At 68.2% G+C, this 56,667-nt stretch carries 49 protein-coding genes, 1 pseudogene and 1 riboswitch (1 of these 51 cut by a window edge); of the genes and pseudogenes, 31 read left to right on the top strand and 19 right to left on the bottom strand.

Going from position 1 to position 56,667, the window contains the following annotated elements; all coding sequences use genetic code 11:
- From FAZ98_RS13475 to fliF, 6 genes and pseudogenes are all read right to left on the bottom strand, one after another.
- Window positions 1-882, bottom strand: the 5' portion of a protein-coding gene (locus FAZ98_RS13475) for a flagellar hook-length control protein FliK (RefSeq protein ID WP_158951660.1). The gene continues 642 nt to the left of window position 1, outside the view; 882 of the gene's 1,524 nt are visible here — the first part of the coding sequence; its start codon is at window positions 880-882; the stop codon falls past the left edge of the window.
- Between the two features lie 29 nt (window positions 883-911).
- Window positions 912-1,367 (bottom strand): flagellar export protein FliJ, encoded by a 456-nt coding sequence (fliJ, locus tag FAZ98_RS13470; protein WP_158951659.1) that lies wholly within the window; start codon window positions 1,365-1,367, stop codon window positions 912-914.
- On the bottom strand, window positions 1,364-3,112 hold the full coding sequence (gene fliI, locus FAZ98_RS13465) for a flagellar protein export ATPase FliI (protein WP_158951658.1): 1,749 nt from the start codon (window positions 3,110-3,112) through the stop codon (window positions 1,364-1,366). The genes fliJ and fliI overlap by 4 nt, the downstream gene beginning before the upstream one ends.
- Window positions 3,106-3,786 (bottom strand): flagellar assembly protein FliH, encoded by a 681-nt coding sequence (gene fliH, locus FAZ98_RS13460; protein WP_407672011.1) that lies wholly within the window; start codon window positions 3,784-3,786, stop codon window positions 3,106-3,108. Before fliH ends, fliI begins: the two co-directional genes overlap by 7 nt.
- Complete coding sequence (gene fliG / locus FAZ98_RS13455) at window positions 3,773-4,768, bottom strand: flagellar motor switch protein FliG (protein WP_158951656.1); 996 nt, start codon at window positions 4,766-4,768, stop codon at window positions 3,773-3,775. The genes fliH and fliG overlap by 14 nt, the downstream gene beginning before the upstream one ends.
- Window positions 4,758-6,553, bottom strand: a pseudogene (gene fliF, locus FAZ98_RS13450) (flagellar basal-body MS-ring/collar protein FliF). Before fliF ends, fliG begins: the two are co-directional and overlap by 11 nt.
- A gap of 277 nt (window positions 6,554-6,830) precedes the next feature.
- Between fliF and fliE the strand changes: the two are divergent.
- From fliE to FAZ98_RS13425, 5 genes are all read left to right on the top strand, one after another.
- Window positions 6,831-7,166 carry a flagellar hook-basal body complex protein FliE gene (gene fliE / locus FAZ98_RS13445; RefSeq protein WP_158951655.1) on the top strand — a complete coding sequence of 112 codons (336 nt, stop codon included), beginning with the start codon at window positions 6,831-6,833 and terminating at the stop codon, window positions 7,164-7,166.
- A 142-nt stretch (window positions 7,167-7,308) separates the two neighbouring features.
- Entirely contained in the window at window positions 7,309-7,755 is a 447-nt protein-coding gene (fliS, locus tag FAZ98_RS13440) for a flagellar export chaperone FliS (protein WP_158951654.1), read from the top strand.
- On the top strand, window positions 7,752-8,084 hold the full coding sequence (locus tag FAZ98_RS13435; protein ID WP_158951653.1) for a flagellar protein FliT: 333 nt from the start codon (window positions 7,752-7,754) through the stop codon (window positions 8,082-8,084). The genes fliS and FAZ98_RS13435 overlap by 4 nt, the downstream gene beginning before the upstream one ends.
- 321 nt (window positions 8,085-8,405) lie before the next feature.
- Window positions 8,406-9,911, top strand: coding sequence for a flagellar hook-length control protein FliK (gene fliK / locus FAZ98_RS13430; protein WP_158951652.1), 1,506 nt, complete (start codon window positions 8,406-8,408; stop codon window positions 9,909-9,911).
- Window positions 9,908-10,306, top strand: a complete 399-nt coding sequence (locus FAZ98_RS13425) for an EscU/YscU/HrcU family type III secretion system export apparatus switch protein (RefSeq protein WP_158951651.1) — start codon at window positions 9,908-9,910, stop codon at window positions 10,304-10,306. The genes fliK and FAZ98_RS13425 overlap by 4 nt, the downstream gene beginning before the upstream one ends.
- A gap of 4 nt (window positions 10,307-10,310) precedes the next feature.
- On the opposite strand, the gene FAZ98_RS13420 is transcribed toward FAZ98_RS13425, so the two are convergent.
- Window positions 10,311-11,825, bottom strand: a complete 1,515-nt coding sequence (locus FAZ98_RS13420; RefSeq protein WP_158951650.1) for a coniferyl aldehyde dehydrogenase — start codon at window positions 11,823-11,825, stop codon at window positions 10,311-10,313.
- A gap of 94 nt (window positions 11,826-11,919) precedes the next feature.
- The gene (locus tag FAZ98_RS13415; protein WP_158951649.1) at window positions 11,920-13,662 is read right to left on the bottom strand and encodes an isovaleryl-CoA dehydrogenase; all 1,743 of its coding nucleotides are present in this window, start codon (window positions 13,660-13,662) and stop codon (window positions 11,920-11,922) included.
- 389 nt (window positions 13,663-14,051) lie between these two features.
- Between FAZ98_RS13415 and FAZ98_RS13410 the strand changes: the two genes are divergently transcribed.
- The gene (locus FAZ98_RS13410; protein ID WP_158951648.1) at window positions 14,052-15,686 is read left to right on the top strand and encodes a GMC family oxidoreductase; all 1,635 of its coding nucleotides are present in this window, start codon (window positions 14,052-14,054) and stop codon (window positions 15,684-15,686) included.
- A 214-nt stretch (window positions 15,687-15,900) separates the two neighbouring features.
- Window positions 15,901-17,649 carry an OmpA family protein gene (locus tag FAZ98_RS13405; RefSeq protein ID WP_158951647.1) on the top strand — a complete coding sequence of 583 codons (1,749 nt, stop codon included), beginning with the start codon at window positions 15,901-15,903 and terminating at the stop codon, window positions 17,647-17,649.
- 63 nt (window positions 17,650-17,712) lie between these two features.
- On the opposite strand, the gene FAZ98_RS13400 is transcribed toward FAZ98_RS13405, so the two are convergent.
- Window positions 17,713-18,663: a LysR family transcriptional regulator gene (locus FAZ98_RS13400; RefSeq protein ID WP_158951646.1), complete on the bottom strand. Its 951-nt coding sequence runs from the start codon at window positions 18,661-18,663 to the stop codon at window positions 17,713-17,715.
- A gap of 158 nt (window positions 18,664-18,821) precedes the next feature.
- On the opposite strand from FAZ98_RS13400, the gene FAZ98_RS13395 reads away from it, so the two are divergent.
- The 13 genes from FAZ98_RS13395 (at window position 18,822) to FAZ98_RS13335 (ending at window position 34,237) form a co-directional block, all read left to right on the top strand.
- Entirely contained in the window at window positions 18,822-19,295 is a 474-nt protein-coding gene (locus FAZ98_RS13395; RefSeq protein WP_158951645.1) for a CidA/LrgA family protein, read from the top strand.
- An 81-nt stretch (window positions 19,296-19,376) separates the two neighbouring features.
- Window positions 19,377-20,099, top strand: a complete 723-nt coding sequence (locus FAZ98_RS13390) for an LrgB family protein (RefSeq protein ID WP_158951644.1) — start codon at window positions 19,377-19,379, stop codon at window positions 20,097-20,099.
- 193 nt (window positions 20,100-20,292) lie between these two features.
- Complete coding sequence (locus FAZ98_RS13385) at window positions 20,293-21,063, top strand: glycosyltransferase family 2 protein (RefSeq protein WP_158951643.1); 771 nt, start codon at window positions 20,293-20,295, stop codon at window positions 21,061-21,063.
- A 111-nt stretch (window positions 21,064-21,174) separates the two neighbouring features.
- Window positions 21,175-21,312: riboswitch (S-adenosyl-L-homocysteine riboswitch) on the top strand.
- Window positions 21,313-21,345: 33 nt separating this feature from the next.
- Entirely contained in the window at window positions 21,346-22,764 is a 1,419-nt protein-coding gene (gene ahcY / locus FAZ98_RS13380; RefSeq protein WP_158951642.1) for an adenosylhomocysteinase, read from the top strand.
- 192 nt (window positions 22,765-22,956) lie between these two features.
- Complete coding sequence (locus FAZ98_RS13375; protein ID WP_158951641.1) at window positions 22,957-23,310, top strand: phage holin family protein; 354 nt, start codon at window positions 22,957-22,959, stop codon at window positions 23,308-23,310.
- A 23-nt stretch (window positions 23,311-23,333) separates the two neighbouring features.
- A complete protein-coding gene (gene metF, locus FAZ98_RS13370; protein WP_158951640.1) occupies window positions 23,334-24,164 on the top strand; it encodes a methylenetetrahydrofolate reductase [NAD(P)H] in 831 nt (276 codons plus the stop codon).
- 287 nt (window positions 24,165-24,451) lie between these two features.
- A complete protein-coding gene (locus tag FAZ98_RS13365) occupies window positions 24,452-26,695 on the top strand; it encodes an O-linked N-acetylglucosamine transferase, SPINDLY family protein (protein ID WP_158951639.1) in 2,244 nt (747 codons plus the stop codon).
- Window positions 26,696-26,974: 279 nt separating this feature from the next.
- A complete protein-coding gene (locus FAZ98_RS13360) occupies window positions 26,975-28,609 on the top strand; it encodes an ABC transporter substrate-binding protein (RefSeq protein ID WP_158951638.1) in 1,635 nt (544 codons plus the stop codon).
- Window positions 28,610-28,737: 128 nt separating this feature from the next.
- Window positions 28,738-29,751 carry an ABC transporter permease subunit gene (locus FAZ98_RS13355; protein WP_158951637.1) on the top strand — a complete coding sequence of 338 codons (1,014 nt, stop codon included), beginning with the start codon at window positions 28,738-28,740 and terminating at the stop codon, window positions 29,749-29,751.
- Window positions 29,752-29,805: 54 nt separating this feature from the next.
- Window positions 29,806-30,723 (top strand): ABC transporter permease subunit, encoded by a 918-nt coding sequence (locus tag FAZ98_RS13350; protein WP_158951636.1) that lies wholly within the window; start codon window positions 29,806-29,808, stop codon window positions 30,721-30,723.
- Between the two features lie 85 nt (window positions 30,724-30,808).
- Window positions 30,809-31,825 (top strand): ABC transporter ATP-binding protein, encoded by a 1,017-nt coding sequence (locus FAZ98_RS13345; protein WP_158951635.1) that lies wholly within the window; start codon window positions 30,809-30,811, stop codon window positions 31,823-31,825.
- Window positions 31,822-32,856, top strand: a complete 1,035-nt coding sequence (locus FAZ98_RS13340) for a peptide ABC transporter ATP-binding protein (protein WP_158951634.1) — start codon at window positions 31,822-31,824, stop codon at window positions 32,854-32,856. Before FAZ98_RS13345 ends, FAZ98_RS13340 begins: the two co-directional genes overlap by 4 nt.
- A 355-nt stretch (window positions 32,857-33,211) precedes the next feature.
- The gene (locus FAZ98_RS13335; protein ID WP_158951983.1) at window positions 33,212-34,237 is read left to right on the top strand and encodes a TraB/GumN family protein; all 1,026 of its coding nucleotides are present in this window, start codon (window positions 33,212-33,214) and stop codon (window positions 34,235-34,237) included.
- Here the strand turns inward: FAZ98_RS13335 and FAZ98_RS13330 are convergent.
- A complete protein-coding gene (locus FAZ98_RS13330) occupies window positions 34,218-36,260 on the bottom strand; it encodes a tetratricopeptide repeat protein (protein WP_233272618.1) in 2,043 nt (680 codons plus the stop codon). The genes FAZ98_RS13335 and FAZ98_RS13330 overlap by 20 nt on opposite strands.
- A gap of 271 nt (window positions 36,261-36,531) precedes the next feature.
- Here FAZ98_RS13330 and FAZ98_RS13325 point away from each other — a divergent pair, with 271 nt between their 5' ends.
- On the top strand, window positions 36,532-37,338 hold the full coding sequence (locus tag FAZ98_RS13325) for a glycosyltransferase family 2 protein (protein WP_158951632.1): 807 nt from the start codon (window positions 36,532-36,534) through the stop codon (window positions 37,336-37,338).
- Window positions 37,339-37,414: 76 nt separating this feature from the next.
- On the opposite strand, the gene FAZ98_RS13320 is transcribed toward FAZ98_RS13325, so the two are convergent.
- From FAZ98_RS13320 to pxpB, 5 genes are all read right to left on the bottom strand, one after another.
- A complete protein-coding gene (locus FAZ98_RS13320; protein WP_158951631.1) occupies window positions 37,415-38,371 on the bottom strand; it encodes a DUF979 domain-containing protein in 957 nt (318 codons plus the stop codon).
- Complete coding sequence (locus tag FAZ98_RS13315) at window positions 38,368-39,105, bottom strand: DUF969 domain-containing protein (protein ID WP_158951630.1); 738 nt, start codon at window positions 39,103-39,105, stop codon at window positions 38,368-38,370. The genes FAZ98_RS13320 and FAZ98_RS13315 overlap by 4 nt, the downstream gene beginning before the upstream one ends.
- 371 nt (window positions 39,106-39,476) lie before the next feature.
- Window positions 39,477-40,232, bottom strand: coding sequence for a 5-oxoprolinase subunit PxpA (gene pxpA, locus FAZ98_RS13310; RefSeq protein WP_158951629.1), 756 nt, complete (start codon window positions 40,230-40,232; stop codon window positions 39,477-39,479).
- A 106-nt stretch (window positions 40,233-40,338) separates the two neighbouring features.
- On the bottom strand, window positions 40,339-41,481 hold the full coding sequence (locus FAZ98_RS13305; RefSeq protein ID WP_158951628.1) for a 5-oxoprolinase subunit C family protein: 1,143 nt from the start codon (window positions 41,479-41,481) through the stop codon (window positions 40,339-40,341).
- Window positions 41,478-42,137, bottom strand: coding sequence for a 5-oxoprolinase subunit PxpB (pxpB, locus tag FAZ98_RS13300; protein ID WP_158951627.1), 660 nt, complete (start codon window positions 42,135-42,137; stop codon window positions 41,478-41,480). Before pxpB ends, FAZ98_RS13305 begins: the two co-directional genes overlap by 4 nt.
- 235 nt (window positions 42,138-42,372) lie before the next feature.
- Here pxpB and FAZ98_RS13295 point away from each other — a divergent pair, with 235 nt between their 5' ends.
- The gene (locus tag FAZ98_RS13295) at window positions 42,373-42,885 is read left to right on the top strand and encodes a winged helix DNA-binding protein (protein ID WP_158951626.1); all 513 of its coding nucleotides are present in this window, start codon (window positions 42,373-42,375) and stop codon (window positions 42,883-42,885) included.
- Between the two features lie 45 nt (window positions 42,886-42,930).
- On the opposite strand, the gene FAZ98_RS13290 is transcribed toward FAZ98_RS13295, so the two are convergent.
- On the bottom strand, window positions 42,931-43,563 hold the full coding sequence (locus tag FAZ98_RS13290) for a 5-formyltetrahydrofolate cyclo-ligase (protein WP_233272617.1): 633 nt from the start codon (window positions 43,561-43,563) through the stop codon (window positions 42,931-42,933).
- A gap of 20 nt (window positions 43,564-43,583) precedes the next feature.
- Here FAZ98_RS13290 and FAZ98_RS13285 point away from each other — a divergent pair, with 20 nt between their 5' ends.
- The 4 genes from FAZ98_RS13285 to FAZ98_RS13270 all read left to right on the top strand — a co-directional run bounded on the left by FAZ98_RS13285 (window position 43,584) and on the right by FAZ98_RS13270 (window position 48,606).
- Window positions 43,584-45,557, top strand: coding sequence for a lytic transglycosylase domain-containing protein (locus tag FAZ98_RS13285; protein ID WP_158951624.1), 1,974 nt, complete (start codon window positions 43,584-43,586; stop codon window positions 45,555-45,557).
- A gap of 119 nt (window positions 45,558-45,676) precedes the next feature.
- Window positions 45,677-46,633 (top strand): complex I NDUFA9 subunit family protein, encoded by a 957-nt coding sequence (locus FAZ98_RS13280; RefSeq protein ID WP_158951623.1) that lies wholly within the window; start codon window positions 45,677-45,679, stop codon window positions 46,631-46,633.
- Window positions 46,634-46,702: 69 nt separating this feature from the next.
- Complete coding sequence (locus FAZ98_RS13275) at window positions 46,703-47,350, top strand: glutathione S-transferase family protein (protein ID WP_158951622.1); 648 nt, start codon at window positions 46,703-46,705, stop codon at window positions 47,348-47,350.
- Window positions 47,350-48,606, top strand: a complete 1,257-nt coding sequence (locus tag FAZ98_RS13270; RefSeq protein WP_158951621.1) for a multifunctional CCA addition/repair protein — start codon at window positions 47,350-47,352, stop codon at window positions 48,604-48,606. Before FAZ98_RS13275 ends, FAZ98_RS13270 begins: the two co-directional genes overlap by 1 nt.
- 54 nt (window positions 48,607-48,660) lie before the next feature.
- On the opposite strand, the gene FAZ98_RS13265 is transcribed toward FAZ98_RS13270, so the two are convergent.
- Entirely contained in the window at window positions 48,661-48,855 is a 195-nt protein-coding gene (locus FAZ98_RS13265) for a DUF2905 domain-containing protein (protein ID WP_158951620.1), read from the bottom strand.
- Window positions 48,856-48,885: 30 nt separating this feature from the next.
- The gene (locus FAZ98_RS13260) at window positions 48,886-50,100 is read right to left on the bottom strand and encodes a class I SAM-dependent methyltransferase (protein ID WP_158951619.1); all 1,215 of its coding nucleotides are present in this window, start codon (window positions 50,098-50,100) and stop codon (window positions 48,886-48,888) included.
- Window positions 50,101-50,113: 13 nt separating this feature from the next.
- Here FAZ98_RS13260 and FAZ98_RS13255 point away from each other — a divergent pair, with 13 nt between their 5' ends.
- The 5 genes from FAZ98_RS13255 to glmS all read left to right on the top strand — a co-directional run bounded on the left by FAZ98_RS13255 (window position 50,114) and on the right by glmS (window position 56,165).
- A complete protein-coding gene (locus tag FAZ98_RS13255) occupies window positions 50,114-50,971 on the top strand; it encodes an SDR family oxidoreductase (protein ID WP_158951618.1) in 858 nt (285 codons plus the stop codon).
- A gap of 274 nt (window positions 50,972-51,245) precedes the next feature.
- On the top strand, window positions 51,246-51,641 hold the full coding sequence (locus FAZ98_RS13250; protein WP_158951617.1) for a dihydroneopterin aldolase: 396 nt from the start codon (window positions 51,246-51,248) through the stop codon (window positions 51,639-51,641).
- A gap of 3 nt (window positions 51,642-51,644) precedes the next feature.
- Window positions 51,645-52,676, top strand: a complete 1,032-nt coding sequence (gene ttcA / locus FAZ98_RS13245) for a tRNA 2-thiocytidine(32) synthetase TtcA (protein WP_158951616.1) — start codon at window positions 51,645-51,647, stop codon at window positions 52,674-52,676.
- 226 nt (window positions 52,677-52,902) lie between these two features.
- Window positions 52,903-54,267, top strand: coding sequence for a bifunctional UDP-N-acetylglucosamine diphosphorylase/glucosamine-1-phosphate N-acetyltransferase GlmU (glmU, locus tag FAZ98_RS13240; protein WP_158951615.1), 1,365 nt, complete (start codon window positions 52,903-52,905; stop codon window positions 54,265-54,267).
- A gap of 80 nt (window positions 54,268-54,347) precedes the next feature.
- On the top strand, window positions 54,348-56,165 hold the full coding sequence (glmS, locus tag FAZ98_RS13235; protein WP_158951614.1) for a glutamine--fructose-6-phosphate transaminase (isomerizing): 1,818 nt from the start codon (window positions 54,348-54,350) through the stop codon (window positions 56,163-56,165).
- Window positions 56,166-56,267: 102 nt separating this feature from the next.
- On the opposite strand, the gene FAZ98_RS13230 is transcribed toward glmS, so the two are convergent.
- On the bottom strand, window positions 56,268-56,660 hold the full coding sequence (locus FAZ98_RS13230; protein WP_158951613.1) for a DUF995 domain-containing protein: 393 nt from the start codon (window positions 56,658-56,660) through the stop codon (window positions 56,268-56,270).
- Window positions 56,661-56,667 lie beyond the last annotated feature (7 nt).

Below are 56,667 nucleotides of genomic sequence, written 5' to 3'. Positions count from 1 at the left end.
CGCCGAGAGCGCGTCGCTCGCGGCCTTGGCGGCGTCGGTGGTGGCGCTGGCCGTGGCCGCGTCGAAGGCCTTCTCCTGGCCGTGCTCGCTCAGGTGCGAGGCAAAGCTGCTGGCGATGTTGGTGCCCGCCGAGGCAGCGTCGGCCGAGGTGCTGGCCGCGCCGCCGCCGGTGCCGTTGGCGTTCGCCGTGCCGGTCGCGAGCGCGCCCGCGCCGCCGCCGCGCAGCTTCGAGAGCGCCGCCTGGAACGCCGCGCTCACCGACTTCGGATCGCCCGTGGCGGCCGTGGCGCTCGCGCCGCTGGCGTCGGCGCCGGTCGCGCCCGTGGCCGCCGTCGCGGCCGCGGCGGCCGCCGCCGAGGCGACGCCCGCGAGCGTGCTGTCGCTGCTCGCCTGGGTGCCGGCCTGGCCGCTCGCATCGGTCGAATCGCTGCCGTCGCCCGGCGTTTGCTGCTGGGCTTGCTGCGCCTGTTGAGCCTGCGCCGCCTGGGCCGCCGCCTCGGTCGAGCCCGCGTCCTGCGCCTGCTTTTTCTGCGTGCGCGAAGCGTCGCCGCGATGGTCGGTGCCCGACGCGTGGTGCGCGCCCTGGCTCGAACTCGTGCCGGACGATTGCGCGGCCTGCGAGTCCGACGACGACTGCGTCGAATCGCTGTTCGAGGCCGACGACGACGCCTGGCTCGACTGCGACATCGAACTCGTTTGCGACGTCTGCATCGACTGATTGGCCGTGGCGGTCATGGCCGCCTGCTGGTTTTGCGTGTCGATGCGCTGTTGCAGCGCCTGCGCGAAGTCCTGGCTCGACTGGCTGGCCTGACTCGCGCTGTTGCCCGACACGGCGTCGGTGGCGGCGCCGAGCAGCGAGGAAACGGCGGAAAGGAGCGACATGGGTTACCCCGGAAACGGTGTGTGTAGTTTTATGAATGTTGCTGCGACGAGCGCATGCGCAACGCGCGCGCGGCGAACTCGTCGGAATCGCGCTGGTCGCGGCGCGCCTGCTTGAGCGCCGCGGCTTCTTCCTGGCGCTTTTGCAGCACTTCGTACGAGCCGAGCTTCTGCTTGGTGCGCTGCCATTCGGGCTTGGCGGCTTCCACGCGCTCGGTGGCCTGTTCCAGAATGCGGCGCTGCTGTTCGATCGCCGCGTCGAGCGTGTCGATGAACGCCTGGAAGTTGCGCACGTTGCCGGCGGCCATGCCCGAGCGCGCGGCGGCGGTGAAGCGCGCGTGGTACTCGTCGCGGTAGGTGATGAGCGACTGCAGCTGCTTTTCGACTTCGCCGCGCTCGCGCTGCACGCGGCCGAGCTTTTGCGTGGCCGCGTCGACATCGTCCTTGGCGAGACCGATGAGGGTTTGCAGCGCCGAATGCTGGGTCATGTTCTGGCTCCCTGGCCAATGAGATTGCCGAGCGCTTCGACGCTCGAGTCATAAGTCGCGGATTCGCGAAAGCCTTGTTGCAGGAAGGCTTCGATACGCGGATACAGCGCGATGGCGCGGTCGAGCAGCGCGTCGCGCCCGCTCTGGTACGCGCCCACGTTGATGAGATCGCGGTTGCGCTGGTAGCGCGACAGCATCTGCTTGAACGCCCGCGTGCGGTTGAGGTGCTGATCGTCGATCAGCGCCGTCATCGCGCGGCTGATCGAGGCCTCGATGTCGATGGCCGGATAGTGCCCCGCTTCCGCGAGCGCGCGGGACAGCACGATATGGCCGTCGAGAATCGCGCGCGCCGAGTCGGCGATCGGGTCCTGCTGATCGTCGCCTTCCGTCAATACAGTGTAGAACGCCGTGATCGAACCGCCGCCCTCCGGGCCGTTGCCGGTGCGCTCGACGAGCGCGGGCAGCTTCGCGAACACCGAAGGCGGATAACCCTTGGTCGCGGGCGGTTCGCCGATCGCGAGCGCGATCTCGCGCTGCGCCATGGCGTAACGCGTGAGCGAATCCATCAGCAGCAGCACGTGCTTGCCCTGATCGCGGAAGTATTCGGCGAGCGAGGTCGTGTAGGCGGCGGCCTGCATGCGCAGGAGCGGCGAGACGTCGGCCGGCGCGGCCACGACCACCGAGCGCGCGAGGCCTTCCTGCCCCAGGATCTGCTCGATGAATTCCTTCACTTCGCGGCCGCGTTCGCCGATCAGCCCGATCACGATGACTTCGGCGCTGGTCGCGCGCGCCATCGTGCCGAGCAGCACGGACTTACCCACGCCCGAACCCGCGAACAGGCCCATGCGCTGACCGCGGCCGACCGTGAGCAGCGCGTTGATCGCGCGCACGCCCACGTCGAGCACCTGGTGGATCGGCTCGCGGTTCAGCGGGTTGATGACGGGAGCGGTGAGCGGCGCGTCGGCTTCGTTGTTGAGCGGGCCCAAGCCGTCGAGCGGCCTGCCCGAGGCGTCCACCACGCGGCCGAGCATGCCCCAGCCCACCGGCAGGCGCTTGGCGCCCGCCATCGGATTGTCGACGGGCGCGGCTTCGATCGGCCAGACGCGCGCGCCGGGCAACAGGCCCGAGACTTCGGTCGTCGGCATCAGGAACAGCTTGTCGCCGGCGAAACCGACCACTTCGGCTTCGGCCATCGGCAGCGAACTGCCCGGCGGCAGCTCGATCATGACTTCGGCGCCCACGGCGAGGCGCAGGCCCACCGCTTCGAGCACGAGGCCCGCGGCGCGCGTGAGGCGGCCGCAGCTGCGCAGCGGCTTCGCGCGCGCGCTCACGTCGAGCACCTTGCGCAGACGCGAGTTCCACGCGACGAGGTACGGATTGTTCGGGTCGTAATTGGCCGGCGGCGTGTACGGCGCGGGCGCTTCTTCCTGCACGGCGGGCGCGGCGGGCACGGCTTCGGCCGGGGCTTTGGCCAGCGTTTCGGCCGGGGCTGCGGGCGCGGCGGGCGTTTCGTGCGCGTCCAGCGCGGGCGGCAGGTCGAGCGCGGCGGGCGGCGCGCTCAGCGCGGCGGCGTCGTGCGTGGGCGGCAGCGCGAGCGCTTCGTGCGGATGATGCGGCACGCCGTCGTCGCCAACCAGCACGGCGCCCGCATGGGCCGGATCGTGCCCGAACGAGGCGAGCGCGAGTTCCTGCTCGAGCGGCGTGAGGCCGCCCGTGTGAATGGTGGTGTGGTGCTGGCTTACCATGGCCGTGCCTTGCCGAGCGCGGCCGCCACGCGCTCCCAGCGCGTGCGGATGCTGGCATCCGTTTCGCCCGTCGCGGCGAGCGCGCGGCAGCCGCCGCGTTCGAGCTGCGGGTCGGCGCGCACGGTCCAGCCGCGCGTGCTCAATTCTTCCATCAGGTACGCCTCGACCACGGGCAGGTCGGCCGGGCTCACCACGAGTTGCGGCGAACCGATCAACTGCGGCTCGCCCGCGAGCACTTCACGCACCACGGCCACGAGCGCCGTGGGATCGTGCTGCACGTACTGGCGCACGACCTGCTGGGCGATATCGAGCGCCAGTTCCACGAGCTGGTCGGCAATGCCGGCCTGCGCCGTTTCGAGCGCGTCGCTGAAACGGCTCGCGAGCTGGCCGAGCAAACGCGCCTGACCGTGCGCTTCGTTCAGACCCTGCACGAAGCCCTGCTGGCGGCCCTGATCGTGACCGGCCTGATAGCCGAGCGCCTGACCGGCCACGTGGCCGGCGCGCAAGCCTTCCTGGTGCGCGGCGTCGCGCAGCTGCTGGAGCTGCGTTTCGAAGGCGGCGGACTCGTCGGGCGTGGGCGGCGGCGGCGGCGGGGGAGGCGGGTCGAACGACGCCATCTCCCAGCGCTGGTAGGCCGCACGCAGCGCGTTGCTGTCGTGTTCAGACATATGCATCTTCTGCCTTGCCGCCTAGCACGATCTGACCGCTTTCGGCGAGATTGCGCACGATCTGGAGGATGCGGCGCTGTTGCTGTTCCACTTCCGAGACACGCACCGGACCGCGCGCGTCGAGGTCTTCGGCGAGCAGTTCGGCGGCGCGCTGCGACATGTTCGCGAGGAACTTGGTACGCAGCGCGGGCGGCGCGCCCTTGAGCGAAATGATGAGCGCTTCCGACTCCACTTCCTTGAGCAGCAGCTGGATCGCGCGGTCTTCGAGGTCGAGCAGGTTCTCGAACACGAACATCTGGTCGATGATCTTCTGCGCGAGTTCGGCGTCGTACTGGCGCACGTTCTCGATCACGCCTTCTTCATGCTGGCTCGTCATGAAGTTGAGGATTTCGGCCGCCGTGCGGATGCCGCCCATCGGGCTGCGCTTGAGGTTGTCGCTACCCGAGAGCAGGCCCGCGAGCACTTCGTCGAGCTCGCGCAGCGCCTGCGGCTGAATGCCGTCGAGCGTCGCGATCCGCAGCAGCACGTCGTTGCGCAGGCGTTCCGTGAAGCACGACGAGATTTCCGAAGCCTGATCGCGGTCCAGATGCACGAGGATCGTCGCGATGATCTGCGGGTGCTCGTTCTTGATGAGTTCCGCGACCGAGCCCGAGTCCATCCACTTGAGGCCTTCGATGCCGCTCGTGTCGCCGCCTTGCAGAATGCGGTCGATGATCACGCCGGCCTTGTCCTCGCCCAGCGCCTTCGTCAGCACGTTGCGGATGTAGTCGTTCGAGTCGAGCGAGAACGCCGTGTGCTGCTCGGACTCCTTCACGAACTCCTGCAGCACCTCGTCGATTTCCTCGCGCTTGACGTTCTTGAGCGCCGCCATCGCGGCCCCAATTTTCTGCACTTCGCGCGGCCCGAGGAACTTGAAGACCTCGGAGGCCTCTTCCTCGCCGATCGACATGAGCAGCAGCGCGCTCTTGGTTGCTCCTTCAGCGCTCATCGTTCACCCAGCTCTTCACAACGGTTGCGACGATCTTCGGATCCTGGCGCGCGATGGTGCGCGCGAACTCCAGGTTGCGATCAAACTTGCTCTTCTCGTTTTCGAGGGCCAGCAGCGCTTCGTCGCTTTGCGCCGCGTCACCCTCTGCACCGCCGCCCATGCGGGTGACGTTCGACAAACCGTCCAGCAGCAGTGGTTCGTCGCCCGCCGCGCCCGGCAGCGCGGCGGCGGCCGGAGCGGCGGGAAGGCGCGGCGCATGGCCGGCCGCACCATCATGAAATACAGAACCAGCGCCACGATGCCGATACCGATCCACTGCGCCGCCTGTTTCGCGAGCGCGATCATGTCGGGCGTGCGCCACCACGGCAGGTTCGCGTTCGGATCGACGTCCTGCTGGAACGCGGCGTTCACCACGTTCACCGAGTCGCCGCGCTTGGCGTCGTAACCCATCGCGTCCTTCACGAGCTGTTCGACCTGCGCGAGCTTCTGCGCGTCGAGCGGCTGCATTGTGGCGTGACCCTTCGCGTCCACCTTCTGCTGATAGTTCACGACCACGGCCACCGAGAGCCGCTTCAGGTCGCCGGGCGCCTGCTGGTAGTGACGGACGGTCTTGTCCAGTTCGTAGTTCGTGGTCGTGTCGCGGTGATCCGAGACCGGCGTGGTCGCCGACGCGCCGCTCGCGCCCGCCGGGGCGCTCACCGGCGCCGAGGCCGGCTGCGGCGGCTGGTTCGTGAGCGCGCCCGGCACGCCGCCCTGGCTCGACTGCTGCGAGTCCGTGGCGATGTTCTGCTGCTGGCTGCGAATCGCGGCCTGCTGCGGGTTGCCGTTCGGGCCATAGGCTTCCGAGGTCTGCTCGAGCTTCGAGAAGTCGAGGTCGGCGCTCACCTGCGAGCGGGCGTTGCCGGCGCCGAACAGCGGCGCGAGGATCGCGTCGATGCGCGCCTGGGTGTCGTGTTCGACCTGATGCACGTACTTGAGCTGCGAGGCGTCGAGGCCCGCCGAGCCGGCCGCGCCCTGCGTGAGCAGATTGCCGTCCTGGTCGACCACCGTGACGTTGCGCACGGGCAGATCCGGCACGGCGGAGGCGACCATGTGCGTGATCGCGGCCACCTGGCCGTCGTCGAGCGCGCGGCCCGAATACAGGTTCACGAGCACCGAAGCCGTGGGCGCCTCGCGCTCGCGCACGAACACCGAGGGCTTCGGAATCGCCAGATGCACGCGCGACGACTTCACGCTCGCGATCGACTGGATCGTTTGCTCCAGCTCGCCTTCGAGCGCGCGCTGGTAGTTGACCTGCTCGGCGAACTGGCTGATGCCGAACTTCTGGTTGTCCATCAGCTCGAAGCCGACCGAACCGCTCTTCGGCAGGCCTTGCGAGGCGAGGCGCAGGCGCATTTCGTTGACCTGCTCGGACGGCACGAGAATCGCGCCGCCGCCGTCGGAGAGCTTGTAGGGAACGTTTGCGGCCTGGAGCGCGGTAATGATCGCGCCGCCGTCGCGGTCCGAGAGGTTGCTGTAGAGCACCTTGTAGTCCGGCGCGCGCGACCACATGACGAGGCCCGCGACCACGGCGATCAGCACGGCGACGGCGATGATGAGCGGCGCGCGCGGGTTGCCGCGCACGCCGCGCAGCGACGAGAACGAGCCGAGGCGCTGCGCGAAGCCGCCGCCGAGGTCTTCCGCGGCGCCAGACTGGCCGGCGCCAGCGCCCGCACCGGGCGCGCCCGGTGTGGCGAGGCCCATGCGGGCGTCGGGGTTGATCAAAGAGTTGGCAGACGAATCCATGCGACGGGTATCTCCGGGGGCATTCCTGATCTCACCGCGCCAGGCGGGGAGACTTTCACGAGATGGATTATCCGAGAGCCTTGGCAACCCGATTGCGCGAATAGAGCGGTTTTCCCCCCCTTCTTTGCGGGCTCCGGCCGCAGGGCCGCTGCTATGCTTTCCTCCAGACTCGGTGCTGTGCCGTCAAGCGGCGGCAACCCCGGGTTGGCCGGGCGCCGCCACGCAGCACCAGCGCGGGCGCCGACGGCCTGATTCATCCCCTTTTCGTGGAGCCAACATGACCGTTCCAGTATCTCCGCTCACGTCCGCCCTGTCCCAGATCCAGTCGATGGCGACGCAGGCGGCCGGCAGCCCCACCGCAGCCGACGAAAAGTCGGGCGCGGCGACGGCGGGCGGGTTCGCGGCGGCGTTGAAGTCGTCGCTCGACAAGATCAGCGACGACCAGCAGAAGGCAGTCGGCGAATCCCAGGCGTTCGAACTCGGCGCGAGCAACGTGTCGCTCAACGACGTGATGGTCGACATGCAAAAAGCCAATATCGGCTTTCAGTTCGGACTGCAGGTTCGCAACAAGCTCGTGGCGGCTTATACGGACATCATGCAGATTCAGGTCTGAAGATTTGCAGCGCTTCGTCCGCAAACGCGCTAAAGCTTCTCCCACAACGTTCCGATAACCCGGCTAGACCCGGATGATGCCGCGCCCGATGCACGGCGCACGGTTTCGCATCCATAGCCATTCGTATCGAGGAGGAGCGCCGATGTTTTCCCAAGCCCAATTTGGAGCCAACGCATACGCACGCGTAGGCGTCGAAACCGGGATTATGGGCGCGAGTCCGCATCAACTGATCGTGCTGCTGTATCAGGGCGCGCGGCAGGCGATCGCACAGGCGCGCATGCATTTGCAGGCGGGCAATGTCGGCCCGCGCTGCGAAGCGGTCGGCAAGGCGATCCGGATCGTCGAAAGCGGGCTGCAGCTCGCGTTGAACGTCGAAGCGGGCGGCGAAATCGCAAAACGGCTGAATTCGCTGTACAGCTACATGACGAAGCGCCTGCTGGAAGCCAATATCAATCAGAGCGAGACCATGCTGATCGAAGTCGATGGACTGCTGGCAACGCTCGAGGAAGCCTGGTTGGGGATAGCGCCGGAAGCGGCGCGGATGATGGCCGAACGGGCCTCCGCGCCCGCCGGCTCGGTGACGAGATGAGTTCAAAAGCAGACTACTTCGCCCGCTATGAAGCGATAGCGGCCGTTTCGGGGCAAATGCTCCTCGCGGCGCAAGATTCGCACTGGAATGTTCTGATCGATCTGCAGGAGGAATACCGCCTGCTGGTCGACGCCCTGAAGAGTTTCGAGACCGCCGTGCGGCTCACGACCGCCGAGCGCGCGCGCAAATACGAGTTGATCCGCCAGATCCTCGCCGACGACGCCGCGATCCGCGATCTCGCGAATCCGTGCATGGCGCGACTTTCCGCGCTCTTCTACGGCGCCACGCAGCCCTCGCGGGTGCTGCAGGAGATGTACGGGGCACGCTGAGCCTTCGGGCCGGATTTGCGCCGGCTTCGAACCGGGTTTGATCCGGGCTTCGAGCTGGGTTTGACCCGGTTTGACCCGGTTTTCGGTCCCGGATGGTTGGCGCGAGTTTTTTGCCGTGACATTCCGCGGCGGCGCTTCCCGGCAACTTCGCGGGGGCATTCGCCGCGAGTTTCCCGCGAATTTTGCCGATCCAGGGCGGGCGCGTGCGAGTCCCGCGTGCTTGCGGCGAATACCGTGAGCGGCCGCACCAGGCGCCAGGCGAGGCGACAGCACAGACGACGAACCGGCGGCGGCCCACCGCGCGCCGATCCGGGACACCCCATGAACGGAATCGATACCGGAGCCGCATCGCTCCTCGCGAGCCGCATCGCGGCGCTCACGCCGGTCGGCCCGCAAGAGGCCGGCGGCACGACGCAGTCCGGCGTTTCCGCGCTGGCCACGGGCGCGACCGCGCTCGCCGACACCCAGCAGAACGCCGGCGCCACGCCGCAGGACTCGGCGCAGACCGTGCTTTCGGCGGTCGCGCTCGCGCTCGACGCGATCATCCGCTCGGGCGGCGAGGCCACTCCGGCCGTGATGGGCCGCGCGCCCGTGTGGGCCAATCCGGATTCCAGCGCCGATCCCAACGCCGCCCAGGCCGACGCCGCCACGCTGCCGCTGCCCGGCATGCTCGCGGCCGAAGTTGCCCAGACCGCCGAAGCGGCGCAGGCGGCCTTGCTCGCCGCGCTCGACGGCGACGCCAACGCGGCTACCCAAACTGACGCCGCCGACCCCACGCAAACGACCCAGACCGCGCAGAACGCCCAGGGCGCGGCCGCCGCGCAGGCGCAATCCGGCCCCGTCGCGGCGCTCGCGGCCTCGCTCGCGCAGACCGTGAGCACGAGCGGCCTGTTCTACGAAGCGCATCTCGCGCAATGGCTGCGCGGCCAGTACTCGCTCGCCCAGCTCGCCGAGGAGCCGCAGAACCGCCTCGCCTCCGGCGACACGCAGTTGCCGCTCGACTGGTCGCAGTCCGCCGACGATGTCGACGACGTGCAGTGGATCGACACGTTTTCGAGCGCGCACAGCGACGCGCAAGCCGCCTCCCGCAACGACGCCAACGCCGCCGCGCGCAATCTGCCGCTGCCGGGCGACGCGCGCACCGACGCGAACGGCAACCCGCTGCTGGGCTCGCGCGACACGCCGGGCCGCGCCTCGCTGCTCGCCGACACGCTGATGCCCGCGCACGACGGCGCCGCGCAGGCCGGTAACGCCGCGGTGCACGCGGCCACCGTGCCGCTCGTGCGCCAGCAGCTCGACATGCTCGCGACCGGCGAATTCCGCTGGAACGGCGAGGCGTGGCCGGGCGTGCGGCTCGACTGGAGCATCCAGGAAGATCGCTACGAAGGACGCGACGGGCGCGACGGCCGCCCCGGCGGCGACGACCCGACGCCGTGGCGCACGCGCCTCACGCTCGCGCTGCCGAAGCTCGGCACCGTCGACGCCGAACTGACGCTCACGGGCTCGACGCTCGCCGTGCGCGTGCAGGCGAGCGAAGGCCGCGCCGCGCGCCTCAACGAACACAGCGAAGCGCTGCGCGGGCGGCTCGAAGCGCTCGGCCTGACGCTCGCGGGCTTTTCGATCCGCGAAGTGGGCAGCGCCGCCGACCCGCTCAATGCCGCCGACGCCGCCAAAGCCGCGAGCGCGACCAGCGCCTATGCGGCACAAACGGCGGCACAAACGGCGACGCACGCAGCCACACCGACAGCCACACAAACGGCGACATCGGCCGAAGCGTCTTCCGCCGAAGCCACGGCCGCCGCCACCGACGACTGGGAGCGCGGATGAGTCCCCCGAACCGCAGGAGCGCCGCGGCGCTCGCCTATGACGCGCCCGGCGGCGACGCCGCGCCGCGCGTGGTCGCGAAAGGTTATGGCCTCGTCGCGGACATGATCGTGCAGCGCGCGAAGGAAGCGGGCCTTTATGTGCACGAGGCGCCGGAAATGGTCTCGCTGCTGATGCGCCTCGATCTCGACGCGAAGATCCCGCCCGAGCTGTACCAGGCCGTGGCGGAACTGCTCGCCTGGCTGCATCGCCTCGAAGCGCTCGACGACAAGAAAGCCGCCGATGCCGCCAAGGCCGCCGCGCCCCATGCCGGCGCGAAGGTCGCGGGCAGCTATCCGCGCGACATCCGCGAATTGCGCTTCGCGCGTCCGGCGCTGCCGGGCGCGACGAAGAAATAGCGTCTCACAGCTTCAACATCAGCTTGATCACCAGCTCGAACCAGCGCCCGTAAGGCGGCGCGATGAGCTTGCGTCCGTTCACGCGCGACTGCGTGAAGACGGGCTTGAGCTTCGAAAACGTGCAGAAGCCGTCGTAGCCGTGGTACGCGCCCATGCCGCTCGCGCCCACGCCGCCGAACGGCAGCCCCTCGGCGACGATATGCATGAGCGTCTCGTTCACCGACATCCCGCCCGCCACCGTTTCGCGCGTCACGCGCTCGACGGTGCGCGCGTCGTCGGCATAGAGATAGAGGGCGAGCGGGCGAGCGCGCGTGTTCACGTAGCGCAGCGCGTCGTCGAGCGTGTCGTAGGGCACGACCGGCCAGAGCGGCCCGAAAATTTCCTCCTGCATCAGCGCGCTGTTCTCGCTCGCGTTCGTCACGATCACGGGCGCGAAGCGGCGCGTCGCGGCGTCGTGCGTGCCGAGCGCGTGCAGTTGCGCGCCGTGCGCCTGCGCTTCGTCGGCGAGCCGTTGCAGGCGCTCGAAGTGGCGCGCCGAGATGATGGAGGTGTAGTCGCGGTTGCGTTCGAAGTCGGGATACAACTGCGCGAACCGCGTGCGCGCGCGCTCGATGAATGCCGCTTCCCGGCCGCGCGGCACGAGCACGTAGTCGGGCGCGATGCAGGTCTGGCCCGCGTTGAGCGTCTTGCCGAGCAGCAGACTATCCACGGCGTAGTCGAAGCGCGCGTGCTCGCCGATCAGCGCGGGCGACTTGCCGCCCAGCTCCAGCGTGACCGGCGTGAGATTCGCGGCGGCCGCGCGCATGACTTCGTGGCCCACGCGCGTCGAGCCCGTGAACAGCAAGTGGTCGAAGGGCAGCGCGCTGAACGCGGCGCCCACCGAGGCGTCGCCGTTCACGACCGCCACGTGGTCGCGCGCGAAAGTCTGGCCGATCAGCGCCTCGAACAGCGCCGAGGTGCGCGGCGTCAGTTCCGACATCTTGACCATCGCGCGATTGCCCGCCGCGAGCGCGCACACGAGCGGCCCGGCCGCGAGCAGCAGCGGATAGTTCCACGGCACGACGATGCCCGCCACGCCGAGCGGCTGCGGCACGACCTGCGCGCGGCCCGGCAGCAGCCATTTGCCGACGGCGCGCCGCTGCGGCTTCATCCAGCGCGCGCCGTGCTTGAGCGCGTGATCGATCTCCTGCTTCAGCGCGACGAATTCCGCGAGCGCGACTTCGCCCTGGGCGCGCTGGCCGAAGTCGGCGTTCATGGCTTCGGCGAAGGCGTCGCGGTGCGCGAACAGCACGTCGCGCAGCGCTTTCAGGTTGCGCGCGCGCGCCTCCCACGCGGGATAAGGCTCGCGCCGATACGCCTCGCGCTGCAACGCGAGCAGCGCGTGGAGGTCGGAGTGCGGGCCACCGGCGTGCGGGCTACCGGCGTGCGGGCCACCGGCAGTCGGGCTCCCGGCGTACGGGCTACCGGCGTTGGGATCATCGGCGTTGCGGGCCAGCGAGTCGGGCAGATCGTGCTTCATGCGTCGGTCCTCTTTGTCCTTGTCTCGTCCTTGTCGACTTCTTTTCGCTTTCGGGTTCGCGCGGATGCCTCGCGGCCCCGGCGCAGGCGCAGGCTCAGTGCGACGGCAACGCGCGCTCGACGATCGCCGCGTGGTCGAAGCGCGCGGGCAGCGTGCCGAACACGCGGTCGCAGTCGGCGTCGTGTTCGCCGAGACGCGTGGCGATGAAAGCGTCGGCAGACTCACGCGGGCCGTCGCCCTCGCGCAGTAGCACGGCCTGCGCGATCAGCACGAGCTGCTGCGCGGCGCGCCGCGCGCTCGCCTCGCGCGTGCCCGGCGCGCCGTTGAGCAGCGCCGCGAGCCGGTCGAGCGCCGCGCTCAGCACCGCGTCGCCTTGCGCCGCGCGCCGCCATGCGAGAAACAGCGCCTGCGCGGCGTCGGCCTCGCGTTCGAGCGCGCGCAGCACGTCGAGACACATCACGTTGCCCGAGCCTTCCCAGATCGAGTTGACGGGCGCCTCGCGGTAAAAGCGCGCCATCGGCCCTTCTTCGACATAACCGTTGCCGCCCCAGACTTCCATCGCCTCGCCCGTGAACGCGAGCGCGCGCTTGCAGACCCAGAACTTCGCCGCCGGCGTGACGATGCGCCGCCACGCGCGCGCCTCGAGCGCCGTATCGGCATCGCCGTTGCCATCACGCACGCCATCGCCCTGACTCTCTTCGAACGCGCGCGCGAGGCGCATGAACAGCACGGTCGCGGCTTCGGATTCGAGCGCGAGGTCGGCGAGCACGTTCTGCATGAGCGGCTGGTCGGCGAGCGCGCGGCCGAACGCGCTGCGATGGCGCGCATGGTGAATCGCCTGCACGAGCGCCGCGCGCATGAGCGCCGCGCTGCCGATCACGCAGTCGAGCCGCGTGAAGTTCGCCATTTCGATGATGGTGGGCACGCCACGGCCTTCGTCGCCGATCATCACGCCCCAGGCGTCGAAGAATTCGACTTCGCTGCTCGCGTTCGAGCGGTTGCCGAGCTTGTTCTTCAGGCGCTGCACGTTGACGGCGTTCTTCGTGCCGTCGGGGCGAAAGCGCGGCACGAAAAAGCACGACAACGCGTCGTGACCGGTCGTGCGCGCGAGCACGAGATGCGCATCGCACTGCGGCGCCGAAAAGAACCACTTGTGGCCGGTGAGCAGGTACGGCGCGCCGCGCCCCGTCTGCGCGAGCGCGGGCCGCGCCTCGGTGCGGTTGCTGCGCACGTCGGAGCCGCCTTGCTTCTCGGTCATGCCCATGCCGATCATGATCGAGCGCTTCTGCGCGAGCGGCACGTCGCGCGCGTCGTGTTCGCGCGTGAAGAGCGGGGCGCGCAGCGTTTCGAAGAGGGCGGGCTCGCGCATCAGCACGGGAATGCTCGCGAACGTCATCGTCAGCGGACACAGCGAACCCGATTCGAGCTGCGCATGCAGAAAGTAGCCCGCGCAGCGCGCGGCCATCGCGCCCGGGCGCGGCTCGGCGAACGGCAGCGCGTGCAGGCCTTCCTCGCGCAGCAGCGCGAGCAGGCGGTGCCACGCGGGATGAAATTCGATGGCGTCGATGCGCTCGCCGCGCGGGCTGTGCGTGTGCAGTTCGGGTTCGTGGCGATTGGCGAGGTCGGCGAGCGCGAGCGTGGCGGCCTCGCCGAGCTTCGCGCCGTGGCGCACGAGCGTGTCGCGGTGCCAGCCCGCGTTGGCGCGCACGAGTGCCTCGCCGAGCGCGACGTCGACGGTGAACAGGTTGTAGTTCTCGAGCGGCGGCGCCTGGTTCGTGACGTCGTGCGTCGTGCCGGCACATAACGCGTTCGGGGCGGGGTTCGCTGGATCGGTCATCGGCTTGTCTCTCGCCCGCAGGCGTTATCGCGACTCGTGCAGGGCCGGCGCAACGAGGAGGCGAGCGCGAACGGCCGCGAGCGGCCTCGGGCGAGCGCCTCGCTGGAGACGTTCGCCGTGACGATGTGCGCTCCAGCGCTCCCTGTGCTGCCGGCTGGAATCGATTGAGATATCAGCGCTGTCGGCTGAACAGTCTTTCATGATAGGCGGCGATTCACTGTCAGGTTTAGAGGGGATGCTCTGACATAAATGCTGACCGCGAAGTCGGACGCTTCCTACAATGCGCGATAAAAATCGAAAAACGAACGGGCGTACAGATTGAGCTTGGCGGCCGGATTCGTCAAGACACGGCGCCAGTCGGGGCAAAAAAGAGAGAGAGGGAGCGAGACATGCCATACGACTACATCATCGTAGGTGCGGGCTCCGGCGGCGCGTCGCTCGCGGGCCGGCTCGCGCGACGTTGCCCCGAGGCGGCCATCGCGCTGGTCGAGGCCGGGCCGCACACGGCGCGCAATCTGTTCGTCAATATGCCGCTCGGCGTGGCGGCGCTCGTGCCGTTCCGCTCGAAACGCAACTACGCGTACGACACCGTGCCGCAACCCGGCCTGAACGGGCGGCGCGGCTACCAGCCGCGCGGGCGCGGTTTCGGCGGCTCCAGCGCCATCAACGCGATGATCTACACGCGCGGCCATCCGCTCGACTACGACGAATGGGCCGCGCTCGGCTGCACCGGCTGGGCCTGGCGCGACGTGCTGCCGTACTTCCTGCGCGCCGAAGACAACGCGCGCGGCGCGAGCGCCTGGCACGGCGCAGGCGGCCCGCTCGCGGTGAGCGACCTGCGCGAGCGTAATCCGGTGGCGGAGCGCTTCGTCGCGGCGGCGCGCGAGGCGGGCTTCCGCGCCAACGACGACTTCAACGGCGAGCGCCAGGAGGGCGTGGGCTTCTACCAGGTCACGCAGCGCGACGGCGAACGCTGCACGGTCGCGCGCGGCTATGTCTACGACGCCGCGCGCCCGAACCTGCATCTGCTCGCCGACGCCGCCGTGCTGCGCGTGGTGTTCGACGGCGCGCGCGCGACCGGCGTCGAGATCGCGCGCGGCGGCAAAACCGAAACGCTGCACGCGCGCGCCGAGGTGATCCTCGCGGCGGGCGCGTTCAACACGCCGCAATTGCTGATGTGCTCGGGCATCGGCCCGGCGGAGCCTCTGCGCGCGCAAGGCATTGCCGTGCGCCACGACGCGCCCGAAGTGGGCCGCAACCTCGTCGACCATATCGACTTCACGTTCAACACGCGTGTGCATTCCAGCGAGACCGTGGGCTATTCGCTGCGCGGCGGCGCGCGCATGGCGGCGGGGCTCGCGCACTATCTGCAAAAGCGGCGCGGCATGCTGACCACCAATGTGGCCGAGGCGGGCGGTTTTCTCAAAAGCCGCGCGGAACTGGACCGGCCCGATCTGCAGCTGCACTTTTGCACGGCGCTCGTCGACGATCACAGCCGCCGCCTGCACTGGGGCCACGGTTATTCGCTGCATGTGTGCGTGCTGCGCCCCGCGAGCCGCGGCACGGTCACGCTCGCGAGCGCCGACGCGCGCGCCGCGCCCCTGATCGATCCGCAATTTCTCGCCGACGCGCGCGATCTCGATCTGCTCGTCGAGGGCGCGCGCCTCGCGCGGCGCATTCTCGACGCGCCCGCGCTCAAGGCGATGAACGGCCGCGAGCTGTACACGCACGCGGCGCAAACCGACGCCGAATTGCGCGCGACCATTGCCGCGCACGCCGACACGATCTATCACCCGGTCGCGACCTGCCGCATGGGCGGCGACGCGCGCTCGGTCGTCGACCCGCAGTTGCGCGTGCGCGGCGTCACGCATCTGCGCATCGCCGACGCGTCCGTCATGCCGACGCTGATCGGCGGCAACACGAACGCGCCCACGGTGATGATCGGCGAGCGCGCGGCCGACTGGCTGTTGCAGGCGCGCGCCGGACGCGATGTCGATTCCGGCGCGCAACGCGTGATTGCCTGACGCATCGGTTCAATCATTCGCACACGCGCGCGCCAGCCACGCGTGTGCGAAAAACCCACAGAATCCCGCGAAAAACCCAATATCGGCGATGTTTTCGTTAAAGAGTGTTCGGCCCATGATCCACCCGTAATTTCGAGATTTCGGACTCCCTATAATCGCGCTCGCATTTTGGGCGTGTCAGGTGGCGCGTCCGCCAACAGGAGGGTCCGCCTCGATGAGCATCAACGTCTTTCAACTACTCGAAACGGTTCTGGGCGACGACGTCGTCAGAACGCTGGGCGCGCGCTTCGGCCTGCCGCCCGATCTCACGCGCCGCATCGCGGGCGCGGCCGCGCCGGCCATCGTCGCGGCGCTCATGCATCGCGGCAGCACGCCCGAAGGCGCGCGCAGCCTGTTCTCGACCATCATGTCGCCGGACGTCAACGCGCTGATCGGCCGGCAACTGCCCGACCTGCTCACGCACACAGCGGCGCTCGCGCAGCTCGAAGCCACGGGCCGCGACCTGATCCACAAGGCAACCGGCGCGAACGTGGGCGCGCTCACCGACGCCGTGGCCGCCCAAACGGGCGCGCCGCAATCGACGTCCTACGCGCTGACGGGCGTAGTCGGCGCTGTCATCATGGGGATTCTGAAGCAGCACTTCACGGCTTCCCAGGGCTTTGTCGGACAACTGCCGAGCCTGCTCGGCCATCAACTGCCTTCGGTGAACGCGAGCTTGAGCGATCGTCTCGCGAGCGCCGTCGGGCTCGGCAGCGCGGCCGCGTTCGCGACCTCGATCCTGCGCCGTCTGAAGGACGTCTCGGCGCATCTCGATCATCCGCAGCCGGCGGTGCGTCCCGTCGCTCCCGCCATGCCGCCGCAGACCGTGGGCGACTCCACGCCGCCCATCGCCCCCGAAAAACGCGGCCATCACTGGCTCTGGTGGTTGCTCGCCGCGCTGGCGCTGATCATCGCGATTTTCGCGCTGCGCGCTTGCCAGAGCCGCGATAGCGCCAAAACGGAGGCGGGTGCTTCGTCGGCTTCGTCGGCTTCCGCAGCGGATGTCGCGTCGGCGGCGGTGCCGGCTTCGGCGGCTTCGGACGCCGCCTCGGCAACCGTTGCCGCGGGCGCGATCGCCGTGGCGGCTTCGGACGCCAGCGACGCGGCGGCCAGCGCTGCGGCCGCGCCGGCGCCCACGGCGGATGCGCATCTGGCGTTCACCGTCGACCAGGCGGGCGTGCCCACCGTGACCGCGACGCTCGGCAGCGAAGCCGAAAAGGCTCGCCTCGTCGACGCGCTCACGCAGCGTTTCGGCGCGGGCAAGTTCGTTGCCAACGTGAACGTCGACCCGGCGACGAAGCCCGCGCCGTGGCTCGACCGCCTCGACGGCCTGTTGCCGCTGATGGCGCTGCCCGGCGCGGAAGTGAAGATCGACGGCACGCACGTCGAGCTGAGCGGCACGGCCGCCGACGCGAAGGCGGGCTGGCTCGACAAGCTCAAGGCGCTGTTCGGCGCGGGCTTCGAGGTCGGCGCGTTCAACGTGCAGCAAGCGGTGGCGAGCGCGACGCAGTCGTTCCGCGACGCCGTGAAGGACCTGTTCGGCGCCAGCGGCTCGTGCGCGCCCGCGGACGTCGCGAAAACGCTCAACCTGCAAGTGGTCAACTTCACGACGGGCAGCTCGGTCGTGCCGGCCTCGGCCGCCGAAGACCTGCAACAATCGGCGAAGCTGCTCAAGCAGTGCGCGCAGCGCGGCCACGCGGTGAAGCTCGAAGTGGCGGGCTATTCGGACAATGTGGGCGACAAGGCGGTCAATCTCGCGCTTTCGAAGACGCGTGCGCAAGCCGTGCGCACCTATCTCGTGACGTGGGGCGCGCCGGTCGCGACGCTCGCCGCGCGAGGCTACGGCGAAGCGAACCCCGTCGACAGCAACGCGACGGAAAGCGGCCGCTTCCACAATCGCCGTATTGCGTTCGTGGCGAAGTAAGCGCCACGCTTTCGCGTGCAGGAAGAGAAAACCGCCCGGTTCGCGCCGGGCGGTTTTTGCATTTCAGAACGAGGCGTTGCCCGCGCGCTTTTCCAGGCCCGGCGGGCACACGAAGTCGTCGAGGAACGTGAACGGCTTGCCGTACTCCGCGCGCGCCACTTCGAGCCACGCGCGCGCCGCGTGCGAGAGATAGCCGTTGTGCTTCCAGCCAATCGCCATGTCCCACGTGATCTGCGGCTCGGCCACGGGCAGGCAGGTGAAGCGCTCGGCGTCGAGGCGGCGCACGTAGGGCGCGGGCAGCAGCGCGATGCCCACGCCCGCGAGCACGAGCGCGGCCATCAGATCCCAGTGGCCGCTGCGGCCCACCACCTGCGGCACGAAACCGGCAAGGCGGCACGCGTTGAGCACGACGTCGTTGAGCGCGAGGCTTTCGCCGTAGAACACGAACGGCTCGCCCGCGAGTTCCTTGAGCGGCACCGCGAGCTTGCCGTCCCAGCGCGAGCCGCGCCGCGCGACCAGCCAGAGCACTTCGTGCGAGATCGGCAGGACGTCGATCTGCGCGGGGTCGACGGGCAGCAGCACGCCGCCCAGTTCGAGCTCGCCCGCGATCAGCGCCGCCTCGATCGCGCGCGAGCCCTGCTCGAACAGCTTGAGTTCGATGCGCGGGTAGCGCTGCCGGAACGCGGCGATGGCGGGCGTGAAGAGCGAGCCGCCCATCGGCGGAATACCGATGGTGAGTTCGCCGCGCCCGAGCGTGCCGAGATCGGCGAGTTCGGCTTCGAGCTGCGCCTGCGCGGCGAGCACGTCCTGGCCGCGCTGATAAACAATGCGGCCGGCGTCGGTGAGCACCATCTGGCGAGCATCGCGCAGCAGCAGCGGCATGCCGGTTTCGTCCTCGAGCGCCTTCACCATCTTGCTAATGGTGGGCTGCGTGACGTGCAGTTGTTCGGCGGCGGCGGTGAAGCTCTGCTGCCGCACGACTTCGATGAAATAGCGAAGCGCGCGCAGTTCCATGGGCTGGCTCTCTCCAGAAAGCGTGCAGAAAGATCGCCGGTTTGGTGCATCCGGCACAGCATTCCAAAGTGGAATGCAAATGATGATTCTAAGTCATTATATTTATGTTGCGTCGCAACCTATACTGACTTCCATTCGAAAGTCACTTAGGGTTTGCCATGACCACCACGACCGCCACCGCGAACACGACCGCCCGCGCCGCCACGGCCAGCCTCGGCCAGATTGCGCGCCGCGCCGGCAATGTGGTGGCGCAGTCGGCGCTGCTGGCGGGCGTGTGGTTCGTGGCCGACCAGCTCGCGCGCGCCGCGCACCTGCCCGTGCCGGGCGGCGTGGTGGGCCTCGTGCTGTTGCTCGCGCTGCTGTTCTGCGGCGGCGTCACGCCGCGCTGGGTGAAGGCGGGCGCCGACTGGCTGCTCTCCGACATGCTGCTGTTCTTCATCCCGGCCGCCGTCGCGGCCGTGCAGTACGGCGGCCTGTTTCGCGCCGACGGCTGGCGCCTCGCGCTCGTCGTCGTGGCGGGCACGCTGATGGTGATGGTGGCCGTGGCTTTCGCCGTCGAGCAGGCCGCGCGCCTCGAACGCCGTCTCGCGCTGCGCCGCGTGCGCCGCGAACGCCATCTGGCCCACGCCTGACGCCCGCCCGGAAAAGGAGCCTGCCATGCTGGTCGCCCTGTTGTTCACGCTGTTGCGCCGCGCCTCGGGCTCGAAACCGTCATGAGCACGTTCTACGCGTCCCTGTTCGCCGACGACGCCGCGCGGCTCATCGCCGCGGGCTGCTTCGTCCTGACCGTCGCGCTCTATTTCGGCTCGAAGGCGCTCTACGCACGCGTGCGCTCGCCGTGGCTCACGCCGCTGCTCGCGGTGCCCGTGGTGCTCGGCGCGATCGTGCTCTTGCTGCACATTCCGTACCCCGTCTACTTTCAGGACACGCGCTGGCTGATGTGGCTGCTCGGCCCGGCCACGGTCGCGTTCGCGGTGCCGATCTACGAATACCGCGAACTCATCAAGCGCCACTGGATCTCGCTCACCGTGGGCGTGACGGTCGGCATCGTGGTGGCGGTGAGCGGTTCGCTCGCGCTCGCGAAGCTGCTGCATCTCTCGCCGGAATTGCAGCGCAGCCTCATGACGCGCTCGATCTCCACGCCGTTCGCGCTTGCCGTCTCCGACAAGATTCACGCCCCCAAGGATCTCACCGCGCTGTTCGTGATCGCCACGGGCCTGTGCGGCATGCTGTTCGGCGAACTCGTGCTCGGCCTCGTGCCGCTGCGCACGCGGCTCGCGCGCGGCGCGCTGTTCGGCGCGGCGGCGCATGGCGTGGGCACCGCGAAGGCGCGCGAACTGGGCTGCGAGGAAGGCGTGGTCGCGAGCCTCACGATGATGATCGCGGGCGTGGTGATGGTGCTGATCGCACCGGCGCTGGGTTTTCTGCCGGTCTGAGTCCGGCGGCGGACGGGTATCGGCGCGCCGGTGATCGCCGTTGGCGCTGACATCGTCGACGGATCGACGTGTCGGAAGATATCGGCGACCGTGTGGGCCGAGGCGATCGCCACTTTATCGAGACAGGCCTTTTTCGGACCGTGTCAGGATTCGCCGCATCGTCAAACTGCGGCGTGCGCCGCGAATCCGCACCATGCAACCGATCACCATCATCGTTCCGTGCCACAACGGCGCGGCCACGCTCGCCCGCGCGCTCGACAGCTGCATCGCGCAGCAGCCAGCGCGGCAGATTCTCGTCGTCGACGACGGCTCCACCGACGCCACCGCGAGCTTCGCGCGCGCGCACGCCATGCGCGAGCCGCGCGTGAAACTCGCGCAGATGCCGGGACAGGGCGGCCTCGCCCGCGCGCGCAACTGGGGCGCGCTCGCCGCCGAAACCCCGTTCCTCGCCTTTCTCGACGCCACCGACGAATATCTGCCCGGCGCGCTCGCGGCCGCTGTCGCGTATTTGCAGCAATTCCCCCACGAAGCCGCCGTGCGCCTCGACGTCGACTTCGTGGACTTCCCGAAGGTGATCGCCACCCACGGGCGTTTCGCGGAGTTCGGCGCCACGCTCAGCAATACCGTGGCGAGCAGTCTCGTGATGCGGCGCAGCGCGTACCTCGCGCTCGGCGGCTTTCCCGTGGGCGAATTCTTCCGCCGTCACGGCGGCGACGACGGCGCGCTCTCGTGGGCGCTGAGCCAGATCTTCGGTCAGCGCCGGCTCGACAACGCGAAGCGCGTGCGCCATCACTACCGCGCGGGCGCGCCGGCCGAGCGCTTCTTCCGCGCGCAGATGCGGCTCGACACCCCCGACCCCGAGCATGCCGCCGAAGTCGTGCGGCACTCGCGCGCGTATCTCGACGCGGCGCGCGAACGCATCCACGAACTGCGCGCCCTCGGCGTGTCGACGTCGGCGAGCTGAGGCGCTTCGCTTTTCTTCGCTTCGCTCCCTCGGCACGCGGCCGCCGCGCGATGCGGTGACTCGCGCCGCCGTCATCCAACCCGCTGTCTCGATTTGCTACAATCGCGCTTCGTCTTCGAGGAGCGTTGCGACGGAGTCGCGGTGTAGCACCGCAGGTTCCGCCAGGCTCGAAGGCGCTCAATCCGGCCCTCGCGCGTGTCTGGCAGTTTGCACCGCGCGGCCGCATCGAAAAAACGGCGCTCACGTCTTTAATTTCTAGTCACTTTTAGAAAGGAGGGCGTGATGAACGCCGCAGTTCCGCAAGATCAAGCCAAAGATTTCATCGTCGCCGATATGTCGCTTGCCGCCTGGGGCCGCAAGGAACTCAATATCGCCGAAACCGAAATGCCGGGCCTCGTGCAAACGCGCGAAGAATACAAGGCGAAGCAGCCGCTGAAGGGCGCGCGCATTGCCGGTTCGCTGCACATGACCATCCAGACGGGCGTGCTGATCGAAACGCTCACCGCGCTCGGCGCGGACGTGCGCTGGGCCTCGTGCAACATCTTCTCGACGCAGGATCACGCTGCCGCCGCCATCGCTGCGGGCGGCGTGCCGGTGTTCGCATTCAAGGGCGAGTCGCTCGACGAATACTGGGAGTTCTCGCACCGCATCTTCGAATGGCCGAACGGCGAGTTCGCCAACATGATTCTGGATGACGGCGGCGACGCCACGCTGCTGCTGATCCTCGGCTCGAAGGCCGAAAAGGACCGCTCGGTCATCAGCAAGCCCACCAACGAGGAAGAAGTCGCGCTCTACAAGTCGATCGAAAAGCATCTCGACATCGACCCGACGTGGTATTCGACGCGCCTCTCGCACATCAAGGGCGTGACCGAAGAAACCACCACGGGCGTGCATCGTCTGTATCAGATGGAAAAGGAAGGGCGCCTGCCGTTCCCGGCCATCAACGTGAACGACTCGGTCACGAAGTCGAAATTCGACAACCTGTACGGCTGCCGCGAATCGCTCGTGGACGGCATCAAGCGCGCCACCGACGTGATGATCGCGGGCAAGATCGCGGTCGTGGCCGGTTACGGCGACGTGGGCAAGGGCTGCGCGCAGTCGCTGCGCGGTCTGGGCGCAACGGTGTGGGTCACGGAAATCGACCCGATCTGCGCGCTGCAAGCCGCGATGGAAGGCTACCGCGTCGTGACGATGGAATACGCCGCCGACAAGGCCGACATTTTCGTGACGGCCACCGGCAACTACCACGTGCTGAACCACGATCACCTGAAGGCGATGCGCCACAACGCGATCGTCTGCAACATCGGTCACTTCGACTCGGAAATCGACGTGGCTTCCACGCGCCAGTACACGTGGGAAAACATCAAGCCGCAAGTCGACCACATCATCTTCCCGGACGGCAAGCGCGTGATCCTGCTGGCCGAAGGCCGCCTCGTGAACCTCGGCTGCGCCACGGGCCATCCGTCGTTCGTGATGTCGAACTCGTTCACGAACCAGACGCTCGCGCAGATCGAACTGTTCTGCGAAGGCGGCAAGTACGAGAACAAGGTGTACGTGCTGCCGAAGCATCTGGACGAAAAGGTCGCGCGCCTGCACCTCGCGCGTATCGGCGCGAACCTGACCGTGCTGTCCGACGACCAGGCCGGCTACATCGGCGTGGACAAGAACGGCCCGTTCAAGCCGAACCACTACCGCTACTAAAGGCCGCCGCGGAGCCGGCGCGTTCGTGCCGGCTCCGGCCGCTGGTTGCAGCTCGCGGTTACGACCGAAACATTGCGAAACAAGGCGGCGCGCCGTTTTAAGCCGCCGTTAAGCGATCAGCCCGATGCTGCGGAAACGCCCACGCCATGTCGCGCGCGGGGCGGCCCGCATAACAACGCAAAAGGAATCACCATGACCGTGCTGCTCACCTGGTTGATCAACGCGCTCGCGCTCCTGATCATCACCTGGCTCGTTCCGTCGATCCACATTCGCAGCTTCGGCACCGCGCTCATCGTCGCGGTCGTGCTCGGCCTCATCAACGCCGTGCTGCGCCCCGTGCTGATCGTGCTCACGCTGCCCGTGACGATCCTCACGCTCGGCATCTTCATCCTCGTGGTGAATGCGCTGTGCTTCTGGCTCGCGGCTTCGCTGCTCAAGGGCTTCGAGGTGTCGGGATTCTGGTCGGCGTTCTTCGGCTCGATCCTGTATTCCATCGTGTCGTGGCTGCTTTCCGCGCTGATCTTCGGTAACCGCAGCCTCGGCTGACGCCAGCACGCCGTCTCATCATCATGAAACCGATCGAACTTTCCTTCGAATTTTTCCCGCCGAAAACGCCGGACGGCGTCGAGAAGCTGCGCGCCACGCGCGAGCAGCTCGCGACGCTCGATCCCAAGTTCGTTTCGGTGACGTTCGGCGCGGGCGGCTCCACGCAACAGGGCACGCTCGACACCGTCGTCGACATCCAGAAGGCGGGCGTGGACGCGGCGCCGCATCTCTCGTGCATCGGCTCCTCGAAAGAGAGCCTGCGCGAGATTCTCGGCCAGTACCGCTCGCACGGCATCCGCCACATCGTCGCGCTGCGCGGCGACCTGCCTTCGGGCATGGGCGAAGTGGGCGAGCTGCGTTACGCCTCGGAACTCGTCGCCTTCATCCGCCAGGAAACCGGCGACGCGTTTCACATTGAAGTGGCCGCGTATCCCGAGTACCACCCGCAGGCGCGCTCGCCGCGTCACGACCTCGAGGCGTTCGCGCAAAAGGTGAAAGCGGGCGCGAATTCGGCGATCACGCAGTACTTCTTCAACGCCGACGCGTATTTCCGTTTCGTCGACGAAGCGCGCAAGCTGGGCGTGGACATTCCCATCGTGCCGGGCATCATGCCGATCACGAACTACTCGCAGCTCATGCGTTTCTCGGAGATGTGCGGCGCGGAAGTGCCGCGCTGGATCGCGAAACGTCTGGAGAGCTTCGGCGACGACCGCGACTCGATTCGCGCGTTCGGCCTCGACGTGGTGACGGACCTGTGCCGCCGCCTTGTTGACGCGGGCGTGCCGGGCCTGCACTTCTACACGCTCAACACGGCGGCCGCCTCGAAAACGATCTGCGAGCGGCTTTCCGCCTGATCGACGGATCTCCGCGAGCACGCCGTTCGCACGGCACGGGCTCACGGTCGCGAAGCGCCACGAACCGCCACCAACCGCGCGGCACCGCTTTGGCGGGCCGCGCGGTTTTTTTATCGGCATGTTTCCACGCGGCACACCGGTTCCGCGCGCCGTGCGCGAAACGCGCCGATGTGCCAGGCTGATGCAGATCAGCCGCACAGCGCGATTTCGTCCGTCTTCATTTGAGATGTGACGAGAATCAACGTTTGCCTTTTTCTGCCCGCGCCTCAGCGGCCGTTGCCCGTGTCATGACCGTTCCCCACGCTCCGTCTGCTTCAGCCGCCTCCGCTTCCGCCAACCCCGCGGCGAGCGCGGCTTCGGCCGGCACGACGGCTTACGAAACGGCGCTGGCCGCCTGGCGCGCCGGTGCGCACGAGGCGGCCAGCGCCGGCTGCCAGCGCGCGCTCGACGCCGATCCCCACCATCACGACGCCCTGCATCTCGCGGGCGTGCTCCAGCTCGGGCGCGATCGCGCAGCGGCGCGCGCGTTTTTCATGCGCGCGCTGGCGGTGCGGGAGACGCCGGGCGTGCTCGTGAGCTTCGCGCTCACGTGCGACGCGGCCGAGACCGCCCAGGCCGCGCAGGCGCACACGGCGCTGCAACGCGCGCTCGAACTCGACCCGCTCCACCCCGACGCGCTCAACAATTTCGCGAACCTGCACGCGGCGCGCGGCGACGTCGCCACGGCCATGGCGCTGTTCGAACGGCTGATCGCGGCGCAACCCGGCAACGCCATCGCGCATTACAACTTCGGCAGCCTGCTGCTGGGCGGCGGCCAACCCGCGCGCGCGGCCGGGCCGCTGCGGCGCGCACTCGAACTCGATCCCGCGCACGTGAGCGCGCACGTGAATCTCGGCAACGCGCTGATCGCGCTGAACCGGCTCGAGGAGGCGCGCGCGCTGCTCGAAGCGGCGCGTGCGTTGGCTCCCGAAGCGCCGGACGTCCTCATCAATCTCGGCAGTGTGCAGCGCCTGCTCGGCGGCTACGAAGCCGCGCGCGCGCTGCTCATGCACGCGCTCGAACTCGCGCCCGCCAACGCCTCGGCCTGGAACAATCTCGGCAACGTGTTCTACGACCTGGGCCAGATCGACGAAGCGCGCGTGGCCGCGCTGCGCGCCATCGAACTGCGGCCCAATTTCGCCGACGCGCATGGCAATCTCGGCAACGCGCTCAAGGCGGCCGGCGACGTCGAGGCGGCGCTCGCGGCGTATCGCGGCGCGCTGGCATGCGACCCGAACAATCGCGGCGCGCGCAGCAATCTCGTCTACATGCTGGCCTTCGCCACCGAAGACGCCGCTGCGATCCGCGCGGAGGCCGAGGCGTACACCGCGCGGCACGAGGCGCCGTTGCTCGCGCAGGCGGTGGCGTACGCGAACGTGCCCGACCCGGCACGGCGGCTGCGCGTCGGTTATGTGTCGCCCGACTTCCGCAATCACTGCCAGTCGCTGTTCACGCTGCCGCTTTTCGCGCATCACGACCGCGCGGCGTTCGAGATCGTCTGCTACGCGACGCTCGCGCAGCCGGACGCGATCACGGCGCAGCTCGCGGCGCGCGTCGATCACTGGCGCGATGCGCACGCGCTGACCGACGCGCAGCTCGCGCAGCAGATTCGCGACGACGGCATCGACGTGCTGGTCGATCTCACCTTGTACATGGCCGGCGCGCGGCGCGACGTGTTCGCGCTGCGGCCCGCGCCCGTGCAGGTCGCGTGGCTCGCGTATCCGGGCACGACGGGCAGCCGCGCGATCGGCTGGCGGCTCACCGACCCGTGGCTCGATCCGCCCGGCGCGCCCGGCATCGACGCGCAGTACACCGAGCGCTCGCTGCGCCTGCCCGACACGTTCTGGTGCTACGCGCCGCTCGACGCGCCCGACGAGGTCGGCGCGCTGCCCGCGCTCGCCGCGAGCCACCTTACCTTCGGCTGCCTCAACAACCCCTGCAAGCTCACCGACGCCACGCTCGCGCTCTGGTCCGGCGTGTTCGCGGCGCTGCCCGAGGCGCGTCTCGTGCTGATGGCGCCGCCGGGCCAAGCCCGCGCGCGCCTCGCCGAACGGCTCGCGGCGCACGGCATGAGCGCGGCGCGCGTGCGCTTCGTCGGGTTTCAAGCGCGCGCCGACTATCTGCGCACGTGGTCGCAGGTCGACATCGCACTCGACACGTTCCCGTACAACGGCCACACCACAAGCCTCGATGCATTCTGGATGGGCGTGCCCGTGCCCACGCGCGTGGGCGCTTCCGCGGCGAGCCGCGCGGGCCTCTCGCTGCTCGAGAATCTCGGTTTGTCCGAACTCGTGGCGCACGACAACGCTGCCTACGCGGCCATCGTCGTCGCGCTTGCCCACGACCTGCCGCGCCTCGCGACACTGCGCGCGGGCCTGCGCGCACGCATGGCCGCCTCCCCGCTGATGGACGCGGCACGCTTTTCGCGCGGCATCGAAGCGGCCTACCGGCACATGTGGCGCGACTGGTGCGAATCCGAGCGATCCGTCTAAACGTGTCGAGGAAATGGTGAGCGCGACAGCGGGTGGCGCGCGTGTCGCATGTCGAGGCGTTCACCCCGGCGGCAAGAAATAAATCGGCGCGTTATGGTCGTGTTCCGCGCAAAAGCCGCATCAATCGGCGCACATTGCACTGCAACATGCGAAAGAATGACAGCTGTCAACCCGGCGTTTTCCACAGGCAAAGCGGCTTTTTGGCTGGCTTGTGACAGGGCCCCACGCTCGGTAAGATCGCGCTACGCCGGCTCCGGCCGGCACTGAACTGGAGGAAACATGAAAGAAAACAAACTGTTGCGCGCAGCACGAACGGCATCGCTCGTGGCGCTCGCAGCGGCATCGATTGCACAAGCCTCTCTCGCGCACGCCGCGGGCAGCATCCCGAACAAGACGCTCGTCTACTGTTCCGAAGGCAGCCCCGCCGGCTTCGACCCCGCGCAATACACCACCGGCGTCGACTTCACCGCGAACACGTTCACCGTGTACAACCGCCTCGTCGAGTTCGAACGCGGCGGCACCAAGGTCGAACCGGGCCTCGCGCAATCGTGGGACGTTTCCCCCGATGGCAAGACCTACACGTTCCATCTGCGTCATGGTGTGAAGTTCCAGACGACCTCCTTCTTCAAGCCCACGCGCGAATTCAACGCCGACGACGTCGTGTTCACGTTCCAGCGCATGCTCGACCCGAACCAGCCGTTCCGCAAGGCGTACCCGGTCTCGTTCCCGTACTTCACCGACATGGGCCTCGACAAGCTCATCGCGAAGGTCGAGAAGGTCGATCCGTACACCGTGAAGTTCACGCTCAACGAGCCGAACGCGCCGTTCATCCAGAACATGGCGATGGAATTCGCGTCGATCCTCTCGGCCGAATACGCCGATCAACTGCTGAAGGCGAACAAGGCCGCCGACATCAACCAGTATCCGGTCGGCACGGGCCCGTTCATCTTCAAGAGCTACACGAAGGACGCGACCATCCGCTTCGACGGCAATCCCGACTACTGGAAGCCGGGCGCGGTGAAGCTCTCGAAGCTGATCTTCTCGATCACGCCGGACGCGAGCGTGCGCGTGCAGAAGCTCAAGCGCGACGAATGCCAGGTGATGAGCTATCCGCGTCCCGCCGACATCGCCCCGCTGAAGGCCGAGGCCAACATCGCGATGCCGTCGCAGCCGGGCTTCAACCTGGGTTATCTGTCGTACAACGTGAAGCACAAGCCGCTCGACAACCTCCAGGTGCGTCAGGCGCTCGACATGGCGATCAACAAGAAGGCGATCATCGACTCGGTGTACCAGGGCGCGGGCCAGCTCGCGACCAACCCGATGCCGCCTACGCAATGGTCCTACGACAAGTCGCTGAAGGCGCAGCCGTACGACACGGCCAAGGCCAAGGCGCTGCTCGCGAAGGCCGGCTTCCCGAACGGCATGGAAATCACGCTGTGGGCCATGCCCGTGCAGCGCGCCTATAACCCGAACGCCCGCCTGATGGCCGAGATGATCCAGGCCGACTGGGCCAAGATCGGCGTGAAGGCGAAGATCGTCACGTACGAGTGGGGCGAGTACATCAAGCGCGCGCACGCGGGCGAGGACGACACGATGCTGATCGGCTGGACCGGCGACAACGGCGACCCGGACAACTGGCTCGGCACGCTGTTCGGCTGCGAGGCCGTGGGCGGCAACAACTTCGGCATGTGGTGCTACAAGCCGTTCGACGACCTCGTGCAAAAGGGCCGTCAGACGTCGGATCAGGCGCAGCGCACGAAGTTCTACACGCAGGCGCAGCAAATCTTCGCGGAGCAAATGCCCGCTTCGCCCATCGCGCACTCCACCGTCTATCAGCCGGTCAGCAAGAAGGTGATCGACATGCGTATCGAGCCGCTCGGTTACGCGCGCTTCGACGGCGTGGGCATGCAGTAAAGGAAATGGAGTAGGCTTCCCACCGTTCTCACCTACATAGAAAACTGGTCGGAATTAGGTCCGGCGACCGGGGTCACAAGCCCCTGTCGCCGGTTGCGTTTCAATTCATGCTTTCGGGGGAACACCACATGTTCCGCTTCGTATTGCGCCGCGTCGGCATGGTGATACCCACCTTCATCGGCATCACCATCCTGGCGTTCGCACTCATTCACCTGATTCCGGGCGACCCCATCGAAGTGATGATGGGCGAGCGCGGCGTCGACCCGCAGATGCACGCCGAGGCCATGCACCGCCTCGGGCTCGACGAGCCGCTGCCGCTGCAATATTTCCACTATGTGAGCCACGCGCTGCAGGGCAACCTCGGCACCTCCATCATCACGAACACGAGTGTGATGGGCGAGTTCCTCGCGCGCTTTCCGGCCACCGTCGAACTGTCGATTTGCGCGCTCATTTTCGCGCTCGTGATCGGGTTGCCCGCGGGCGTGTTCGCGGCGCTGCGGCGCGGCACCGTGGTCGATCACGGCGTGATGGGCACCGCGCTCACCGGCTATTCCATGCCGATCTTCTGGTGGGGGCTCATCCTCATCATGGTGTTCTCGTCGAAGCTCGGCTGGACGCCGGTTTCGGGCCGCATTGCCGTGGAATTCGACATTCCGCACGTGACCGGCTTCATGCTGATCGACTCGCTCCTGCCCGGCACCGACGAAGGCTCGTTCCGCTCGGTGCTCTCGCATCTGATCTTGCCGTCGATCGTGCTCGGCACGATTCCGCTCGCCGTGATCGCGCGCATGACGCGTTCTTCCATGCTCGAAGTGCTGCGCGAGGACTACATCCGCACGGCGCGCGCGAAGGGTTTGTCGCCCGTGCGCGTGATCGTCGTGCATGCGCTGCGCAACGCGCTGATTCCCGTCGTGACCGTGATCGGCCTGCAGGTCGGCACCTTGCTGGCGGGCGCCGTGCTCACCGAGACGCTCTTTTCGTGGCCCGGCATCGGCAAATGGCTCATCGACGCCATTGCCCGCCGCGACTATCCCGTGGTCCAGGGCGGCATTCTCATGATCGCGACGCTCGTGATCGTGGTGAATCTCGTCGTCGACTTGTTGTACGGCGTGCTCAACCCGCGCATTCGACATACGAGGTAACCGCGCCATGACGATGCAAACCCCACAACACAATCAAACAAACAAGGAGGCGTGATGGCTGACATTCAGAACACCGCGCCTCGCGCGGTCACGCCGCCTTCGGGCCGCACGCTGGTGCTGCGCGAATTCTGGGCGAACTTCTCGCGCAACAAGGGCGCCGTGGGCGCGGGCGTGATCGTGCTGCTGCTGATCTTCGTGGCGATCTTCGCGCCGCTGATCGCGCCGCACAGCCCGATCGAGCAATACCGCGACTTCGTGAAGATTCCGCCCGCGTGGCTCGACGGCGGCAACTGGAAGTTCGTGCTCGGCACCGACGAAGCCGGCCGCGACATCCTCTCGCGTCTCATGTACGGCGCGCGGCTCTCGCTGTGGATCGGCTGCGTCTCGGTCGTGCTCGCGCTGATTCCCGGCATCGTGCTGGGCCTCGTGGCCGCGTTCTTCGAGAAATGGGCCGATACGCCGATCATGCGCCTCATGGACGTGCTGCTCGCCCTGCCTTCGCTGCTGCTCGCCGTGGCCGTGGTCGCGATCATCGGCCCGGGGCTCACCAACACGATGCTCGCGATCGCGATTGTCGCGCTGCCCGGCTACGTGCGTCTCACGCGCGGCTCGGCGCTGGGCGAGCTGCACAAGGAATACGTGACCGCCTCGCGCGTGGCGGGCGCGGGCACGCTGCGCCTGATGTTCTCGCAGGTGCTGCCCAACTGCACGGCGCCGCTGATCGTGCAGGCCACGCTCGGTTTCAGCTCGGCGATCCTGGACGCGGCCGCGCTCGGCTTCCTGGGTCTTGGCGTGCAACCGCCGGCGGCGGAGTGGGGCGCGATGCTCGCCTCGGCGCGCGATTACATCGACAGCGCCTGGTGGATCGTCACGATGCCGGGCCTCTCGATCCTGATCTCGGTGCTCGCGATCAACCTGCTCGGCGACGGGCTGCGCGACGCCCTCGATCCCAAGCTGAAACGGATGGCCTGAGATGAAAACGACCCCCACACTCCCTCCGGTCGGTGCCCCCCAAGGGGGCCGTCAGTCCTCTTGGGACGGCCCGGCGAAGACTGACATGACTGATCTTCTTACCATCCGCAATCTGGCCGTGAACTTCAACGGCCTGCCCGCCGTGGACCGCGTGAATCTCTCCGTGGCGCCGGGCGAGGTGCTCGGTATCGTCGGTGAATCGGGCTCGGGCAAGAGCGTCACGATGATGGCGCTCATGGGCCTGATCGACGCGCCGGGCAAAGTCAGCGCCGACTCGATCACGTTCGACGGCCGCGATCTGCTCAACGCCACGGGCAAGGAGCGCCGCCGCATCGTGGGCAAGGACATCGCCATGGTGTTCCAGGACGCGCTCACGAGCCTGAACCCGAGCTACACGGTCGGCTATCAGATCAAGGAAGTGCTGAAGCTGCACGAAGGCCTGCGCGGCGCGGCGCTGCACGCGCGCGCGCTCGAACTGCTCGACCAGGTGGGCATTCCCGACGCGAAGAACCGCATCGACAATTTTCCGCACCAGATGTCGGGCGGCATGAACCAGCGCGTGATGATCGCGATGGCCGTGGCCTGCAACCCGAAGCTGCTGATCGCCGACGAACCGACCACGGCGCTCGACGTGACGATCCAGGCGCAGATCATGGAACTGCTCGTGGCGCTGCAGAAGGAGCGCGGCATGGCGCTCGTGCTGATTTCGCACGATCTGGCCGTGGTCTCGGAAGTCGCGCAGCGCGTGGCCGTGATGTACGCGGGCGAGATCATCGAGACCAACCGCGTGCCGGACATCTTCTCGCGCCCGCACCACCCGTACACGGAAGCGCTGCTGGCGGCCATTCCCGAGCACAACCAGGGCGCGGCGCGGCTCGCGGCGTTGCCGGGCATGGTGCCGGGCCGCGACGACCGGCCCACGGGCTGCCTGTTCGCGCCGCGCTGCAAATACGCCGTGGACGACTGCACGAAGGCGCGTCCGTCGCTCGATCCGGTCCCGGACGCGGCGGATCCCAGCGGCGGCGTGGCGCTCGTGCGCTGCATCAAGCCGCTGATGGTCGCGGCGCACGCGGCGAACGTTAATCAAGGAGGCGCGCGATGAACGCAGTCCTGTCATCCTCACCGCGCGACGCGCACGACGACGACAAGGTGCTCGTCGCCGAGGACCTGAAGAAGCACTACACGGTCAAACGCGGCATGTTCGGCACGGGCACCGTGAAGGCGCTCAACGGCGTTTCGTTCTCGCTGCGGCGCGGGCGCACGCTCGCCGTGGTCGGCGAGTCGGGGTGCGGCAAGTCCACGCTCGCGCGCCAGCTCACGATGATCGAGCCGCCCACCTCGGGCACGCTCACCATCGACGGCGAAGACGTGGCGCAGGCCAACGGCGCGAAGATCGCCGCGCTGCGCCGCCGCGTGCAGATGGTGTTCCAGAACCCGTTCGCCTCGCTCAATCCGCGCAAGACCGTCGAGCAGACGCTCGGCGAGCCGCTCGCCATCAACACGCGCCTCACCGCCAGCGAGCGCGCGGACCGCATCGCGCACATGATGCGCATCGTCGGCTTGCGGCCCGAGCACGCCAAGCGTTATCCGCATATGTTCTCGGGCGGGCAGCGTCAGCGTGTGGCGATCGCGCGCGCGATGATTCTCGATCCGCAGATCGTGGTGGCCGACGAGCCCGTTTCCGCGCTCGACGTCTCGATCCAGGCGCAGATTCTCAATCTGTTCATGGACTTGCAGGAGCAGTTCCGCACCAGCTACGTGTTCATTTCGCACAATCTGGCGGTGGTCGAGCATATCGCCGACGACGTGATGGTGATGTATCTCGGCGGCGTGGCGGAACTCGGCGACAAGGAGACGGTGATCGCGCGGCCGCGGCATCCGTACACGCGTTCGCTGCTCTCGGCCACGCCCGCGATCTTCGAGGCGGACCGCCGCGAGAAGATCAAATTGCAGGGCGAACTGCCTTCGCCGCTCAACCCGCCGTCGGGCTGCACGTTCCATCAGCGCTGCCCTTATGCGATCGAACGGTGCCGCAGCGAGGTACCGCAACTTCGCGAAGTCGATGGCCGTCAGGTATCCTGCCATCGTGCAGAGGAGGTGGGGGAAGAGGATGGGCGGCCCATGCCGGCCTGAAGCAACGGCGGCGCGCGGCAATACGCGCCGCCCGCCAGGGGGCGGCCGTCGCGCCGCGTTGTCGTATTCGTCGGGGTTCGCAGCGGGCGCGCGCCTGCTCGTGGGCGCGCTGGCCGAGCGGATTCGCACGGTGCGCGGGTTCGTCACGCTGCGTTCGGCGCTGCGTTCGGCCCTGAGCGCGGCGTTCATGCTGGCGGTCGCGTTCGGGCCCGCGCTCGAACGGCCGCTGCGCCTCGCGTGGGCGCAGGCCGGCGCGGCTTCGGCCGGCAGACCGGCCGGCCCGGCGCGTTCGCTCGCGGGGTTCGGCCGGTCGCTCGACATCTCGTTCGCCGCGTTGCTGCGCGCGCGCGGCTTCATGCCTGCCGCACGCGCGGCGGGCGCGGCGGCGCGCACGCCCGGCATGCAGCCGCCGCTGCCGCCCATGTCGCGCCTGACGCCACGGTCGGCGGCGCCCTCCACCAACGCCATTCCCGGCTTTCACCCCGCGCCCGCGGTGCCGAGCTACGCCTCGGGCACCACGGCGGGCGGTCCCGTGCGCCGGCAGCCCGCGCGCATGCCGTTCTATGTCGCCACGCGCGGCAACGTCACCATTTATCTGCTGGGCACGCTGCACGTGGGCGACCCCGCCGATTACCCGCCGGGCCAGCCGTTTCGCAAGCCGATACTCGCGGCGCTCGCGGCCTCGCCGATCATGGCGCTCGAACTGTCACCCGACGACCTGCTCGTCTCGCAGGACGACGTCTCGAAATACGGCGTATGCCGGCGGCCGTGCCTGCCCGGTTTGCTGCCGGAACCGCTCTGGCAGAAGCTCGAAGCGCGCCTGCGCGGCAACCCCGACGCGCTCGCCGAAATCCGCAAGATGCGGCCGTGGCTCGCCTCGCTGCTGGTCGAAACCTACGATTCGCTGAGCGCCGGCCTGCAAACCGAATACGGCACCGAGGCGCAATTGCAGAACGTGTTTCTGCGCTGGAAGGGGCGCCGTATCGTTGGGCTCGAGACGCTCTCCGAGCAGATGCGCGCGTTCACCTATCTCACGCTCGCGCAGCAGCGCGAGATGCTCGCGCAGGATCTCGCGCAAACGCCCGCGCAGAACGTGGCCGACATGCAAACACTCTTGCGCCTCTGGCGCGTGGGCGACGCCGACGCGATTGCCGCGTGGGAGAGCGCGCGCACCGAAAAGCTCGCGCACGACCGGCGCGTGGCGGCTTCGGTCGACAACCGCATCGTCTACGAGCGCAACCGGCGCTTCGTGCAGCGCATGCAGCAGTACGTGGCGCCGAACAAGCCGCTGTTCGTGGCGGTGGGCTCGCTGCACCTGGGCGGCCCCAAGGGCGTGCTGCAACTGCTGCGGCAGCGAGGCTTCACGGTCGATCCAGATTGAGGACGGCTTGCCCCGAGGCGTCCTGGCCGGCGTCCCGCTCGTCTCCGGCGGCTCCCGGCCGCGCGCTTTCGGGCGGCGACGCCGGCGTGCGTTTCGACCGCTTCGCGCGGGGCGCGGCCTCGCGTGGCGCACCGGTCTGCCCCGCGTCTTCCGTCCTGGCCGCGCGCGGGCGCTTTGGCGCTTGCGCGAGCGCGTCGCGCAGGGCGGCGATCGCCTCGCGCCAATCGCCCACTTCACGCTGACGGAACAGCCGCGCCGTGGGATACCACGGCGAATCCGTGCGCGCTTCGAGCCAGCGCCATTCGGCGTTGGCGGGCACGAGGATCCACACCGGCTTGCCGAGCGCGCCCGCCAGGTGCGCGACGGCCGTATCCACGGCGATCACGAGATCGAGTTGCATGATGAGCGCGGCCGTGTCGGCGAAATCGTGCAGTTCGGCGGTGAAGTCGTGGATGACGACGTCCGACGCCTGCGCGAGCGCCTCGAGTTGCGCGCGCGCCGCCTCGCCCTTTTGCAGCGAGAACCAGCTCACGTTGGCGGTGTCGAGGACGGGCCGCAGCGCGTCGAGCGCGACCGAGCGGTTGCGGTCGTTGTAGAAGCCCGCATTGCCAGCCCAGCACAGGCCCACGTTGCGATGTCCCGCCGGCTTGCGCGGTTTTGCGCCGGACGAAGCACCGGACGAAGCGTTGACAGGAGACTCGGCAACAGCGCCGCCGAGCGTCGCGCGCATCGCGGCCTGCACGCGCGGCCGCCAGGCGTCGATCTCGGCGCGCGGCGCGAACAGGTAGGGCACCTCGGCGGGAATAGTGTGCAGTTCGGTCCCCACGCAGGACGGCACGCTCATCACGTAGACCCAATAGTCGTAGGCGCCTTCCGGCGCGCCCGCCCAGGCGCGGCGCACGCCGGGCACGCTCTGCGCGAGGCGCAGCATGGGCGGCGGCATGCAGGCGTCCACGGTCGCGCCGAGCGCGTTCAACACGCTCGCGTAGCGCACGAACTGGATCTGGTCGCCGAAGCCCTGCTCGTGCACGAGCAGCACGCGCTTGCCCTCGAGCGGCTCGCCGCGCCATTCGACGATGCCTTCGATATCGAACGGCGCGTAGTCCAGCGCGCGCCAGCGCTTCGCGTACTCGGCCCAGCCTTCGCGATACTCGCCGCGCTTGAGCTGGAGCCAGACGAGGTTTTGCCGGGCGTCGGCGTTGGCGGGATCGAGTTCGAGCGCGCGGCGGTAGAACGGCTCCTCCTCGTCGTTGCGCCCGAGCGCGCCGAGCGCCGCGCCCAGGCATACGAGATTCGTCGCGCTGGGCTCGTGCCTGACCGCCTCGCGATAGCACGCTTCGGTTTCGTGAAACGCGCCGATATTGCCGAGCGCCGTGCCGAGGTTGATCCACGCGCGCGCGTAGTCGGGGCGCAACCGGGTCGCGTGGCGAAAGCTCGCGATGGCCGCTTCGTGGTCGCCGCGCGCCGCCCATGCGTTGCCGAGGTTGAAGTGCAGCGCGGGGTCGTCGGGGGTGAGCGCGAGCGCCACGCGATACGCCGCGAGCGCCTCGTCGTGGCGGCCGAGCCGCGCGAGCGTGCTGGCGAGATTGGTTTGCGCGTTCGCGGCGCGCGCGTCGAGCGCCAGCGCCGCGCGAAAATGCACGAGCGCCGCCTCCGCTTCGCCCGCCTCGCGCAATGCGAGCCCGAGATTGTTGTGCGCGTCGGCGAATTCGGGGTTCAGGCGCAGCGCTTCGCGCAGCGCGCGGACGGCTTCGTCGCGGCGGCCCAGCGCGCCCGCGGCCAGCCCGCGATGACTCCAGCAGGTCGCATTGGCGGGCGCGAGCGCGAGCGCGCGGTCGATCAGCGCGAGCGCGCCGGCATGGTCGCCGAGCTGGTGCCGCGCGACGCCGCTGTAGTGCAGGGCTTCGGCATGCGTGGGGTCGAGGGCGAGAAGGTCGCCGTAGCGCGCTTGCGCTTCGTCGAGCCGGCCGGCGGCGTGCGCGTCGAGGGCGGCGGCGAATCGCGCGGACGAGGTCGTGGGCATGGGCATCTCATGGCGGCGCCGGCCAACCCGGACTTCTGGCCGACGGCGCAACGCGTAAAGGGAAATCGCTCACCGTAGATTTCCCTTGGCGCGACACGCGATCAGCGCACTCCGAAAGGCGTCGCTTCTTTGCGCTCGATCCAGGGATCGCCGCCATCGTCGGTATCCTGCAATTCAGACGTATCTTTGGCCACCGCTTTCGTCCGAATTCGATACCGCTTCCCCGGCCACCTCCCTAAGATGCGGATTTTCCGCTGTCGAAGGATTCATCATGCTGTCCCAACCGTTCGCCACTGCGAGCGCGCCCGTCGTGAGCGTCATCACCCCTACGTGGAATCGCGAGGCGCTGCTGCCGTTTGCGTATCGCTCGGTCGCCGCGCAGCGCGAGGTCGCGCTCGAATGGATCGTGATCGACGACAGCGCCGCGCCCAGCGCCTTCATGCGCGAGCTGACCGACCTGCGCGTGATTTATCGCCATGTGCCGCAGCGCATGACCGTCGGCGAAAAACGCAACCTGGCCGTCGAGCTCGCGCGCGGCGACGTGATCGCGCATTTCGACGACGACGAGGTCTACGCGCCGCGTTACCTGAGCACGATGCTCGGCCAGATGCACCGCCACGAAGCGGAGTTCGCCAAGCTGGGCGCGTTCTTCGTGTACAGCCGCGTGTACGGCCAGTTCGGCTATTGGGACTTGATGCGCAAGAGCGGCCTGCATTTTTGCTGGAGCGGGCGGCCCATGACGCTGCTCAACTTCCCGCACGACAACCCCGCGTTCGCCGACAACCATCTCGGCTACGGCTTTAGCTATCTCTACACGAAGCGCCTGTGGGCCGCGCAGCCGTTCGAGCCGCGCTCGTTCAACGAAGACGGCCTGTTCGCGGCGGCGGCGCGCTCGCACGGCGCGCGCATGACACTGCTCGCCGACGACATCGGCCTGTGTCTGCACGTATTGCATGCGCACAATACGTCGAAGAGCTATCCGCAGTTTCTGTTGCCCGACGTGCTGGTCGAACGGCATTTCCCGCATTTTTGCGAAGCGCTCGCCGCAGCGGCGATGCGCTCGGCTCGCGCGCCGTGAGCCACGGATTCTCTCGATAAAAGCCGCTCGCGGTGCCCCGCATCGGCAGCCCGATATTCCCGATACCGCGGCGCGCTTACGAAAACCCGAACGCGTTCAGCAGCACGATATTGGCGACCAGAATGCCAAGCGCCGTGGGCACCTGCACGCGAATCACGGCGTTCTTGTCCGGCAACTCGAGCAGCGCGGCGGGCACCATGTTGAAGTTGGCGGCCATGGGCGTCATGAGCGTGCCGCAATAGCCCGAGAACATGCCGATCGCGGCCATCATCGCCGGGTTCACGTGGAAAATTCCGACCAGCACCGGCACGCCCACGCCGCCCGTCATCACCGGAAACGCCGCGAAGCCGTTGCCCATGATGACGGTGAACAGCGCCATGCCCACGCAGTACACGACCACGGCCACGAAGCGCATATCCATGTCGATATAGGACGTGGTCACGTGCGCGACCGCCTTGCCCACACCGGCGTCGGAGAACACGAGGCCGAGCATGCCGAGCATCTGCGGCAGCACGGCCGCCCACGAGAGGGCGTCCACGAGCCGGCGCGTTTCCTTCATCGACTGGCCGACGCTGTCGCGCGTGATGACGCACGCAATGCCGAGCGCGATCACGCAGCCCACGCCGAAGCCGATCAGCGTGACGTTCTTCGGGTCGATGAGCGGCGTGCCGCCGAACACGAGATGGCTCGCCGCGAGCGTGAGCACGACCGTGACCACGGGAATCGTCAGCGCGGGCACGAACAGCTTGTTGCCGAGACGCTTCGCGCTCGCGAGGCGCGCTTCGAGCGCGAGCACTTTCGGCCTGGCGGCCGTCACGCCGCCGAAACCCGCGATGAGCGCCATGGCGAGCACGAGCGCGCCGACCACTTCGACGGGCAATCTGTCGCCAACCAGAAAGATGAGCGCGTAGAGCAGCCAGAAGCCGCCCGCCGTGAAGCGGCGCGGATGCTCGCGGTCCGTCACGATCATGCCGCCCACGATCAGCAGCACGATGCCGAGCAGCCAGAACAGCCAGTTGAGCGTGAGCGTCATGCTTCGTCTCCTTGTCCCGGAGCGGCTTGCGTCACCGCGCCGCGCGCGCCGCCCAGTTCCTTTTCCAGCTTCCGGTCCAGCCACCACAGCCGCGCGCCGTGAATCAGAAACGCGCAAATGGCCGTGGGAATGCCCCAGAGCGCCACGTGGATCGGCTCGACGGACACGCCCGCTTCCTTGAGCAGCGTGACCATCAGCACGATCGCGCCGAACGCCACGAAGATGTCCTCGCCGAAGAAGAGCCCGACGTTGTCGGTGGCCGCCGCGTACGCGCGCAGCTTGTAGCGCACCGAATCGGCGAGCTTGCCGAAGCGGTTTTCGGTGGCGCCTTCGGCCATCGGCGCGATCAGCGGACGCACCATCTGCGGATGACCGCCGAGCCCCGTGAGGCCCACGGCCGCCGTGAGTTCGCGCACGAGCAGATAGACGATCAGAAGACGCCCGGCCGTGGCGGCCTTGATGTTGCCGATCCAGATCTGCGCGCGCTCGCGCAAACCGTGGCGTTCCAGCAGCCCGATCACCGCGAGCGGCAGCAGGATGATGAGCGGAATGTTGCGGGTCTTGATGAAGCCGGTGCCGATCGCCGCGAGGATCTTCGCGGGCGAAAAACCGGCCGCGAGCCCCGTGGCGACCGCCGCCGCGGCGACGATCAGCATCGGATTGAAGCGTAGTAAAAACCCGGCGACGATGACGGCAACGCCGATCAGCGGCCATAAGTTGACGGTGCTCTGCATGGGATCTCCAAACACTCTGGCTTGTCGTAAATGCCGCGCGTGCGGCGAAACGGTCCCGCGCGAAGTCTGCGCTGCGCGCGGCGGACTGCATTGACTGCCCGGCTCTGACGGCCGTTCGTGGTACTGCCTGCTGAGAACCTGGTTTGATGCGACTACGGCTGCTGGTTGGCGAGCTTTTTTTAATCGATGCTGGTGATGCGGGTGATGCGGGTGATGCGGGTGATGCGGGTGATGCGGGTGATGCGGGTGCGGCGGGTCAGGCGCGGCGAGAGGCGCGTGCTTTCTGTACTGCCCGATTCCGCGAGGTCTTGCGCGCGCCGCCTCGTTCCGCGAGGAACGCGCGGCGCGCCCCGGTAACCGGTAACCGGCGATCAGCCTTCGACGGGCCCGGCGGCCTGCACGCCGATCCCGGCGTCGTCGAGCGCCGCGCGAATGCGCCGTGCGAACGCGAGCGCATGCGGACCGTCGCCGTGCAGGCAGATCGTCTGCGCGTTGAGCGGCACCCAGGCGCCGTCGATGGCCTGCACGCGTTGCTCGCGGATCATCGCGAGCGTGCGCGAGAGCACGAGGTCTTCGTCGTCGAGCAGCGCGCCGGGCTGGCTGCGCGGCACGAGCGAACCGTCGGCGCGATAGCCGCGATCGGCGAACACTTCCTCCACCGCCACGAGCCCCGCTTCGCGCGCGGCCGCCACGAGCCCGCTGCCCGCGAGCGCGAACACGGTCACCGAAGGATCGAAATCGTGCACGGCGGAAACGATCGCGTCGGCGATCTTCGGGTCGCGCGCGGCCTGGTTGTAAAGCGCGCCGTGCGGCTTCACGTGCGCGATGCGGCCGCCTTCGGCCTGCGCGATCGCGGAAAGCGCGCCGAGCTGGTACAGCACGCCCGCGTAGATCTCGCCCGCGGGCAGGTCCATTTCCTTGCGGCCGAAGTTCTCGGGGTCGTTGAAGCTCGGATGCGCGCCGATCGACACGCCTTTTTCGACAGCCCAGCGCACGCATTCGCGCATGGCGTTGGCGCCGCCCGCGTGCCAGCCGCACGCGATGTTGGCGGAGCTGACGAGGTCGAGAAGCGCCTCGTCGGAACCGCAGCCTTCGCCGAGATCGGCGTTCAGATCGATGGTGGTCATGATGTTCCTTGCTGCTCGTCCTGCGGATTGCTGAATACGAATGGCCGATGTCGCTGTTACTACCACTTTCGGTGCCGATCCCGCGTGACGCGTCACGCGAAACGCGTCACGTGCCCGACGTCTCGCCCGGCGCGCCGTGCGCCATCGCGGCGGCCGGTTTCGAGACGGCGACCGATACCGCGCGCCGGCTCGCGTAACGCTCGTCGTGCATGGCGATCGCGGTGTCGATCTGGCGCAGATACGCGCGTTCCTCTTCGAGCGCCGCGCGCGCGACGGCCGGGGTCGTCTCGACGAAGCGCACGCCGCCCGTCAGGCGCACCTGCGCGAGTTTCCACAAATCGGCGCGAATCACGGCGCCGATCTTCGGATAGCCGCCGGTGGTCTGCGCGTCGCTCATCAACACGATCGGCTGACCGCTGGGCGGCACCTGGATCGTGCCGGGCAGCACCGCGTGCGAGAGCAGGTCGGCGCTGTCGCTGCGCGCGAGCGCCGTGCCCGTGAGCCGGAAGCCCATGCGGTTGCTGTTGGGCGTGAGCTGCCACTCGTCGTGCCAGAACGCCTGCTGCGCCTCGGGCGTGAAGCTGTCGTATTCGGGACCGCGCAGCACGCGCACGGGCGGCGCCCACGCGGCGCCTTCCGGATGGCGGCCGCGCCGCCGCTCGAGCCCGTGCGCTTCCTCGGCGAGCACGAAGTTGCACCACGCGGGCGCCTTCACGCCGAAGGCCGGCGCGAGCGCGTCGAGCGCCGCGCGTTCGCGGCCGCCCGGCCGGACCGCAGGCGCGAACGAAGCGCCGATAGCGAGGCGGTCGCCGTCCTTGAGCGCGCGGCCCGCCAGACCGCCGAAGCCCGCTGCGAGGTCGGTGCTGCGCGAGCCCAGCATCGGCAAGACGTCGATGCCGCCCGCCACGCACACGTAGCCGCGCATGCCGCGCTTCGCGCCGTGGAGCACGAGTTCCTCGCCCGCCGCCACGGGCAGGCTCCACCACGACCAGACGGCCTTGCCGCCGAGCGTGGCGCCGAACTCGGTGCCGGTGATGGCCACGCGCGTGGCGCGCGCGAAGCGCAGCGCCACGGGGCCGAAGGTGATTTCGAGGCCGGCGGCGTCGGGGCGATTGCCCACCAGCCGGTTGCCCACTTCGAGCGCGAGCGTGTCGAGCGCGCCGCCCGTGGCGACGCCGAGATGGCGGAAACCGGGACGCCCCAGATCCTGGACCGTGGTGAGCAGGCCCGCGCGAACGACTTCGATCATGCGAGCAACTCCGCGATGGTGAAACGCACGCGATCGCCCGGCATCAGCAGCGTGGGCGGGTTGTGCGCGGGATCGAACAGCTTGAGCGCGGTGCGGCCGAGCAGTTGCCAGCCACCCGGCGAGCCGGCCGGATAGATGCCGGTTTGTTCCCCGCCGATACCGACCGAACCCGCCGGCACGGCGAGGCGCGGCTCGCGGCGGCGCGGTGTGTGCAGCGCGGGTTCGAGCCCGCCCAGATACGCGAAACCGGGCTGGAAGCCGAGAAAGAACACCGTGTAGACGCCCGCCGCGTGGCGTTGCGCGACTTCCTCGGCGCTCATCTTGCAGTGCCCGGCCACCACGGCCAGATCCGGCCCGTGCTCGCCGCCGTAGCTCACCGGAATCTCCACTTCGCGGCCCGCCTCGGACGCCTCGGCGGCGTCGCGCCAGGCTTCCTTGAGCGCGGCGGCGAGCGCGGCCGGATCGGCGGCGAGCGGGTCGAAGGTGATGGTCAGATTGTTCATGCCCGGCACGACCTCGCGCACCGGCGCCCAGCCGCGCGCGAGCGCGGCCACGGCCCAGACGCGGCGCTGCACGTCGAGCGTGGCCGGCGGCGGCGCCTCGCAAACGAGGGCTTCGTCGCCGAGCGGAAAAATGCGGGGGTCAGGATTGGGCATGGTGCGATGAGTCGGAAGCGTTGCCATCCGCAAAAATGGGCGGTTGCCGTGAGTCGACGGCTTCGTCGATAGAGTACATTGTCGATAAATTATCTACAAATTATCAATAAGCGTTTTTGCCAGGCGCCTCGTTTTCGGCCCGGACAGTACACTTGCGCCACGCCATGCGCGCGCCGTTTCGCGGCTTGATCGCCGCGCCCGGGCGCGTTTTTTCCACGACCACGGGTGATTTGCCATGTCGCGCCAGCCGACCAAGATCGTTTCGTCCGAACATCTCGTCTCCGAAACGAGCGCCGAGCTTTCCGAGTTCGAGTACGCGCTCATCATGGCGAGCAACGCGTTCAACCGCTGGATGGTGCGCTGCATGTCGGCGGCGGGCGTGAAGGACATGACGCCGATCGAGGTGTCGCTGCTGCATCACGTCGGCCATCGCGAGCGGCGCAAGAAACTGGCCGACATCTGCTTCGTGCTCAACATCGAGGACACGCACGTCGCCACCTACGCGCTCAAGAAGCTCGTTTCCAGAGGGTATGTAAAAAGCGAAAAGACCGGCAAGGAGGTCTTCTTTTCGGTGACGGAGGCGGGCCGCGACCTGTGCCTGCGTTATCGCGACGTGCGCGAAAGCTGCCTGATCGCCACCTTGCAGGAAAGCGGCCTCACGAATCTGCAGATCGGCGAGGCGGCGCAGCTCATGCGCAACGCCTCCGGTCTCTACGACACGGCCGCGCGGGCGGCGGCCTCGCTCTGAGCGGCGCGGTATTTAACGCGGCATTTAACGCGGCATTTACCGCGATCACGCGATGACGTGACGCGCCGAAGGGGCGTAATGCGTGGCCGCCTCGGTCACCACGGCGTCGAGCGGCAAGTCGTGCGCCTCGCGCGCGAGCACGCCGCCGTCGATCCGGCAGCTTTCATAGGCGATACCGATCGTGACGGGCGGCGTGGCCGCCGGCCAGGCCGCGAGCGTGCGGTCGTAATAGCCGCCGCCATAGCCGAGCCGATAGCCTTCGCGGTCGAAACCCACGCACGGAATCAGCAGCAGGTCGGGCACGGCGAGTTCGCGCGCCGCGGGTTCGGCAATGCCGTGATGACCTTCGCGCATGGGCGCGCCGGGCGTCCACGCGTGGAACACGAGCGGCGTGTGGCGCTCGGGAATGTGCGGCAGCGCGGCGCGGCGCGCGGGATCGGCGGCGAGCCAGGCGGCGATCCCGTCGCGCGCGTCGAACTCGCCTTGCAACGGCCAGTAGAAGCCGATGCAGGGCGACGGCCAGCGTCTCGAAATGCCGGCGAGCAGTGCATCGAGGCGCACTGTCAGCGCTGCACTGAGCGCCGCGTCGGAAGCCGCCGCGACGCGTACCGGAAGGAGCCTTGCACGCCAGTCCTTTTTGGATTCCGTATGAGGGTTGCGTGCTATGCTTGGGTTCACCTCGCGCTCCCGTAATAACGATGTCCAAACGCCTTGTCCGAGTATATCGCCTCGTTGGTCTCGCACTGACCGCAGCGACACTCGTAGCATGCAGCACGGCGGACGCCGTGCGACCCGTCGCGCTGCCCGTAGGCGCGGTTCCCACACCCGACGACCAGACCTTCATCCAGCTTCGCGAAGCCGCGCGCAATAACGACCCCGCGCGCGCCGCGCAGCTCGCTGCCTCGATTCCCGATTACCCGGCGCCGTCCTATCTCGAATACTTCCAGCTCAAGCCGCAGCTGTTCGATTCGCAGGGCCATGCGCGCCTGGATGCGCCCGACGCACCGGTGCTGTCGTTCCTGCAACGCTACGACGGCCAGGCGATCGCCGACCGTCTGCGCAACGACTATCTGCTCGTGCTGGGCGCGCGTCACGACTGGGCGAAGTTCGACCAGCAGTACCCGCGCTTCGTGCTCAACGACGACACGCAGGTCAAGTGCTACGCGCTCGAATCGCGCGCGGCGCGTGGCGAGAACGTGGCGCCGGCGGCCCGCGCGCTGCTCGTCGAACCGCGCTATTACGGCGACGGCTGCGTCGACCTCATCACGGCGCTCGCCATCAAAGGCCAGTTCTCGAGCGACGACGTCTGGACGCAGATCCGCTTCGCGTACGAACAGAACCAGACGTCCACGGGCGCGAAGCTGCTCGACGGTCTGGCGCAGCGCCCCGACCCCACGGCGTTCAGCCAGGCGGTGAGCACGCCGCCGCTCACGCTCGCGCAGGGCGTGACCGGCGACCCGGCCTCGCATCAGCTCGCGCTGCTCGCGGTCACGTCGATGGCGCGCAACGATCCGGCCATGGCCGCGGCCACCTTCGCCGCCGTCGCGCCGCAGCTCACGTCGCCCGAACGCGCGATCGGCTGGGGCACGATCGGTTATCAGGCGGCGCTCAAGCGCTTGCCGGGCGCGCTCGACTGGTATCGCCTCTCGGCCAACGCGCCGCTGTCGAACGCGGCTTACGAATGGCGCACGCGCGCGGCGCTGCTCGGCGGCGACTGGACCATGGTGCGCTGGTCGATCGAGCAGATGCCCGACGCGCTGCGCGCCCAGCCCTCGTGGGTCTACTGGCATGCGCGCGCGCTCAAGCAGGCGGGCGAGACGGCGCAGGCCAACCAGGAATTCTCGTCGATCTCGCAGGGCTTCAACTTCTACGGCCAGCTCGCCACGGAAGAACTCGGCCAGAAGATCACGATCCCGCCCAAGACCACGGTGAGCGACGCGGAAATCGCGCAGGTCGCGCAAACGCCGGGCTTCGCGCTCGCGCAACGCTTCTACGCGCTGAACCTGCGGCTCGAAGGCAACCGCGAATGGAACTGGCCGTTGCGCGGCATGAGCGACCGCCAGTTGCTGGCCGTGGCCGAATACGCCAAACGCATCCAGCTGCTCGATCGCACGGTGAACACCGCCGACCGCACGCAAACCGAGCACGACTTCTCGCTGCGCTATCTCGCGCCGTTCCGCGACGTGGTGGAGCGCGACGCGCAAACCAACGGCCTCGACGTGGAATGGGCGTACGGCCTGATCCGCCAGGAGTCGCGCTTTATCCTCAATGCCAGGTCGGGCGTGGGCGCGAGCGGTCTCATGCAGATCATGCCGGCCACGGCGCAGATGGTTGCGAAGAAGATCGGCATTGGCCCGCTGTCGCGCGACCAGCTCAACGATCTCGACACCAACATCCTGCTCGGAACGAACTATCTGTCGATGATCTACAATCAATTCGACGGTTCCGCCGTGCTCGCCACGGCGGGCTACAACGCCGGGCCGGGCCGCCCGCGCCAATGGCGCTCGACCTTGCAGGGCGGCGTCGAAGGCGCCATCTTCGCGGAAACCATTCCGTTCCAGGAAACCCGCGATTACGTGAAAAACGTGTTGTCCAACACGGTCTACTACGCGGCGCTGTTCGAGGGACGTCCGCAGTCGCTCAAGGCACGCCTCGGCTATATCTCGCCGTAAGCGTCATGCCGCTGGCACGCGGCGTGCGCTTCGCGAAGCGCGCCGCGTGACCGGCCGGCTTTCCGGGCCGGACCTCTCGCGCGGCGTATTCGTTCGCCAAGCCTGAAGGGAGGTCGAAGATGAAGCATCAAACCATCGCGGTCATCGGCGGTTCGGGATTCATCGGCAGCCATCTCGTCAACGCGCTCGTCGAAGCGGGCAAGAACGTGCGCATCGCCACGCGCCGCCGCTTCAATGCGCGCCATCTCACCATGCTGCCCGTCGACGTGATCGAAACCGACGTCTTCGATCCGGTCGCGCTCGCCGCGTTTCTCGAAGGCGCGGACGCCGTCGTGAATCTCGTGGGCGTGCTCAACGGCGGCCAGGGCAAGCCGTACGGGCCGGGTTTCGCCAAAATGCATGTCGAGCTGCCCACGAAGATCGTGGCCGCCTGCGAAAGCAAGGGCGTGCACCGGCTCGTGCACCTGAGCGCGCTCGGCGCGGACTCCAATGGCCCGAGCATGTACCAGCGCTCGAAGGGCGACGGCGAGAAAGCCGTGCATGCGTCGCCGGCGCTCGCTTCCACGATCTTCCGGCCGTCCGTCGTGTTCGGTCCCGAGGACAACTTCCTCAACCGTTTCGCGCTGCTGCAAAAGCTTCTTCCCGTGATCCCGCTCGCGATGCCCGAGGCGCGGTTTCAGCCCGTGTTCGTGGGCGACGTTTCGCGGGCGATCGTCAACGTGCTCGACCTCGACGCCGCCACGGGCCGCACCTACGAGCTGGGTGGACCGAGCGTCTACACGCTCGAACAGCTCGTGCAGTATTGCGGCGAAGCGATCGGCCGCAACGCGCGCATCGTGCGCCTGCCCGAGGCGTTCGGCCGCCTGCAGGCGCTCTCGTTCGAAATGGCGCCCGGCGTGCCCGTCATCACGCGCGATAATCTCGATTCGATGAAGGTGGACAACGTGCTGACCGGGCCGCTCGCGCCCGAGCTGGACCTCGATCCCGCCAGCATCGAAACGATCGCGCCGCTCTATCTGGCCAATGCCTCGCTGCGCTCGCGGCTGAACATCTTCCGCGCGAGCGCGGGGCGCTAAATCCTCGCCAGTCGAGGATGATCGCAGGGCGCCGGCGCGCCTCACTTACTTTTACGGTCAAAACAAGGCATGAAGCTCGTCATTGGAGACAAGAACTATTCGTCGTGGTCGATGCGCCCGTGGCTGCTGCTCAAGCACTTCGGCATCGCGTTCGAGGAGGTGCTGATCGAACTCGGCGAACCCGGCACGAAGTCGTCGATACTCGCGTTTTCGGCGTCGGGCAAGGTGCCCTGTCTCGTCGATGACGACGGCTTCGCCGTGTGGGATTCGCTCGCCATCGCCGAAACCCTGGTCGAACGCTTCCCGCAGCACGCGCTCTGGCCGCGCGAGGCCAACGCGCGCGCCCGCGCCCGCAGCGTGAGCGCCGAAATGCACTCGGGCTTCGGCGCGCTGCGCAACGAGATGCCGATGAACATTCGCAAGCAGAAGCCCGGCGCCGGCGCGACGCCCGCGGCGCTCGCCGACGTCGCGCGCATCGACGCGATCTGGCGCGCGTGCCTCGCCGAAAGCGGCGGCCCGTTCCTGTTCGGCGAATTCAGCATTGCCGACGCCATGTACGCGCCGGTCGTGATGCGCTTCGCGAGCTACCAGCCCGCGTTGTCCGCCGAAGCCGCCGCGTATGCCGGGAGCGTGCGCGCACTGCCCGCCGTGGCCGACTGGGTCGAGGCGGCCCTGCGCGAAACCCACCGCGTGGCCGACGACGAGCGCGACGACTGATGAAGATCTACGTGGTGGGCGGTGCGATCCGCGACGAGATGCTCGGGCTGCCGGTGCGCGACCGCGACTACGTGGTCGTGGGCGCGACGCCGGAGCAGATGGTGGCGCAGGGGTATCGGCCCGTCGGCAAGGACTTTCCGGTGTTCCTGCATCCCGAGACGCAGGAGGAATACGCGCTCGCGCGCACCGAGCGCAAGACGGCGGCCGGCTATCACGGCTTCCAGTTTTTCTACGCGCCCGACGTGACGCTCGAAGAGGATCTCGCGCGGCGCGATCTCACCATCAACGCGATGGCGCGCGAGGTGCAGCCCGGCGGCGTGCTCACGGGTCCGGTGGTCGATCCGTCCGGCGGCGCGCGCGATCTCGGCAACCGCGTGTTTCGGCACGTGAGCGAGGCGTTTCTCGAAGATCCCGTGCGCATCCTGCGCATCGCGCGTTTCGCGGCCCGTTTCGCCGATTTCACCCTCGCGCCCGAAACGCTCGCGCTCATGCGCGAGATGGTGAAGTCGGGCGAAGTGGATGCGCTCGTGCCCGAGCGCGTGTGGCAGGAACTCTCGCGCGGCCTGATGGAAACGAAGCCCTCGCGCATGTTCGCGGTGCTGCGCGAATGCGGCGCGCTCGCGCGCGTGCTGCCGGAAGTGGACGCGCTATGGGGCGTGCCGCAACGCGCCGACTATCACCCCGAAGTGGATACGGGCGTGCACGTGATGATGGTGATCGACCACGCGGCCATGCAGAACTACACGTTGCCGGTGCGCTTCGCGGCGCTCACGCACGATCTCGGCAAGGCGACCACGCCCGAAGACGTGCTGCCGCGTCACATCGGTCATGAAGGGCGCAGCGTCGATCTGCTCAAGCCGCTGTGCGACCGCCTGCGCGTGCCGAACGAATGCCGCGATCTCGCCACGCTGGTCGCGCGCGAGCACGGCAACATGCATCGCGTGATGGACATGAACGCGGCTTCGCTCGTGCGCATGCTCGAGCGCTGCGACGCGCTGCGCAAACCCGCGCGTTTCGCCGAGGCCTTGCAGGCCTGCGAGTGCGATTTGCGCGGACGTCTGAACTGGGAAAACGCGCCGTATCCGCAAGCCGAACGCTTGCGCGTGGCGCTCGTGGCGGCGCGCGGCGTGGATGCGGGCGCGATCGCGCAAGGCGTGGCGAAGGCGCACCCGCAGGGCGCGACGGAGAAGATCAAGGACGCCGTGCATCAGGCGCGCGTCGCGGCGGTCGAGGCCGCGCTGGTCGCCGAGGCGTGAGGCGGCGCGAGCGGCGGGAGCGGCGCGAACGGCACCGGCCGCGAACGTCAGGATTTACAGCACGCGCACGAGAAACGACAGCGCCATCGAGAGCACCAGCGTCGACATGAAAGGCAGCGGATACTCGCGGCCGAAGATCCGCAGCGTGACGTCGCCGGGCATGCGGCCGATGCCGAGCTTCTTGAGCCACGGCTGCGCGCCCGACAGGATCGCCACGGCGATGAAAGTGGTGAGAAACCAGCGGATCATGATGTCGATGTCGCTACGTGGTGTGAGGCGCTAGAGCGTGTGGCTGCGGTCGCCGCGCGCGAACGCCGCGAGGGTCGTGCCGATACCGCGCGAAAACGCGATCACCTTGAACAGTTCGCCCATCTCGGCTTCCGAAACGAGTTTCTGCACGGCGTTCGCGGCGGGCAGAAAGCGCCGCGCGTCGTGCGGATCGATCTCGCCGAGCACTTCGGTGATGCCCGCGTTCATCAGGAAGCGCGCCTGCGAGGTGTAGCCGAGCAGGTCCGCGCCCGCATCCACGCCCGCCTCGGCGATGCCCGTGAATTCCACGTGCGCGGTGATGTCCTGCAAGCCCGGATACAGAAACGGGTCGCCGTGCGCGCGATGCCGGTAGTGGCACATCAACGTGCCCTGCACGCGCTGCGGGTGGTAGTACTCGTGGCGCGGAAAGCCGTAGTCGATGAAAAACGCCGCGCCGCGCGCGAGCATCGTGCAGACGGTGCGCGTGAACGCGAGCGCGGCCTCGTGCGTTTCCGTCACGTAGTCTTCGCTGCCTTCGAGGCCCGCGAGCACACCGTTCGCGCCGCCGTCGCGCCAGCTCGCCTCGCTGCCCGAATGCGCGGGTTGATCGGCGAACTCGAGCGCGCCCGCGGCGTTCACGCTCACGCCGCGTTCGTGCCACACGGCGTCCTTGCGCGCGTAGAGGCGCACGGGCATGGCGTCGAGCACTTCGTTGCCGAGCACCACGCCTTCGAATTGCGCGGGCAGCGCGTCGAGCCACGTCACGCGGTCGAGCAGCGCGGGCGCGAGCCGGGCGATGGTCTCGCGCTGGCGTTCGCGCAACTCGCCCGAAAGATCGACGATCGCGTAGGAATCGAACGCCACGCCCGCCGCGTCGAGCGCGAGCATCACGCCCGCGGCGAGCCGCCCGGTGCCCGCGCCGAATTCCATCAGGCGGTGCGTGCCGCTCGCGGCGAGCGCCTCGGCCACGGCGCGCGCCAGGGTCGCGGCAAAGAGCGGCGAGAGTTCGGGCGCGGTGACGAAGTCGCTGCCGTCTTCGGCGAGCAGGCCGAATTTGCGCGCGCCGCCGCCGTAATAGCCGAGCTTGGGCGCGTAGAGCGCGCGCTCCATGTAACGGTCGAACGGCAGCCAGCCGCCCGCCGCGGCGATCTCGGCGCGCAACGTGGCCGCGAGCGCCTCGGACTGCGCGAGCGCGATCGGCTCGGGAACAGGTAAACTAGCGGGTTCGTGAGCTTTCGGATTCATCCCGGCATTGTAAATGAGCGCAACTTCGGTGATCCGCCCGGCTGCTGCCGATACCCCGTCGAGCGGCGAAGCATCGCGCCCTGATTTCCCGGCGCCCGTGGTGCTGGTGACGGGCGGCGGCCGCCGCATCGGGCGCGAGTTGTCGCTCGGCTTCGCGGCGCGCGGCTGGGACGTGGCGGTGCATTACGGCGAATCGCGCGCGGGCGCCGAGGAGGTGGTCGAGCAGATCGCCGCCATGGGCCGCCGTGCCGTGGCGCTGCACGCGAATCTGGCGAACGAGGCCGAGGTGGCGCGGCTCGTGCCCGACTGCGCCGCGGCGCTCGGCCGGCCGGTTTGCGTGCTCAACAACGCCTCGCGTTTCGAGGAAGACACGGCGCGCGACGTCGGCTATACGAAGCTGCTCGACCTGATGGCGATCAACGTGGGCGCGCCGCTCGTGCTCGCGCGCACGCTGTTCGAGGCCACGCCCGAGGCGGCCGTGGAGGACGAGGCGCTGCGCACCTGCGTGATCAACGTGCTGGACCAGAAGCTGTACAACATGAACCCCGACTATCTGTCGTACACGCTCACGAAGGCCGCGCTCGCGAACGCGACCGTCGCGCTGGCCCAGGCGCTCGCGCCGAAGGTGCGCGTGGTCGGGCTCGCGCCGGGTCTCACGCTGCAGTCGGGCGACCAGACGCCGGAAGGTTTCGCCGCCGCGCACCGCGTCACGCCGCTCAAGCGCGCGTCGCGGCCCGGCGATCTCGTCGAGGCGGCGCTGTATCTGGCGCGCGCGGCGGGCGTGACGGGCACGACGCTCGTGGTGGACGGCGGCCAGCATCTCGTGCCGCTGCCGCGCGACGTGATGTTTTTGACGGGCGGCGACGCGTGAATCGCGGCGCCTGATTGGCACGAAGCAGCACGCCGAAGTTGCACGTCGGTTGGCACATCGATCGGCGCTGAGATTTGCAACTAAATGCAGTAACCGATACACCCCGCGATTCGCCGCCACGCCCGAGGGCCGCGCCGGCGAGCGCAGAGCAACGAAGCGAGCCGCCGCGCACGAGCGGTTTCGCAGACCGGCCACCCGGCCGGAAGACCAGAGGGCGCGCTGCGCCCGCCCACGTGCGAGGTTGAACCGCACGCTTTTATCGACTGGAACGCACATGTCCGCCGTTTTACTTCATCCCCGGCTCGCCGATTGCCGCCGGCTCTTCCTGCGCAACTACGAAGTGCACATCAACATCGGCGTGCACGATTTCGAAAAGCGCGGCGAGCAGCGCGTCGTCATCAACGTCGACCTGTACGTGCCGCTCGCTTCCACGACGCCGCACGAGGACAAGCTGCGCGAAGTCGTCGATTACGACTTCATGCGCGCGACCGTTGCCGAGCGCGTGGGCAAGGGCCACATCCATCTGCAGGAAACGCTCTGCGACGACCTCGCGGCCGCGCTGCTCTCGCACGAGCAGGTGCGCGCGGTGCGCGTCTCGACCGAAAAGCCCGACGTTTATCCGGACTGCGACGCGGTGGGCGTCGAAGTCTTTCGCATCAAAGAGGACTGATTCATGAACGCCCCCGAAACCTTGCCCGTCGGCGAGGACGCCAGCCAGGCGCCCGGCACAGAAGCCGGCGCGCAAGCCAGCACCCAGGCCAGCGCCGAAACCGGCGCCCGCCGCCCGCTCACGCGCCGCGAGCAGAAAGACGCCTACGAGAACAACAAGCTGTTCAAGCGCATCGTGCGGCAGGTCGGCCAGGCGATCGGCGACTACAACATGATCGAGGACGGCGACAAGGTCATGGTCTGCCTCTCGGGCGGCAAGGACAGCTACGCCATGCTCGACGTGCTGCTGCGCCTGCGCGAGCGCGCGCCGATCCACTTCGACATCGTCGCGGTAAATCTCGACCAGAAGCAGCCCGGCTTTCCCGAGCACGTGCTGCCCGCGTATCTCGACCAGGTGGGCGTGCCTTATCACATCGAGAACCAGGACACCTACAGCATCGTCAAGCGGCTCGTGCCGGAAGGCAAAACGACCTGTTCGCTGTGCTCGCGCCTGCGCCGCGGCATTCTTTACCGCGTGGCGGGCGAGCTGGGCGCGACCAAGATCGCGCTCGGCCACCATCGCGACGACATCCTGCAAACGCTGCTGCTGAACCTGTTCCACGGCGGCAAGCTCAAGGGCATGCCGCCCAAGCTGCAATCGGACGACGGCAAGAACGTTGTGATCCGGCCGCTCGCGTACGTGAAGGAAGTCGATCTGGAAAAGTACGCGGAACTGCGCGAATTCCCCATCATTCCGTGCAACCTGTGCGGCAGCCAGCCGAACCTCAAGCGCGCCGAAATGAAGGCGCTGATTCGCGACTGGGACAAGCGGTTCCCGGGCCGCGTCGAGAACATGTTCAATGCGCTCGGCAACGTCGTGCCCTCGCATCTGATGGATACGGGTCTCTTCAACTTCAAGGATCTGCGCGCGACGGGCGAAGCCGATCCGGCCGGCGACATCGCGTTCGACGAGGAACCGTGCTCGACCGATCCGGCGCCGGGCGAAGGCTCGCAGGGCGGCGCGACGCTCAAGTTCACGCCGCTCGACGAGTTGTGATGACACGACGGGTATCAGCGGGCACGGTAGCCGGGTTCCGCCGCTAGCCGATGACTGATAACCGATGGCGCCGGCCCCGACGGCGCTGTCGGATTGCACTGGCGGCGGGGCTTGCGGACGTTGTCAATGCGTGTTGCATGGGGCGCAAACGCCCGGCCAACCGGCCGTTGCGGCCAAACACCCCATGCTAGAATCGTCTGCTCTTATTCCTTTCGTCACCGATGCAATGAACATCGTGATTCTCGCGGCCGGCATGGGCAAACGCATGCACTCCGTGCTGCCCAAAGTCCTCCATCCGCTCGCCGGCAAACCGCTCCTCTCGCACGTTATCGACACCGCCCGCAAGCTGGCGCCCACACGACTCGTCGTCGTCACGGGGCACGGCGGCGAAGCGGTGCGCGAAGCCGTGGGCGCGCCCGACGTGCAATTCGCCACGCAGGCGCAGCAGCTCGGCACGGGCCACGCGCTCGCGCAGGCGCTGCCGCTGCTCGACACGAGCGTGCCCACGCTGGTGCTGTACGGCGACGTGCCGCTCACGCGCGTTTCCACGCTCGAGCGTCTGACCGCCGCCGCGGGCGCCAACCAGTACGGCATTCTCACCGTCACGCTCGACGACCCGACCGGCTATGGCCGCATCGTGCGCGACGCGGCGGGCCACGTGCGGCGCATCGTCGAGCAGAAAGACGCCAACGAGGCCGAACGCCAGATCGCCGAGATCAACACCGGCATCATCGTCACGCCCACGGCGCCGCTCGCGGGCTGGCTCGCCGCGCTCAAGAACGACAACGCCCAGGGCGAGTACTACCTCACCGACGTGGTCGAAACCGCCATCGCCGCGGGTCACGCGGTCGTGACCGCGCAGCCCGACGCCGAATGGGAAACGCTCGGCGTGAACAGCAAGCCGCAGCTCGCCGAACTCGAGCGCGTGCATCAGCGCAACGTGGCCGAGGCGCTGCTGGTCGCGGGCGCGACGCTCGCCGACCCGGCGCGCATCGACGTGCGCGGCACGCTCATCTGCGGGCGCGACGTGTTCATCGACGTGAACTGCGTGTTCGAAGGCGACGTGACGCTCGGCGACAACGTGAGCATCGGCCCGAACTGCGTGATCCGCTCGGCGCAGATCGGCGCGGGCACGCGCGTGGACGCATACACGCATATCGAAAGCGCCACGGTCGGCGCGAACGCGGTGCTCGGGCCTTACGCGCGCTTGCGTCCGGGCGCGGCGCTCGCGAACGAGGTGCACGTGGGCAACTTCGTCGAAGTGAAGAACGCCAATATCGGCCTCGGCTCGAAGGCGAATCACCTGAGCTACGTGGGCGACGCCGATATCGGCGCGGGCGTGAATATCGGCGCGGGCACGATCACGTGCAACTACGACGGCGCGAACAAGCATCGCACGATCATCGAGGACAACGTCTTCGTCGGCTCGGACACGCAGCTCGTCGCGCCGGTGCGCGTGGGCCGCAACGTCACGATCGCGGCGGGCACGACGGTCTGGAAGGACGTGCCCGAAGACACGCTCGCGCTCAACGAAAAGCGCCAGCTCGCGAAAACGGGCTACGTGCGGCCGGTCAAGAAAAAGAAGAGCTGATCAACGGCGCGCGGCGCGCTGCGTGAGCGGCGTGCCGCGTTGGCCATTCATTGCAAACGCATTGCAAAAGGACCGAATCCATGTGCGGCATCGTCGGCGCGGTTGCGCAACGTAATATCGTTCCCGTCCTCATCGAAGGACTGCGTCGCCTCGAGTATCGCGGCTACGATTCGTGCGGCGTGGCGATCGTCACGAGCGCGGGCCCGCAGCGCATGCGCAGCGTCGCGCGCGTGTCCGAACTCGAAGACCAGGTGCGCGCGGCGCACTTCGAGGGCGTGACCGGCATCGCGCACACGCGCTGGGCCACGCACGGCGCGCCCACGGTCAACAACGCGCACCCGATCTTCTCGAGCGAAGCGCTCGCGATCGTGCACAACGGCATCATCGAAAACTACGAGTCGCTGCGCGAAACGCTCAAGGCCAAGGGCTACGAGTTCGTCTCGCAGACCGACACGGAAGTCATCGCCCACCTGATCCACAGCGTCTACGAAGGCGACATCTTCGCCGCCGTGCGCAAGGCCGTGCAGCAACTCGCGGGCGCGTATGCGATTGGCGTGGTGCACAAGGATCAGCCGCACACGGTGGTGGGCGCGCGCGCGGGCTCGCCGCTCGTGGTGGGCTACGGCAGCCACGAAAACTTCATCGCCTCGGACGCGCTCGCGATCGCGGGCAGCGCCGAGCGCATCAGCTACCTCGAAGAAGGCGACGTCTGCGAAATCACGCTCGAAGGCGTGCGTATCGCCGACCGCGCGGGCAACCTGGTCGCACGGGAAGCGCGCGACGTGCAGGCGTACGGCGGCGCGGTCGATCTCGGCCCGTATCGCCACTACATGCAGAAGGAAATCTTCGAGCAGCCGCGCGCGATCTCGGACACGATCCCGCCCGCGGACGGTTTCGACGCGAGCCTGTTCGGCGAGAACGCCGGCGCGGTGTTCAACGACATCGACAACATCCTGATTCTCGCGTGCGGCACGAGCTACTACGCGGGCCTCACGGCGAAGTACTGGCTCGAATCGGTCGCGAAGATCCGCACCGAAGTCGAGATCGCGAGCGAGTACCGCTACCGCGAGTCGGTGCCGAATCCGCGTTCGCTCGTGCTGACCATCTCGCAGTCGGGCGAAACGGCGGACACGCTCGCGGCGCTCAAGCACGCGCAATCGCTCGGCATGACGCATACGCTCGCCGTGTGCAACGTGGGCACGAGCGCGATGGTGCGTCTCACCGAACTCAACTTCCTCACGCACGCCGGGCGCGAAATTGGCGTGGCGTCGACCAAGGCGTTCACCACGCAGCTGGTCGGCCTGTTCATCCTCGCGGTCACGCTCGGCAAGCTGCGCGGTCACGTGAACGCGGAGCAGGAAGCCAACTACCTCAAGCTGCTGCGCCATCTGCCGGCCGCGCTCAACGGCGTGCTCGCGCTGGAGCCGCAGATCATCGCGTGGTCGGAAGAGTTCGCGCGCAAGGAAAACGCGCTGTTCCTCGGCCGCGGTCTGCATTACCCGATCGCGCTCGAAGGCGCGCTCAAGCTCAAGGAAATCTCGTACATCCACGCGGAAGCGTATCCGGCGGGCGAACTCAAGCACGGCCCGCTCGCGCTCGTGACGGAAGCGATGCCCGTGGTCACGGTCGCGCCCAACGACACGCTGCTCGAAAAGCTCAAGTCGAACATGCAGGAAGTGCGCGCGCGCGGCGGCCAGCTTTATGTGTTCGCCGACTCGGACACGCACATCACGAGCGAAGACGGCATCCACGTGATCCGCATGCCGGAAAACTACGGCATGCTTTCGCCGATCCTGCACACCGTGCCGCTGCAACTGCTCGCGTACCACACGGCGTGCGCGCGCGGCACCGACGTGGACAAGCCGCGTAACCTCGCGAAGTCGGTGACGGTGGAGTGACGGGGTAACGCGGGCGTTTTCTGAACGCCGCCTCACGCAAGAACAAAAGCGCCGGATGCGAGTCCGGCGCTTTTTTTATGGCCGCGAATCCGTGGCCGCGAATCACTCGCGCGTTTCGAGCACGGGCGCGCCGTCGCCGTCGAACGTGACGTTGCGGCACCAGTGATTCGGACCGCCATGGTCCGTGGGCCAGTCTTCGTCCATGCAGTACTTGCCGTGCTCGTTGACGGACCAGCGCCCCGGCGCGCTCGCGCCGCTCGCGTGCTTGCTGCCGAGCGCGGGCGAGATGTTGAGCATGGCCGTGCCGTCGGCGTTGCTGACCCACTGGACCGTGCGTCCCGAGTGCGAGACGTAGGACAGGCGCTTGCCGGGCAGGGCGCTCAGCAACTGCTCGCGCGTGGGTTTGGGCGGCGGGGCGTCGTCGGCGCGTGCGGCGGCCGACGCGGTCAGGACGATGGCGAGAAGCGGGAGCAGGAGCGCAAGCGAAACGCGCATGGCAACC

The sequence above is a fragment of the Paraburkholderia acidisoli genome (genome assembly GCF_009789675.1).
Taxonomy (GTDB): domain Bacteria; phylum Pseudomonadota; class Gammaproteobacteria; order Burkholderiales; family Burkholderiaceae; genus Paraburkholderia; species Paraburkholderia acidisoli.
The sequence above is the reverse complement of the archived record's forward strand: the minus strand, read 5'-3'. Positions and strand labels throughout refer to the sequence as shown.

Coding starts and splice junctions, on each gene's coding strand:
- FAZ98_RS13230 (WP_158951613.1), bottom strand. CDS start 56,660: ATGCGCGTTTCGCTTGCGCTCCTGCTCCCGCTTCTCGCCATCGTCCTG.
- fliH (WP_407672011.1), bottom strand. CDS start 3,786: ATGCATATGTCTGAACACGACAGCAACGCGCTGCGTGCGGCCTACCAG.
- fliJ (WP_158951659.1), bottom strand. CDS start 1,367: ATGACCCAGCATTCGGCGCTGCAAACCCTCATCGGTCTCGCCAAGGAC.
- FAZ98_RS13275 (WP_158951622.1), top strand. CDS start 46,703: ATGAAGCTCGTCATTGGAGACAAGAACTATTCGTCGTGGTCGATGCGC.
- FAZ98_RS13340 (WP_158951634.1), top strand. CDS start 31,822: ATGAACGCAGTCCTGTCATCCTCACCGCGCGACGCGCACGACGACGAC.
- FAZ98_RS13435 (WP_158951653.1), top strand. CDS start 7,752: ATGAGTTCAAAAGCAGACTACTTCGCCCGCTATGAAGCGATAGCGGCC.
- FAZ98_RS13315 (WP_158951630.1), bottom strand. CDS start 39,105: ATGCAGAGCACCGTCAACTTATGGCCGCTGATCGGCGTTGCCGTCATC.
- ahcY (WP_158951642.1), top strand. CDS start 21,346: ATGAACGCCGCAGTTCCGCAAGATCAAGCCAAAGATTTCATCGTCGCC.
- FAZ98_RS13260 (WP_158951619.1), bottom strand. CDS start 50,100: ATGAATCCGAAAGCTCACGAACCCGCTAGTTTACCTGTTCCCGAGCCG.
- FAZ98_RS13385 (WP_158951643.1), top strand. CDS start 20,293: ATGCAACCGATCACCATCATCGTTCCGTGCCACAACGGCGCGGCCACG.
- FAZ98_RS13420 (WP_158951650.1), bottom strand. CDS start 11,825: ATGAAGCACGATCTGCCCGACTCGCTGGCCCGCAACGCCGATGATCCC.
- fliG (WP_158951656.1), bottom strand. CDS start 4,768: ATGAGCGCTGAAGGAGCAACCAAGAGCGCGCTGCTGCTCATGTCGATC.
- FAZ98_RS13410 (WP_158951648.1), top strand. CDS start 14,052: ATGCCATACGACTACATCATCGTAGGTGCGGGCTCCGGCGGCGCGTCG.
- FAZ98_RS13390 (WP_158951644.1), top strand. CDS start 19,377: ATGAGCACGTTCTACGCGTCCCTGTTCGCCGACGACGCCGCGCGGCTC.
- FAZ98_RS13415 (WP_158951649.1), bottom strand. CDS start 13,662: ATGACCGATCCAGCGAACCCCGCCCCGAACGCGTTATGTGCCGGCACG.
- FAZ98_RS13265 (WP_158951620.1), bottom strand. CDS start 48,855: ATGATCCGCTGGTTTCTCACCACTTTCATCGCCGTGGCGATCCTGTCG.
- fliE (WP_158951655.1), top strand. CDS start 6,831: ATGACCGTTCCAGTATCTCCGCTCACGTCCGCCCTGTCCCAGATCCAG.
- FAZ98_RS13355 (WP_158951637.1), top strand. CDS start 28,738: ATGTTCCGCTTCGTATTGCGCCGCGTCGGCATGGTGATACCCACCTTC.
- pxpA (WP_158951629.1), bottom strand. CDS start 40,232: ATGACCACCATCGATCTGAACGCCGATCTCGGCGAAGGCTGCGGTTCC.
- glmS (WP_158951614.1), top strand. CDS start 54,348: ATGTGCGGCATCGTCGGCGCGGTTGCGCAACGTAATATCGTTCCCGTC.
- FAZ98_RS13280 (WP_158951623.1), top strand. CDS start 45,677: ATGAAGCATCAAACCATCGCGGTCATCGGCGGTTCGGGATTCATCGGC.
- FAZ98_RS13425 (WP_158951651.1), top strand. CDS start 9,908: ATGAGTCCCCCGAACCGCAGGAGCGCCGCGGCGCTCGCCTATGACGCG.
- FAZ98_RS13395 (WP_158951645.1), top strand. CDS start 18,822: ATGACCACCACGACCGCCACCGCGAACACGACCGCCCGCGCCGCCACG.
- FAZ98_RS13400 (WP_158951646.1), bottom strand. CDS start 18,663: ATGGAACTGCGCGCGCTTCGCTATTTCATCGAAGTCGTGCGGCAGCAG.
- FAZ98_RS13295 (WP_158951626.1), top strand. CDS start 42,373: ATGTCGCGCCAGCCGACCAAGATCGTTTCGTCCGAACATCTCGTCTCC.
- FAZ98_RS13335 (WP_158951983.1), top strand. CDS start 33,212: ATGCCTGCCGCACGCGCGGCGGGCGCGGCGGCGCGCACGCCCGGCATG.
- FAZ98_RS13325 (WP_158951632.1), top strand. CDS start 36,532: ATGCTGTCCCAACCGTTCGCCACTGCGAGCGCGCCCGTCGTGAGCGTC.
- metF (WP_158951640.1), top strand. CDS start 23,334: ATGAAACCGATCGAACTTTCCTTCGAATTTTTCCCGCCGAAAACGCCG.
- FAZ98_RS13285 (WP_158951624.1), top strand. CDS start 43,584: ATGTCCAAACGCCTTGTCCGAGTATATCGCCTCGTTGGTCTCGCACTG.
- FAZ98_RS13360 (WP_158951638.1), top strand. CDS start 26,975: ATGAAAGAAAACAAACTGTTGCGCGCAGCACGAACGGCATCGCTCGTG.
- fliK (WP_158951652.1), top strand. CDS start 8,406: ATGAACGGAATCGATACCGGAGCCGCATCGCTCCTCGCGAGCCGCATC.
- FAZ98_RS13350 (WP_158951636.1), top strand. CDS start 29,806: ATGGCTGACATTCAGAACACCGCGCCTCGCGCGGTCACGCCGCCTTCG.
- FAZ98_RS13255 (WP_158951618.1), top strand. CDS start 50,114: ATGAGCGCAACTTCGGTGATCCGCCCGGCTGCTGCCGATACCCCGTCG.
- FAZ98_RS13375 (WP_158951641.1), top strand. CDS start 22,957: ATGACCGTGCTGCTCACCTGGTTGATCAACGCGCTCGCGCTCCTGATC.
- FAZ98_RS13305 (WP_158951628.1), bottom strand. CDS start 41,481: ATGATCGAAGTCGTTCGCGCGGGCCTGCTCACCACGGTCCAGGATCTG.
- FAZ98_RS13405 (WP_158951647.1), top strand. CDS start 15,901: ATGAGCATCAACGTCTTTCAACTACTCGAAACGGTTCTGGGCGACGAC.
- FAZ98_RS13365 (WP_158951639.1), top strand. CDS start 24,452: ATGACCGTTCCCCACGCTCCGTCTGCTTCAGCCGCCTCCGCTTCCGCC.
- fliS (WP_158951654.1), top strand. CDS start 7,309: ATGTTTTCCCAAGCCCAATTTGGAGCCAACGCATACGCACGCGTAGGC.
- FAZ98_RS13345 (WP_158951635.1), top strand. CDS start 30,809: ATGACTGATCTTCTTACCATCCGCAATCTGGCCGTGAACTTCAACGGC.
- pxpB (WP_158951627.1), bottom strand. CDS start 42,137: ATGCCCAATCCTGACCCCCGCATTTTTCCGCTCGGCGACGAAGCCCTC.
- fliI (WP_158951658.1), bottom strand. CDS start 3,112: ATGGTAAGCCAGCACCACACCACCATTCACACGGGCGGCCTCACGCCG.
- FAZ98_RS13330 (WP_233272618.1), bottom strand. CDS start 36,260: ATGCCCACGACCTCGTCCGCGCGATTCGCCGCCGCCCTCGACGCGCAC.
- FAZ98_RS13320 (WP_158951631.1), bottom strand. CDS start 38,371: ATGACGCTCACGCTCAACTGGCTGTTCTGGCTGCTCGGCATCGTGCTG.
- FAZ98_RS13270 (WP_158951621.1), top strand. CDS start 47,350: ATGAAGATCTACGTGGTGGGCGGTGCGATCCGCGACGAGATGCTCGGG.
- ttcA (WP_158951616.1), top strand. CDS start 51,645: ATGAACGCCCCCGAAACCTTGCCCGTCGGCGAGGACGCCAGCCAGGCG.
- glmU (WP_158951615.1), top strand. CDS start 52,903: ATGAACATCGTGATTCTCGCGGCCGGCATGGGCAAACGCATGCACTCC.
- FAZ98_RS13250 (WP_158951617.1), top strand. CDS start 51,246: ATGTCCGCCGTTTTACTTCATCCCCGGCTCGCCGATTGCCGCCGGCTC.